57 protein-coding genes (1 of these 57 cut by a window edge) are annotated in these 56296 nt (G+C 57.9%); 30 read left to right on the top strand and 27 right to left on the bottom strand.

Annotated elements, in window-relative coordinates; translation table 11 throughout:
• A protein-coding gene (locus ABLN87_RS16765) for a LysR family transcriptional regulator (RefSeq protein ID WP_353012247.1) crosses the window boundary here: on the top strand, positions 1-163 show its end. 734 nt of this gene lie to the left of the window's left edge; 163 of the gene's 897 nt are visible here — the last part of the coding sequence; its start codon lies off the left edge, out of view; the stop codon is at positions 161-163.
• A gap of 1 nt (position 164) precedes the next feature.
• On the opposite strand, the gene irrA is transcribed toward ABLN87_RS16765, so the two are convergent.
• Positions 165-587, bottom strand: coding sequence for an iron response transcriptional regulator IrrA (gene irrA, locus ABLN87_RS16760; protein ID WP_353012245.1), 423 nt, complete (start codon positions 585-587; stop codon positions 165-167).
• Between the two features lie 185 nt (positions 588-772).
• Here irrA and fabA point away from each other — a divergent pair, with 185 nt between their 5' ends.
• The 4 genes from fabA to ABLN87_RS16740 are packed head-to-tail and all read left to right on the top strand — an operon-like array spanning position 773 to position 3573.
• Complete coding sequence (fabA, locus tag ABLN87_RS16755) at positions 773-1282, top strand: bifunctional 3-hydroxydecanoyl-ACP dehydratase/trans-2-decenoyl-ACP isomerase (protein WP_170531196.1); 510 nt, start codon at positions 773-775, stop codon at positions 1280-1282.
• Between the two features lie 31 nt (positions 1283-1313).
• A complete protein-coding gene (gene fabB / locus ABLN87_RS16750; RefSeq protein WP_353012242.1) occupies positions 1314-2543 on the top strand; it encodes a beta-ketoacyl-ACP synthase I in 1230 nt (409 codons plus the stop codon).
• Positions 2544-2548: 5 nt separating this feature from the next.
• A complete protein-coding gene (locus tag ABLN87_RS16745) occupies positions 2549-3340 on the top strand; it encodes an enoyl-ACP reductase FabI (RefSeq protein ID WP_353012239.1) in 792 nt (263 codons plus the stop codon).
• A 59-nt stretch (positions 3341-3399) separates the two neighbouring features.
• Positions 3400-3573, top strand: coding sequence for a hypothetical protein (locus ABLN87_RS16740; RefSeq protein ID WP_353012236.1), 174 nt, complete (start codon positions 3400-3402; stop codon positions 3571-3573).
• Positions 3574-3689: 116 nt separating this feature from the next.
• On the opposite strand, the gene ABLN87_RS16735 is transcribed toward ABLN87_RS16740, so the two are convergent.
• On the bottom strand, positions 3690-4118 hold the full coding sequence (locus ABLN87_RS16735; RefSeq protein ID WP_353012234.1) for an FKBP-type peptidyl-prolyl cis-trans isomerase: 429 nt from the start codon (positions 4116-4118) through the stop codon (positions 3690-3692).
• Between the two features lie 126 nt (positions 4119-4244).
• Here ABLN87_RS16735 and ABLN87_RS16730 point away from each other — a divergent pair, with 126 nt between their 5' ends.
• The 8 genes from ABLN87_RS16730 to ABLN87_RS16695 all read left to right on the top strand — a co-directional run bounded on the left by ABLN87_RS16730 (position 4245) and on the right by ABLN87_RS16695 (position 11313).
• Positions 4245-4931 (top strand): haloacid dehalogenase type II, encoded by a 687-nt coding sequence (locus ABLN87_RS16730; RefSeq protein ID WP_353012231.1) that lies wholly within the window; start codon positions 4245-4247, stop codon positions 4929-4931.
• Positions 4931-5758 carry an alpha/beta fold hydrolase gene (locus tag ABLN87_RS16725; protein WP_353012228.1) on the top strand — a complete coding sequence of 276 codons (828 nt, stop codon included), beginning with the start codon at positions 4931-4933 and terminating at the stop codon, positions 5756-5758. The genes ABLN87_RS16730 and ABLN87_RS16725 overlap by 1 nt, the downstream gene beginning before the upstream one ends.
• Positions 5755-6732, top strand: a complete 978-nt coding sequence (locus ABLN87_RS16720; protein ID WP_353012225.1) for a threonine ammonia-lyase — start codon at positions 5755-5757, stop codon at positions 6730-6732. The genes ABLN87_RS16725 and ABLN87_RS16720 overlap by 4 nt, the downstream gene beginning before the upstream one ends.
• A gap of 46 nt (positions 6733-6778) precedes the next feature.
• Positions 6779-7567, top strand: coding sequence for a 3-oxoadipate enol-lactonase (pcaD, locus tag ABLN87_RS16715; protein WP_353012222.1), 789 nt, complete (start codon positions 6779-6781; stop codon positions 7565-7567).
• Between the two features lie 12 nt (positions 7568-7579).
• The gene (locus ABLN87_RS16710) at positions 7580-8293 is read left to right on the top strand and encodes an alpha/beta fold hydrolase (protein WP_353012219.1); all 714 of its coding nucleotides are present in this window, start codon (positions 7580-7582) and stop codon (positions 8291-8293) included.
• Positions 8294-8390: 97 nt separating this feature from the next.
• On the top strand, positions 8391-9590 hold the full coding sequence (locus tag ABLN87_RS16705) for a TCR/Tet family MFS transporter (protein ID WP_353012489.1): 1200 nt from the start codon (positions 8391-8393) through the stop codon (positions 9588-9590).
• Positions 9591-9680: 90 nt separating this feature from the next.
• Positions 9681-10913 (top strand): mandelate racemase/muconate lactonizing enzyme family protein, encoded by a 1233-nt coding sequence (locus ABLN87_RS16700; RefSeq protein WP_353012216.1) that lies wholly within the window; start codon positions 9681-9683, stop codon positions 10911-10913.
• A 106-nt stretch (positions 10914-11019) separates the two neighbouring features.
• The gene (locus ABLN87_RS16695; protein WP_353012487.1) at positions 11020-11313 is read left to right on the top strand and encodes an ArsR/SmtB family transcription factor; all 294 of its coding nucleotides are present in this window, start codon (positions 11020-11022) and stop codon (positions 11311-11313) included.
• Here the strand turns inward: ABLN87_RS16695 and ABLN87_RS16690 are convergent.
• A complete protein-coding gene (locus tag ABLN87_RS16690; protein ID WP_353012485.1) occupies positions 11310-14306 on the bottom strand; it encodes an ABC transporter transmembrane domain-containing protein in 2997 nt (998 codons plus the stop codon). The genes ABLN87_RS16695 and ABLN87_RS16690 overlap by 4 nt on opposite strands.
• 256 nt (positions 14307-14562) lie before the next feature.
• On the opposite strand from ABLN87_RS16690, the gene ABLN87_RS16685 reads away from it, so the two are divergent.
• Positions 14563-14910 carry a DUF3307 domain-containing protein gene (locus ABLN87_RS16685; protein WP_353012214.1) on the top strand — a complete coding sequence of 116 codons (348 nt, stop codon included), beginning with the start codon at positions 14563-14565 and terminating at the stop codon, positions 14908-14910.
• A gap of 7 nt (positions 14911-14917) precedes the next feature.
• Here ABLN87_RS16685 and ABLN87_RS16680 read toward each other — a convergent pair whose 3' ends face one another.
• From ABLN87_RS16680 to ABLN87_RS16645, 8 genes are all read right to left on the bottom strand, one after another.
• Positions 14918-15649, bottom strand: coding sequence for a hypothetical protein (locus ABLN87_RS16680; RefSeq protein ID WP_353012211.1), 732 nt, complete (start codon positions 15647-15649; stop codon positions 14918-14920).
• Positions 15650-15706: 57 nt separating this feature from the next.
• Positions 15707-17011, bottom strand: a complete 1305-nt coding sequence (locus tag ABLN87_RS16675; protein ID WP_353012209.1) for an NAD(P)/FAD-dependent oxidoreductase — start codon at positions 17009-17011, stop codon at positions 15707-15709.
• The gene (locus ABLN87_RS16670; protein WP_353012206.1) at positions 17008-17682 is read right to left on the bottom strand and encodes a TetR/AcrR family transcriptional regulator; all 675 of its coding nucleotides are present in this window, start codon (positions 17680-17682) and stop codon (positions 17008-17010) included. Before ABLN87_RS16670 ends, ABLN87_RS16675 begins: the two co-directional genes overlap by 4 nt.
• On the bottom strand, positions 17683-19227 hold the full coding sequence (locus tag ABLN87_RS16665) for a trimethylamine methyltransferase family protein (RefSeq protein ID WP_353012203.1): 1545 nt from the start codon (positions 19225-19227) through the stop codon (positions 17683-17685). It lies immediately after the preceding gene.
• A gap of 2 nt (positions 19228-19229) precedes the next feature.
• The gene (locus ABLN87_RS16660) at positions 19230-21632 is read right to left on the bottom strand and encodes a GcvT family protein (protein ID WP_353012200.1); all 2403 of its coding nucleotides are present in this window, start codon (positions 21630-21632) and stop codon (positions 19230-19232) included.
• A 113-nt stretch (positions 21633-21745) separates the two neighbouring features.
• The gene (locus ABLN87_RS16655) at positions 21746-22375 is read right to left on the bottom strand and encodes a glutathione S-transferase family protein (RefSeq protein WP_353012197.1); all 630 of its coding nucleotides are present in this window, start codon (positions 22373-22375) and stop codon (positions 21746-21748) included.
• 31 nt (positions 22376-22406) lie between these two features.
• Positions 22407-23555 carry an acetate/propionate family kinase gene (locus ABLN87_RS16650; protein ID WP_353012194.1) on the bottom strand — a complete coding sequence of 383 codons (1149 nt, stop codon included), beginning with the start codon at positions 23553-23555 and terminating at the stop codon, positions 22407-22409.
• 61 nt (positions 23556-23616) lie between these two features.
• Entirely contained in the window at positions 23617-24114 is a 498-nt protein-coding gene (locus ABLN87_RS16645) for a class I SAM-dependent methyltransferase (RefSeq protein WP_353012192.1), read from the bottom strand.
• Positions 24115-24347: 233 nt separating this feature from the next.
• Between ABLN87_RS16645 and ABLN87_RS16640 the strand changes: the two genes are divergently transcribed.
• From ABLN87_RS16640 to ABLN87_RS16620, 5 genes are read left to right on the top strand one after another with little or no spacing between them, the layout of a single operon-like run.
• Positions 24348-26120: an ABC transporter ATP-binding protein gene (locus ABLN87_RS16640; RefSeq protein ID WP_353012189.1), complete on the top strand. Its 1773-nt coding sequence runs from the start codon at positions 24348-24350 to the stop codon at positions 26118-26120.
• Positions 26113-28023 (top strand): ABC transporter substrate-binding protein, encoded by a 1911-nt coding sequence (locus ABLN87_RS16635; protein WP_353012186.1) that lies wholly within the window; start codon positions 26113-26115, stop codon positions 28021-28023. The genes ABLN87_RS16640 and ABLN87_RS16635 overlap by 8 nt, the downstream gene beginning before the upstream one ends.
• 13 nt (positions 28024-28036) lie before the next feature.
• The gene (locus ABLN87_RS16630) at positions 28037-29065 is read left to right on the top strand and encodes an ABC transporter permease (protein WP_170531235.1); all 1029 of its coding nucleotides are present in this window, start codon (positions 28037-28039) and stop codon (positions 29063-29065) included.
• On the top strand, positions 29062-30216 hold the full coding sequence (locus ABLN87_RS16625) for an ABC transporter permease (RefSeq protein WP_353012182.1): 1155 nt from the start codon (positions 29062-29064) through the stop codon (positions 30214-30216). The genes ABLN87_RS16630 and ABLN87_RS16625 overlap by 4 nt, the downstream gene beginning before the upstream one ends.
• Positions 30213-31556, top strand: a complete 1344-nt coding sequence (locus ABLN87_RS16620) for a CoA transferase (protein WP_353012180.1) — start codon at positions 30213-30215, stop codon at positions 31554-31556. Before ABLN87_RS16625 ends, ABLN87_RS16620 begins: the two co-directional genes overlap by 4 nt.
• A 100-nt stretch (positions 31557-31656) precedes the next feature.
• Here the strand turns inward: ABLN87_RS16620 and ABLN87_RS16615 are convergent, their stop codons facing one another.
• Complete coding sequence (locus ABLN87_RS16615; RefSeq protein ID WP_353012178.1) at positions 31657-34029, bottom strand: mechanosensitive ion channel domain-containing protein; 2373 nt, start codon at positions 34027-34029, stop codon at positions 31657-31659.
• A 275-nt stretch (positions 34030-34304) separates the two neighbouring features.
• Here ABLN87_RS16615 and ABLN87_RS16610 point away from each other — a divergent pair, with 275 nt between their 5' ends.
• The 7 genes from ABLN87_RS16610 to ABLN87_RS16580 are packed head-to-tail and all read left to right on the top strand — an operon-like array spanning position 34305 to position 40802.
• Positions 34305-35519 carry a glycosyltransferase family protein gene (locus ABLN87_RS16610; protein ID WP_353012176.1) on the top strand — a complete coding sequence of 405 codons (1215 nt, stop codon included), beginning with the start codon at positions 34305-34307 and terminating at the stop codon, positions 35517-35519.
• The gene (locus ABLN87_RS16605) at positions 35516-36763 is read left to right on the top strand and encodes a glycosyltransferase family 4 protein (RefSeq protein ID WP_353012174.1); all 1248 of its coding nucleotides are present in this window, start codon (positions 35516-35518) and stop codon (positions 36761-36763) included. Before ABLN87_RS16610 ends, ABLN87_RS16605 begins: the two co-directional genes overlap by 4 nt.
• Positions 36763-37839, top strand: a complete 1077-nt coding sequence (locus ABLN87_RS16600) for a glycosyltransferase family 4 protein (RefSeq protein ID WP_353012171.1) — start codon at positions 36763-36765, stop codon at positions 37837-37839. The genes ABLN87_RS16605 and ABLN87_RS16600 overlap by 1 nt, the downstream gene beginning before the upstream one ends.
• Positions 37836-38420, top strand: coding sequence for a histidine phosphatase family protein (locus tag ABLN87_RS16595; protein WP_353012169.1), 585 nt, complete (start codon positions 37836-37838; stop codon positions 38418-38420). Before ABLN87_RS16600 ends, ABLN87_RS16595 begins: the two co-directional genes overlap by 4 nt.
• On the top strand, positions 38417-39559 hold the full coding sequence (locus tag ABLN87_RS16590) for a glycosyltransferase family protein (protein WP_353012166.1): 1143 nt from the start codon (positions 38417-38419) through the stop codon (positions 39557-39559). Before ABLN87_RS16595 ends, ABLN87_RS16590 begins: the two co-directional genes overlap by 4 nt.
• Entirely contained in the window at positions 39556-40329 is a 774-nt protein-coding gene (locus ABLN87_RS16585) for a polysaccharide deacetylase family protein (RefSeq protein ID WP_353012164.1), read from the top strand. Before ABLN87_RS16590 ends, ABLN87_RS16585 begins: the two co-directional genes overlap by 4 nt.
• On the top strand, positions 40326-40802 hold the full coding sequence (locus ABLN87_RS16580) for a class I SAM-dependent methyltransferase (RefSeq protein WP_353012162.1): 477 nt from the start codon (positions 40326-40328) through the stop codon (positions 40800-40802). Before ABLN87_RS16585 ends, ABLN87_RS16580 begins: the two co-directional genes overlap by 4 nt.
• Here the strand turns inward: ABLN87_RS16580 and ABLN87_RS16575 are convergent, their stop codons facing one another.
• Positions 40803-41945: an alpha-D-ribose 1-methylphosphonate 5-triphosphate diphosphatase gene (locus ABLN87_RS16575; protein WP_353012159.1), complete on the bottom strand. Its 1143-nt coding sequence runs from the start codon at positions 41943-41945 to the stop codon at positions 40803-40805.
• 52 nt (positions 41946-41997) lie between these two features.
• Between ABLN87_RS16575 and ABLN87_RS16570 the strand changes: the two genes are divergently transcribed.
• On the top strand, positions 41998-42681 hold the full coding sequence (locus tag ABLN87_RS16570) for a DUF1045 domain-containing protein (protein ID WP_353012156.1): 684 nt from the start codon (positions 41998-42000) through the stop codon (positions 42679-42681).
• Here the strand turns inward: ABLN87_RS16570 and phnN are convergent.
• The 8 genes from phnN to phnG are packed head-to-tail and all read right to left on the bottom strand — an operon-like array spanning position 42663 to position 48259.
• Positions 42663-43211, bottom strand: coding sequence for a phosphonate metabolism protein/1,5-bisphosphokinase (PRPP-forming) PhnN (gene phnN, locus ABLN87_RS16565; RefSeq protein ID WP_353012153.1), 549 nt, complete (start codon positions 43209-43211; stop codon positions 42663-42665). The two genes, ABLN87_RS16570 and phnN, sit on opposite strands and share 19 nt — an antisense overlap.
• The gene (gene phnL / locus ABLN87_RS16560) at positions 43208-43891 is read right to left on the bottom strand and encodes a phosphonate C-P lyase system protein PhnL (RefSeq protein WP_353012151.1); all 684 of its coding nucleotides are present in this window, start codon (positions 43889-43891) and stop codon (positions 43208-43210) included. The genes phnN and phnL overlap by 4 nt, the downstream gene beginning before the upstream one ends.
• A 22-nt stretch (positions 43892-43913) precedes the next feature.
• Entirely contained in the window at positions 43914-44684 is a 771-nt protein-coding gene (gene phnK, locus ABLN87_RS16555; protein ID WP_353012148.1) for a phosphonate C-P lyase system protein PhnK, read from the bottom strand.
• Positions 44681-45541 (bottom strand): alpha-D-ribose 1-methylphosphonate 5-phosphate C-P-lyase PhnJ, encoded by an 861-nt coding sequence (locus ABLN87_RS16550; RefSeq protein WP_170531267.1) that lies wholly within the window; start codon positions 45539-45541, stop codon positions 44681-44683. Before ABLN87_RS16550 ends, phnK begins: the two co-directional genes overlap by 4 nt.
• Entirely contained in the window at positions 45538-46134 is a 597-nt protein-coding gene (locus tag ABLN87_RS16545; protein WP_353012145.1) for an HAD family hydrolase, read from the bottom strand. The genes ABLN87_RS16550 and ABLN87_RS16545 overlap by 4 nt, the downstream gene beginning before the upstream one ends.
• A complete protein-coding gene (locus tag ABLN87_RS16540; RefSeq protein WP_353012142.1) occupies positions 46131-47222 on the bottom strand; it encodes a carbon-phosphorus lyase complex subunit PhnI in 1092 nt (363 codons plus the stop codon). Before ABLN87_RS16540 ends, ABLN87_RS16545 begins: the two co-directional genes overlap by 4 nt.
• 3 nt (positions 47223-47225) lie before the next feature.
• The gene (gene phnH, locus ABLN87_RS16535; protein ID WP_353012140.1) at positions 47226-47801 is read right to left on the bottom strand and encodes a phosphonate C-P lyase system protein PhnH; all 576 of its coding nucleotides are present in this window, start codon (positions 47799-47801) and stop codon (positions 47226-47228) included.
• On the bottom strand, positions 47801-48259 hold the full coding sequence (phnG, locus tag ABLN87_RS16530) for a phosphonate C-P lyase system protein PhnG (protein WP_353012137.1): 459 nt from the start codon (positions 48257-48259) through the stop codon (positions 47801-47803). Before phnG ends, phnH begins: the two co-directional genes overlap by 1 nt.
• A gap of 102 nt (positions 48260-48361) precedes the next feature.
• Here phnG and phnF point away from each other — a divergent pair, with 102 nt between their 5' ends.
• Positions 48362-49072, top strand: coding sequence for a phosphonate metabolism transcriptional regulator PhnF (phnF, locus tag ABLN87_RS16525; protein WP_353012135.1), 711 nt, complete (start codon positions 48362-48364; stop codon positions 49070-49072).
• 56 nt (positions 49073-49128) lie between these two features.
• Here phnF and ABLN87_RS16520 read toward each other — a convergent pair whose 3' ends face one another.
• The 5 genes from ABLN87_RS16520 to phnC all read right to left on the bottom strand — a co-directional run bounded on the left by ABLN87_RS16520 (position 49129) and on the right by phnC (position 53862).
• Positions 49129-49743, bottom strand: coding sequence for a chloramphenicol acetyltransferase (locus ABLN87_RS16520; RefSeq protein WP_353012132.1), 615 nt, complete (start codon positions 49741-49743; stop codon positions 49129-49131).
• Between the two features lie 20 nt (positions 49744-49763).
• On the bottom strand, positions 49764-51131 hold the full coding sequence (phnE, locus tag ABLN87_RS16515; RefSeq protein ID WP_353012129.1) for a phosphonate ABC transporter, permease protein PhnE: 1368 nt from the start codon (positions 51129-51131) through the stop codon (positions 49764-49766).
• The gene (gene phnE, locus ABLN87_RS16510; RefSeq protein WP_353012127.1) at positions 51128-52009 is read right to left on the bottom strand and encodes a phosphonate ABC transporter, permease protein PhnE; all 882 of its coding nucleotides are present in this window, start codon (positions 52007-52009) and stop codon (positions 51128-51130) included. Before phnE (ABLN87_RS16510) ends, phnE (ABLN87_RS16515) begins: the two co-directional genes overlap by 4 nt.
• A 65-nt stretch (positions 52010-52074) precedes the next feature.
• Positions 52075-52977, bottom strand: coding sequence for a phosphonate ABC transporter substrate-binding protein (phnD, locus tag ABLN87_RS16505; protein WP_353012125.1), 903 nt, complete (start codon positions 52975-52977; stop codon positions 52075-52077).
• A 63-nt stretch (positions 52978-53040) separates the two neighbouring features.
• Positions 53041-53862 (bottom strand): phosphonate ABC transporter ATP-binding protein, encoded by an 822-nt coding sequence (gene phnC, locus ABLN87_RS16500; protein WP_353012122.1) that lies wholly within the window; start codon positions 53860-53862, stop codon positions 53041-53043.
• Between the two features lie 163 nt (positions 53863-54025).
• Here phnC and rpe point away from each other — a divergent pair, with 163 nt between their 5' ends.
• Complete coding sequence (gene rpe, locus ABLN87_RS16495) at positions 54026-54709, top strand: ribulose-phosphate 3-epimerase (RefSeq protein ID WP_353012119.1); 684 nt, start codon at positions 54026-54028, stop codon at positions 54707-54709.
• Positions 54710-54795: 86 nt separating this feature from the next.
• Here rpe and ABLN87_RS16490 read toward each other — a convergent pair whose 3' ends face one another.
• Positions 54796-55911: a tetratricopeptide repeat protein gene (locus ABLN87_RS16490; protein WP_353012117.1), complete on the bottom strand. Its 1116-nt coding sequence runs from the start codon at positions 55909-55911 to the stop codon at positions 54796-54798.
• A 124-nt stretch (positions 55912-56035) separates the two neighbouring features.
• On the opposite strand from ABLN87_RS16490, the gene ABLN87_RS16485 reads away from it, so the two are divergent.
• Positions 56036-56296, top strand: a 261-nt coding sequence (locus ABLN87_RS16485; RefSeq protein WP_353012114.1) for a hypothetical protein, incomplete at its 3' end; no start/stop codon positions are given.

Here is a 56296-nt window from a genome sequence, read left to right as displayed (position 1 = left end):
AAAGAACAAACTGAGCTACGACAACAAGAGCCTGGCAAGCCTGCCCATCGCCGACAAGGACGTAGCCGAGGCCGTCGTGCTGGCGCGTCACGGCACCGGGCCTGTCGACGCAACAACGAAGACCGCAGAACGCGCTCTGCTTGATCAAATGAAGGTTCTGTAAATCAGGTGGTTTTCCTGCGCAGACGGATCACTACATCAACCGATGCGATCTCAACCCCTTTGGGGGCCTCTGGCAGTCGCTGGATCACCAATTCCTCGGACGGAGCATCGCTGAGCCGCCCTTCATCTTCCCAAAAGAAATGAGGGTGATCATGCGTATTGGTATCGAAATAGCTTTTTGATCCGTCCACCGTAATCTCTTGCAGCACTCCCGCGTCGCAAAAGGCACGCAAAGTGTTGTAGACTGTTGCAAGTGACACGGCGTCGCCTTTGGTTTTGGCGGACTCAAACAAGCTTTCAGCTGTGACGTGACGATGGCGACCATCACCGATCAAAAGCTCAGCCAGCGCCACGCGCTGACGCGTCGGACGCAGACCTGCGCCTTCCAGCCAATTTGTCGCTATCTTTCGGCTCTGAGGTGTCATGAATCCGATACCCGTTCTTGCTGCCTTATATATAGGGGCGCTCTTACCCAGATTTCAAATGAAATTCATTCGCAAACAGCCATGTGCCGCAACATCTTACGGCCCGCGCTCTTGCAGGACCTTGCATACGGGTGCTAGGTGAGGCCAGATATAACGAACGGACCCAAGGCAGGAGAGGCGGCAGAATGGCCCAGTTCCCGAGCAGTTTTGACAAAGACGATCTGCTAAAATGTGCTCGTGGCGAATTATTTGGCCCTGGCAATGCGCAACTGCCTGCGCCGCCCATGCTGATGATGGATCGCATTACCGAAGTGTCGGCGGATGGCGGGGCCCATGGCAAAGGCCACATTCTAGCTGAATTCGATATCACACCCGACCTTTGGTTTTTTGACTGCCACTTTCCCGGAAACCCGATTATGCCCGGATGCCTCGGGCTGGATGGCTTGTGGCAATTGACAGGCTTCAATCTGGGCTGGCGAGGCTGGCAAGGTCGAGGCATGGCCGTGGGTGTCGGCGAAGTCAGGCTGACAGGTATGGTGCGCCCGGACCGCAAGATGTTGACCTATAAAATCGATTTCAAAAAGGCGATCCAGACCCGCCGCCTGACCATGGGCGTGGCAGATGGTATCGTCGAAGCGGACGGCGAAATGATTTACGACGTCAAAGACATGAGAGTTGTTCTGTCGGACGCCTAAGGCGGACCAGCCTGAAATAAGGAGCACGCACATGCGTCGAGTAGTTGTCACCGGTCTGGGGATCGTCTCCTCCATCGGGAACAATGCCCAAGAGGTTCTGGCCTCACTTAAGGCCGGTAAATCCGGTATCGAAGCCAATGAGCAAATGGTCGAACATGGCTTTCGCAGCCAGATCGCCGGAACGCTGAAAATCGACGTGGCCGAGCATGTGGACAAACGCACTTTGCGGTTCATGGGCCCCGGCGCGGCCTATGCCCATATCGCCATGAGTCAGGCGATCGAAGACTCTGGGCTTAGCGAAGATCAGGTCGTCAATCCGCGCACTGGCCTTGTCGCGGGCTCGGGCGGTCCGTCGACCAGTGCTATGCTGACAGCGCATCAGACTGTGCTGAAAACCGGTGCGACCAAGCGGATCGGGCCATTTGCTGTGCCGAAATGCATGTGCTCGACCATTTCCGCCAACCTTGCGACCGCGTTCAAGATCAAGGGGATCAACTATTCGATCACCTCGGCCTGCTCGACCTCGCTGCATTGCATCGGCAACGCAGCGGAACAAATCATGTTGGGCAAACAGGATGTCATGTTCGCAGGCGGCGGAGAAGAACTGGACTGGACGTTGTCCTGCCTGTTCGACGCGATGGGTGCGATGTCATCGAAGTATAACGACACACCTGAAAAAGCCTCGCGCGCGTTCGACGAAAACCGCGATGGGTTCGTAATTTCCGGCGGTGGCGGAATTGTCGTGCTGGAAGAACTGGATCACGCCTTGGCCCGCGGTGCAAAAATCTATGCTGAAGTGACCGGTTATGCCGCCACATCGGATGGCCATGATATGGTGGCCCCGTCCGGCGAAGGCGGTGAACGCGCGATGCGGCTGGCTCTGGCGACAGTTCCTGAAGGTCGCAAGGTTGGCTACATCAACGCCCATGGTACCTCGACCCCGGTCGGGGACGTGGGTGAGGTCGAAGCCGTGCGCCGCATCTTTGGCGAGGGCAATGTACCGCCAATCTCATCGACCAAATCGATGACTGGTCACGCACAGGGGGCTGCGGGCGCGCTAGAGGCGATCTTCTGCCTGCTGATGCTGGATAATGATTTCATTACGCCGTCGATCAATGTCGACACTTTAGCCGAAGGCATTCGGCCCGGCGAAATTGCAACGAAAACAGTTGAGAACGCAGGTTTGGACAGTGTCATGACCAACAGCTTCGGCTTTGGCGGCACCAACGGGTCTATGGTTCTGTCGAAGTATAACGGGTGAATGTGATGTCGGATCTTCTAAAGGGTAAACGCGGCCTGATTATGGGCGTGGCCAATGACCGCTCGATTGCGTGGGGCATTGCCAAAGCCATGCACGAAGCAGGTGCCGAGCTGGCATTCACCTATCAGGGCGAGGCATTCGGCAAGCGGTTGGAACCGCTGGCCCAAAGCCTTGGCAGCGATTTCATGGTGGATGCGGATGTCACCGATGACGAGTCGTTGGATCGTGCGTTCGGAGAACTAGCCGCGCGCTGGCCAACCATCGATTTTGTGGTCCACGCCATTGCCTATTCGGACAAATCCGAACTGACGGGCCGGTTCCTGAACACCACGCGGGCAAACTTCAAACACTCGATGGATGTGTCAGCCTATTCCTTCATCGAGGTCGCGCGCCGCGCCTATCCGATGATGAAGGAAAATGGCGGCTCGCTTCTGACACTAACCTATCAGGGTTCGAACCGCGTTGTTCCGAATTACAACGTGATGGGTGTTGCCAAGGCAGCGCTGGAGTCTGCGACCCGCTATTTGGCCAATGATCTGGGCCCTGAAGGTATCCGCGTAAACGCCATTTCGCCCGGCCCGATGAAGACGCTGGCAGGCGCAGCCATCGGCGGTGCGCGCAAAACCTACAAGTTCTGCGACCAGAATGCCCCTATGCGCTCGAATGCCACGCTGGAAGCTGTTGGCGGCACAGCGGTTTATCTGACCTCGGACGCCGGGGCTTGCACATCGGGTGAGATCATCCGCGTGGATGGCGGTTTCCACGTGCTCGGAATGCCACAGCCCGATTTCATGTGACCATATCTTTCCCTGACGCCGCCAAGATTTGACCATCTTTCGGCGTCAGGGTCTGCGATATGAGCAAACTTGACCAGATCATCGCAAGCAATGCACGCACGGCCCGGCGCAAATCGGGTTTCCTGAGCCAGCGCGCGCGCATCATGCTTTTGACCCTGACCACGTTGCTGGTGCTATTTGTGTTCTTCACACAACCACCAGTGCGCAGCGCCATCGAAGCGTTGATCGGATAAGGGCAAAGCCGGGTTCATTGCGTTCAAGGACAGCGCAGGCCCGTGCAGGTCCTGCGATGGTACCGCGTAGCTTTTGAGCGTTCCGACTGAAACACTCGGATCGATCTTCAATTCCACTAGTTGATTGACACAACCTCAATCTCGAAAATCAAATCCTGACCAGCCAGCGGGTGATTGGCGTCGAGCGTTACGGTCGCGTCATTTGCGTCAACAATCGTGACAGGCAAAGCCTGACCATCCGGTGTCTGCATCTGCAATTGTGCCCCGGGGTCCAGCGGGATGTCATCCGGAATACCCTCGCGCGGGATTTCCTGGCGCATGGCCGGGTTGATCGGCCCATAGGCATCAACGCAGGCAATCTCGACCCGTTTCTTATCGCCCACAGCAAGACCCGGCATCGCACTATCTAGCCCCGGAATGATCTGACCGGACCCAACCACAAACTCCAGCGGATCGCGCCCGTCCGAGCGGTCGAAGACAGTTCCGTCCAGCAGCGTACCGCTATAGTGGATGCGAACCGTGTCGCCTTGTTTGATGTCTGTCATTTGGGGCCTCCGGGCCTATAAGTGTGTGAACCGCCAACCCTAGGGGCCTACACAATGATGTAAACCCTTCGCCCTTTCATGCCCTGCGCTCTTGTGCCAACTTGCGCAGAAAGGTCGGAGGCGTAGATGACAATCACAACCTGTATTTTTGATGCCTATGGCACATTGTTTGACGTCGCCGCCGCCGCCCGCCAGGCTGCGTCCGAACCCGGCTTTGAGGCGCTGCGCGACACCTGGCCCGAGGTTGCAGGCCATTGGCGTCTGAAACAGCTGCAATACACCTGGTTGCGGGCCGTCGCTGATGCCCATGCCGATTTCTGGGATGTGACACAGGACGGTCTGGATTGGGCACTGGAAGCGACCGGCCTGCACGAGAACGCCAAATTACGTCAACGCCTGCTGGACCTCTATTGGGAACTACAAGCCTATCCCGAAGTTCCAAACATGCTGAAGGCTCTGAAAGATGGCGGTTTGCAAACGGCAATCCTGTCCAACGGCTCCCCACCGATGCTGGACGGGGCCGTGCAATCGGCCGGGATCGGCAACCTGCTGGATGACGTGCTTTCGGTCGAAAGCGTCGGAGTTTTCAAACCACACGCCAGGGTCTACGATCTGGTGCAGCAGCGGTTCGGCTGTGCCCGCGACGAAGTTCTGTTCGTCAGCTCAAACGGCTGGGATGCGGCCGGGGCCAGCGGCTATGGTTTTGTCACCGCATGGGTGAACCGCGCAAACGAGCCGATAGACCGCCTGCCCTGGACACCGGCGCATGTGCTGACCGATCTGACCTCGATCCCCGAACTGGCGGGGGTTTGATGCCTGATTTTCGAACATCAGACGGCAGGCGCCTGTATTTCGAACAATCCGGCTCTGGTGATCCTGTACTGTGTCTGTCGGGATTGACACGCAACAGTGGAGATTTCTCATTTGTCCAGCCCCACCTGAATGGCATGCAGCTCATTATGATGGACTACCGCGGGCGCGGGCGATCAGACCGTGATCCTGACTTCATGAACTACAATATCTTTCGTGAGTCTTTGGATGCGATTGAGCTGCTGAACCATCTTGGTGTGGAAAAGACGGCGATTTTGGGCACCTCACGTGGCGGGTTGATCGCAATGGCCCTTGCTGCCAGCCATCCTGATCGATTGACTCATGTAATCCTGAACGATGTGGGACCGGTCATTGAACCTTCGGGCATCGCCAAGATCATGGACTATGTCGGCAAAGCGCCGATTTCAAAAACTTACGAAGAAGCCGCCCGGGTACTGCAAGCCGTGATGGAACCGCAGTTTCCTGGTGTGCCCTACGAGCGTTGGTTGGCTCTGGCGAAAATCCAATACAGCGCGACGCCCGAGGGCCTGACCCTGCAATATGACCCTGCCCTGCGCACAGCTCTGTTGGAGCAGGCAGCGGCTGGAGCGATCCCAGATATGTGGATTTTCTATGACGCGCTGAAGGACATCCCAACCGGTGTGTTGAGGGGTGCAAACTCAGATGTTCTGAGTGCTGAAACATTGGCTGAAATGCACAAGCGTCACCCCGAATTGATCTCAGCCGAAGTTCCGAACCGGGGGCATGTTCCGTTTCTGGACGAACCTGAATCTTTGGCCCTCATACACAAGGTATTGAGTACAACATGAGCAGTATTGAACTGATCGAAGCCGCCGCAGACCGGTTGCGCGGGCATGTACGGGAAACGCCCGTTCTAACCTCACCCTTTCTGGATGACATGGCGGGCCGTCGCGTTTTGGTTAAACCCGAATGTCTGCAACACACCGGCAGTTTCAAGTTTCGCGGCGCATGGTCGGCGATATCTGCGCTGAACCCCGACCAGCGACAGCGCGGTGTCATCGCCTATTCCTCGGGCAATCATGCGCAGGGCATCGCAATGGCGGCGACGAAGCATGGCATTGCGTCGGTGATCGTGATGCCGTCGGATGCGCCACAGTTGAAGATCGACAACACACGCGCTTTGGGTGGCGAAGTGGTCCTCTATGATCGGTCCAGCGAAAGCCGTGAGGAGATTGGCGAGGCTTTGGCCGCTGAACGAGGCCTTACCCTTATCCGGCCCTATGATGAGCCTCAGGTTATTGCCGGTCAGGGTACAGTTGGCCTTGAACTCGCGCGACAGGTCGAAGCGTTCGGTGTTGAAAAGGCAGATGTTCTGGTCTGCTGCGGCGGTGGTGGGTTGACCTCGGGTATCGCTCTGGCTTTGGAAAAACACGCACCCGGCCTGCGCGCCCGACCGTGTGAGCCGGACGGGTTTGACGACGTCAAACGCTCGTTGGCCAGCGGTCAGATCCAGAACAACAACGCCTCGTCCGGCAATATCTGTGATGCGATCCTCACCCCGCAGCCGGGCGAGATTACCTTTCCCATTCTCCAACGGCTCTGCGGACCGGGCCTGTCGGTGTCTGAGGATGAGGCGTTGAAGGCAATGGCTTTGGCATTTCTGCGCCTGAAAATCGTATTGGAACCCGGTGGGGCCGTTGCGCTGGCCTCGGCCCTGTTCCGCAAGGATGAGATTGAAGGCGACGATGTAGTGGTGGTTGCATCCGGCGGCAATGCCGATCCGGAAGTGTTTGCCAAAGCATTGGAGCGGTTAGACGCATAGTGGTCAGATTGAATGAAGCACGTGTTATGACCCAAAGGACCTTAACGTGACTCACGTGACGATCGGGAACGTGGACCTGAACTACAGGATTGATGGCGCGCCAACCGGCGCACCCATCGTGTTTGCCAATTCACTGGGCACAGACCTGCATCTATGGGATGGGGTGATCCCTCACCTGCCCGACGGTCTGCGGATCATTCGATTTGACAAGCGCGGCCATGGTCAATCCTCGGTTCCACCTGCTCCTTATTCGATGGGATCGCTGATCCGAGATACCGAGGCTTTGTTAGATCATCTCGACGTGCGCGATTGTGTGTTCGTGGGCCTGTCAATCGGTGGCATGATCGCCCAAGGCCTAGCCATCAAACGTTTGGATCAGGTACGCGCCTTGGTCCTGTCCAACACGGCCGCCAAGATCGGCATGCCCTCGATCTGGCAGGATCGGATGCAGGCTGTTCGCGATGGCGGGATCGAAGCCCTGGCCGATGCCACAATGGAACGCTGGTTCTCGCGTGAGTTTCGAGCCGCACAAAACCACCTGCCCTGGCGCGAGATGATGGTGCGGCAGCCTGTTGAAGGGTATCTGGGATGCTGTGCAGCTATCGCCGGCACGGATTTCCATACGCCAACGTCGGGTTTGCGGCTGCCCACTTTAGGCATCGCCGGCAGCGAAGACGGCTCGACTCCACCAGACCTTGTGCGTGAAACGGTCGAACTGATCCCCGGCGCGCAATTCAAATTGATGCGACGGACAGGACATTTGCCTTGTGTTGAAAAACCAGAAGAGTTTGCCGCTATACTAAACGCGTTTTTGAAAGATATCGGACACATTTAAGGGAGCCTTTCGATGGCTGATTTCCTTCTGATTCATGGTTCTTGCCACGGCGCCTGGTGTTGGCGCGACTTGATTCCCGCGCTGGAGAACTTTGGGCACACAGCCCGTGCCATCGACATGCCCAGCCACGGTGCTGACCCGACACCGATTGCCGAGGTCACCCTTGATGGCTGCCGGGACGCTATACTTGCCGCATCGACGCCAGATACGATCATCGTAGGGCATTCTTGGGGTGGTTATCCGATCAGTGCCGCCGCCGAAGCGCAACCACGCGCCATGCGCGCCCTGGTCTATCTGAGCGCCTATGTCCCGCAAGACGGGGTGTCTATGGTCGAGATGCGCCGCCGTGGACCAAGCCAAACAATCGCGGATGCCGTCGAAAAATCAGCTGATGGATTGTCCTACACCGTCCGTCCAGAACATGTAAAAGAGCTGTTCTACCATGATTGCGCGCCTGAAATCACACCGTTCGCGTTTGCGCGCCTGTGTCCGCAGGCCATACGCCCGCAAGATACGCCCTTGGCACTTAGCGAACGCTACCAAAGTGTCACGCGCGCATATATTGCAACCAGCGATGATCACACTGTTCCATTCGCGTATCAAAAGAAGATGGGCAGCGAAATTCGCACGGATTTACAACACACTATTGACAGCGGGCACTCCTCGTTCTTTTCACATCCGGACCAATTGGCGCGTACGCTGACAGATCTTGAGAAACGGCTTTAGTCAGGCGCCTTCGCGACCTCACGTCAAAGAACAACCCTCTATCCTAACGAATTGACCCCGCCTAGGGTGCCGGGGACGAAACTTTGTGATGGTCCTGATGCGCCTGCCCTTTGCCTTTGTTCTATGTACCGTGATGATCGATGCAATGGGGATTGGCCTAGTGATGCCGATCATGCCGCAACTGATTGTCGAGGTTCAGGGCGGAACGCTTGCCAGTGCGGCGATTTGGGGCGGTATCCTCAGCACCGCGTTTGCGGCGATGCAGTTTATCTTTGGGCCTATCCTCGGGAATCTGTCTGATGCCTACGGACGACGGTTGGTTCTGCTGGTGTCGCTATTTGTGATGGCCTTGGACTACGTGGTGATGGCACTGGCGGGGAGCATCTGGCTGCTGCTGATTGGGCGTATTGTCGGGGGCATCACGGCGGCTACACATTCGACGGCGGCGGCATTTATGGCCGATGTATCAAAACCGGAAGACAAGGCTGCAAACTTTGGCCTTGTCGGCGCAGCGTTTGGCGTGGGCTTTGTTCTGGGCCCGGTGATGGGCGGGCTGCTCAGTGAATATGGAACACGCGCGCCGTTTTGGGCAGCTGCCGGGCTTTCGGCCCTGACCTTTGCCATTGGCTTTTTTGTGATGCCGGAAACCGTGACCGACAAGACCCGTCGGGCATTCAGTTTGAAGCGCGCGAACCCGGTCAGCTCGCTTACCGCGATCGCCGCCCTGCCTGGTATCCGGCCCCTGCTGTGGGTCTATTTCCTGTATTCGGTGTCAATCTACGTCTACCCAGCGATATGGTCCTATTTTACTACCGAGCGGTTTGGCTGGTCGCCGCAGATGATCGGCCTGTCGCTGGGCGTTTATGGAATTGGCATGGCCGCTGTTCAGGGCGGGCTGATCCGCCCCGCCACGCGTTACCTGGGTGAACGCGTTACTATCCTTTACGGCATGGCCTTCGAGATCGTTAGCTTCCTGTTTCTGGCCTTTTTGACCAATGGCCTTATTGCTTTGATGCTGATCCCGATGACTGCGCTGGGCGCGGTCATCACGCCAGCCTTGCAAGCGATGATGTCACGCGCAACGCCAGATTCGCAGCAGGGTGAACTGCAAGGCGTATTGGCGTCTCTGCACGCGATGTCGATGGTCATATCACCCCTATTGATGACCAGCGTTTTTGCCCACTTTATCCAACCAAACACGGCAATCTATCTGCCCGGTGCTCCCTTCCTTCTGGCTCTGGTCCTCATGCTGGTTGGGGTGCTTCTATTTCTTCGCGCACGCCCCATCGCGGTATAACAACGACATTAATCTGACGATTTCCGGCTTGCGGCCTGGTTGTTCCCAAGCCACCGTGGGCGAAACAGCCGAATAGCCGGAGCGCTCGGAATGAAGTTGCAAGATCTTGATATTATTGTCACCGCACCCCCCGCCCCCGGTTGGGGTGGTCGGTATTGGATATTGGTGAAGCTCACCACTGATACGGGCATCACAGGCTGGGGGGAATGCTATGCCTCGACCGTGGGCCCCGAGGCCATGAGCCATGTGATCCGCGATGTATTCGACCGGCACATGCAGGATGAAAACCCCGAAAACATCGAATTGATGTTTCGTCGCGCCTATTCCAGCGGGTTCACTCAGCGCCCGGACCTGACGGTGATGGGTGCTTTTTCTGGGCTTGAAATCGCGTGCTGGGATATTCTGGGGAAAGATCGAGATCGGCCCGTTTACGCCCTGCTGGGCGGCAAGATGAATGAGCGCATTAGGTCCTATACCTACCTCTACCCGCTGCCCCAGCACAATTTGAGTGACTTCTGGACTGCGCCTGATCAGGCCGGAGAAAGCGCCGCAGAAATGGTGCGACAAGGCTATACGGCGGTCAAATTCGACCCGGCGGGCCCCTATACCATCCGGGGCGGGCATATGCCGGCGATGTCTGATATCTCGATGTCTGTGGCCTTCTGCAAAGCCATCCGCGAAGCTGTGGGGGACAAGGCCGATCTGCTGTTCGGCACCCACGGTCAATTCAACACGGCCGGCGCTATCCGACTGGGCCAAGCCTTGGAGCCGTATTCGCCGCTTTGGTTCGAAGAACCTACCCCGCCCGATAATATCGAAGATATGGCCCGCGTCGCGCGCAATGTCCGTATCCCTGTCGCCACCGGCGAGCGCATGACCACCAAGGCCGAGTTTGGTGCAGTCTTGCGCGCAGGCGCGGCGGAGATCCTGCAACCCGCTCTTGGTCGCGCTGGCGGCATCTGGGAAATGAAGAAAGTCGCGGCTATGGCCGAAGTCTTTAATGCGCAGATGGCACCTCATCTTTATGCCGGTCCGGTAGAATGGGCCGCGAATATCCATCTGGCGGCCTCAATCCCCAACCTGTTGTTGCTGGAATCCATCGAAACTCCGTTTCACGATCAACTGATCAAGGGCTCGATCCGGGTTGAGGATGGCTTTGTTACACCACCCACGACGCCGGGGCTTGGGATTGAGGTCGACGAAAATCTGGCGCGTGCTCATCCCTACACCGGAGACGGCCTGCACCTGCAAATGCAGGAAGATCCTTGCGACTACGCAAATGGAAATTCCTTTCAGGGCGGCGCACCTGCGACCGAGGGGTGACAAGCCCGCGCGGGTTGGGGCATATTGCTCCAACCCCTATCTGACAGATGGCCGATCCGTGACCCCGAAAGACGCTGCCGTTCTACCCGTTGAAGCATCAGACAGTATGCAAGCAAACGCAGCCCGCGCTGCGGCTTACCTGAAGACGTTGGCGCATGAAGGCCGCCTGATGATTCTGTGCCATCTAAGCGATGGGGAAAAATCGGTCGGAGAACTTGAGAGCCTATTGCAAATCCGTCAGGCCGCTGTCAGCCAGATGTTGGCCCGGTTGCGAGATGAACAACTGGTTTCAACCCGACGAGACGGTAAGACCGTTTATTATTCACTGGCCGACGACAACACCCAACGCGTGATCGGCTTGATGTACGAGCTGTTCTGCCAACCCAAGGCTAAGGGTTAGTTCGACACATACCCGGCGATCACCTGCATCAGCTTATAGGCAGTGGCGGCATCGTTTTCGACAACGGCCAGAAACTCTTCCTCACCAATCCTCAGGCAGGACAAATCGGTCTCGGCAATCATGCTCAGGGCGCGTGGCTCTTTTCGGATCAACCCCAACTCACCCACTAGCGCACCTGCGCTTACGGTTGTGATCAATTGATCCGGGCCATCCGATTGCGGCAGATACAAGCCTGCCTCTCCGTCCAGTACCACGTAGGCGCCATCGGTCGGTTGGTCATCTTTCAGGAACACGACCTGTCCGGGTGTTGCATCAAACCAGCGCGCACCAAAGGCCAGTAGGCGAAGCTGTCTGCGATCCAGACCCGAGAACAGAGGGGTCTGTTCAAGCGCTCGTAGCTTGCGCGCAAGATCAGCCGATGCAGCGCTGTCTTCTTCCACGTCCATAGGTCCTTCGTCCGAGACCACACGACCTTGTCGGATTTCGACGAACATGTCGAATACGTCCGGGTTTTCGAACTGATCGTTCAGATAGATGATCGTGACATCCGGCATCAATTCCCGCAGGTTTTTGTACACTGCAATCTGTGTCTTGACGCTATAGCTGGCCAGCGCGTTCTCTAGGATCAGGATATCCGGCTTCTTGATCGTTGCCCGCGTAAACGCCAATGGCTCGGCAAAAACAGCGGGCAGGTTCTGCCCCCCGAGCGAAACCGGCACATCATAGATCAGCTCAACAACCAGCGGGCGCGCGCCATTCTCGGCCAGAACATCCACAATCAGCTTGCGTACCTCGTCGGATCGCGCGCCACCAATCTGGCTGACTTTGCCAAAAAGCGCGTTTTCCATCACCGACAGACCCGGTGCGATCCGCCCGGAATCCAACGGAACAAACACGTCCTGCAGCGGTTCCAGCAGCTTACTGGAATGACTATGGCGCAGCTCCAGAATGCGGCTCTTGAGCTCATCGGTGAAGGCCGGGCCAATCTGCTCCGCTGAGATCACAAATGGCACCGCCAGCAGGTTCGCCAATTGGGCGTCATCCAGCCCTTCGGCCCCTTCTTTCCGGGTGCGTTCGACCAATTCAACGGCCACCTCATAGGTCCCGGCCTCTAGGCCCAGTTTGCGGAACAAAGGATGGTCGGTGCCATCCAGCCCAAAGATCTGCCGCAACATGTCGATCACGTCACGCGTAAGGGCGATCAGTGTCTCATCCAATCCAAGCTCACGCAACTGGCCCAGGAACACGGTTTGCTTGGCCAGAAGCTCTTGGTTGACCGGAACACAAGGCGTTGCGAACAGCAGGTTCTCGGCCACGGGCAAGGCCGGGTTATAGCTTTCGCGATCAAAGATCAGCGCCTGCTCGGTCAGCTTCGCTTTGGTTACCGTTTCTTGAATCAACGGGCGCAGTTCGATCAGTTTCTGCGCAAGCTGAGGATGAGCGACCGGATCAAAATCCTGCTCGGCTCCGCGTCGAAACAAGGCCGCGCCCGATCCCATTCCGTCGATCAATTTCAACCACCAATCCCGCAACTCCGCCGCATTCTGAAAGCCTGCGCGGGACGGGTCGAGCCATTCTGCCTGGAACGGGTCGGTGCTGTTCCCTGCGCGCAGGGTTTCAGCAAAGCCGGGGTGATCGGTGTGTTCAGACAACGGCTTGAACCGCATGGGCATCATAACGTTGTCGCCCAGCGTGCCTTGAAACATCACCGGTCGGGATGATGCATACCCAATCCGCGCCGCCACGACGCCCTGATGCAACTCGGCCAGATTCTGATCACCGATTTCAACCCTGCCCGCACTGGGCAGGATTTCGCGTGTCAGCAGTTCGCTGACGGCGCGCCGGTCTTCCTCGCTCGGCGCTAGAATGCCGATTGTTTTGCCCGCCGGGAATGTCAGGTTCAGGTCATCCAGCACCTGATTGCCATCCATGTCGCGCACCGAAACGTGATCAAGGACAATATCGCCGCTCAGATGCGGACGCTCGGGCGGTTCGCCTTCGAACAGACCTTCATCCTGCATGCCTGAAGGCGCAAACCGTTCAACCACCACATCCCACCGCAGCGACATATCCTGCGTTTGATTGTAGTAGGTCAGCAATTCTTTCCAGGGTGAACTGAGGTCTTTATACGCCGCCAACGCAGCCACCAGCGCGCCCAGCGAGACTGATCCCTGCAGCACCAACAATCCCCCAACAAGGTAGAACATGAAGGGCGTCAGTTGCGAGATGAAGTTGTTTATGAACTTCATAAAGAACTTCTTCTGGTAGATCTCGAACCGGATCCCAAATAGGCGCCCCAATTGATCCGAGACCATGGCGCGGCGATAACGCCAGCCTCCGTTTGCGCGCAGGGTCGAGGCACCAGCGGCGTTTTCACCGATCTGCGCAGCCAGGGTGCGGACTTCCTGAATGCGTTTCTTGTTAAGAAGGTTGATCTGGCGCTGCAGTTTCGGGATCAGCCATGCCTGTACCGGAATCAAAGCGACGGCAGCAAGACCGAACCAGACGCTTTGTAGAAACAGGAACGACAGGATGGTGATCATCTGACCGGCTTGAAGCACCGGTTGGCTGATCGCATCGCCCATCAACCCGCCCATCGGCTCGCTTTCGGCGGTGATCATCGACACCATTTCGCCTTGGCTGACCCGTTCGAAATAAGGCTGAGGGAAGCGCAAAGCCCGGCTGATTAGTTGATAGCGAAAGCGCCGCAGCATCCGCTCGCTCAGCACACCTTTCATCGTGTTGATGCGCATCTTCATCAAGCCATGGGCAAGAACCGCACCCAGAAAGGCAAAGCACAAGATGATCAGGAAATTGGTCTGCTGCAGACTGTATCCCCAGACCTCTACGATTTCACTGCTGGCCCCGATCGCATCGTTGATGATGCGCTTCGGCAGTTCCAGCGTCAGATATAGCAACGGAAACAAGGTTGACGTCACGGCCAGAAGGATAAGCTGGTCGCGTTTGGAGTACTTCCAGATAAAACGAAAGATCGTGCGTTCTATGGAACCGGTTCCTGCTTGCTATCTACAACTCAGCTTGTTGGCATGGCCTCAGACTCAACAGCATAAAGCCACAAAATCCCAGCGAAAACTGATATTCGAGGTCAATAGCGGAACATTTCTTTGCCGAATGTGAACTAGTTTATTTACGTAGCAACTTAATCGTGCCTAGTATCCGCCTCAGGACGTTTTCGGGAGAGGCCTTTTGACTGCCAGTTTTGGCGCAGTTTTTCTTATGCTCTGCTTGATGCAGATTAAGCATATGTTTGCCGATTATTACCTCCAGACGCCCAAAATGCTATCCGGGCGAGGCGAGTATTTTCATGTCGGTCGCGCGCAACATGCCGGTGTGCACGTTGTCGGTTCTACCGTTGTTTTCATTTTATTTGGCGCGCCTTTGCTTTTCATCTTGATTGTCGGTTTGATCGAATGGGTCGTTCATTTTAATATCGACTACGCCAAAGCCAGCTATTCTGACAAGAAGCAGTTAGAACCCAAACAGGCCGCATTCTGGCGCGCAGCCGGGCTGGACCAGTTGATGCATCAGTTGACCTATATCGGTATGGTCTGGGCTTGGGTTACCTTCGCCGCCTGAACCGGTTTCAGGCGACATGTTTCAGATGTCTGGGCTCATAGGCCGACAACCAAATCCGATCCAAAGCGTCGAGTTTTTCAACATCAAAACGTTGCGCTTCTTCCCAATAGCGCCCGGATGGCACGTGATACGCCAAACGTTCTTCTTCAGCCAAAGCCGCCTTCATGCCTGCGGTCGCGGGTAGTGGTGCCGAGGTCAACCGTGATGACTGCGACGACGGAAAGACCAACCGACTGTCCCCTTGCGACAATCGCACAACACGGCAGTTTTGAGCGGCTGCAAACAGGGCCAGACGGGCGGATTTGGCCTCTAACGAGCGTAAGGTGACGTCATCGCGCAGCGGATCAGCCGTGCCCGTGCCATAGAAATGGGTCTGACCCTTGCCCGCATAAACCATGTCGCATCCAAAATACGCAAGAACCTCGGGCTCAAGGGCTGATAAAGCCCAATACCCTGCCGTAAAGGCCATCGTGCCGCCCGCATAAACAAAGCCGCCATAATGGTTCTGCCGAGGTACATAGTCCTCGGCCGTAACAATGATTTGCCCAGGTTTCAAATGCACAGGGCACCTGTCCGTTGGAAAATCTTCGGGATGGATCAGCACATCCCAATCCTCGCGCACACGCCAGGCGTTGTTGATCACCACTATGTGCGTAAAGGGCTCGCGGGGCCATGCGCGCGCCTCAATCGCATCTGGCGCACTGCCCAAAATCAGAACTCGGTTTCCTGACTGTGCCATCTCGGGTCCTGTGTTTGCTCAGACCTTTCGAGAGCATAGTGCGTTTGGACCCGTCGGCTACCCCAGAACCGAAAAACTGCTTTCTTCGTTGATTGGGCGTTTGCGCGAATAGAACCCCACATCGATCATGCGCTTGATATACGGCAATTCGAACTGCAGCGGCTTGGCATCATGGTCGGCCCCACCTTCGCAATATTCAATCAGCGCAGTCATCATCTTGCCCGCAATTGGCGCGTTCTTGTACTGGTTCCCGCTGGTGCCGCAGGCCATATAGAAACCCGGCAGGCTGGATTTGTCATAGATCGGAATCCAGTCTGTCGACGCATCGTATAGATCAACCACTCCGCGGGTTTTGGACGGGATGCCAAGGCTGGGCACGCGCTGCGCATATCGCATGGCCTGAGTGGTCCACTGATCGGTGAAATCGCGGTTGTAGTGCAAATCATCCCCGCACCACTGATGCGGGTCGCATTCAGGGTCTTCAGACCCAACGAGGATATGGTTGCCATGTTCCGGGCGGCAGTAACACGCAATGTCACTGTCCGAGACGATGGTGCCATTGTTCTCGAAATCGAACCCTTCGGGCGCGGGCACATGTACCACTTCTTGCCGCAAGGGTCGTGTCTCAATCGTCATGTCATCCAAAACGCCAGCCATCTTGTTGATGATGGCTGACCCCGGCCCGGCCACATTCACGACAACCTTGGCGTGGATTTCTTCGCCAGACGCCAGCTTGACCCCCGTTACACGACCTTCTTCGGATAGAACCTCAACGACCTCGGCTCCAGTCTGCACCCGAGCCCCATGTTGCTTGGCAGCATCCATCAGGTTCTGAGCGGACAGTGCTGGGTCGGTGACATAACCTGCCTGCGGCCAAAACACACCGCCCTGCATCTTGCGACCATTGGGCTGGCCGAATTCCGGGTCGTCCATGCGTTTTGGTGGCGTAAAACTGTCCAGAGAATAAACCGGTAGTTTTTCAACAACCTTGTCCGCAGACCATTCTTCGAACGGGCAATCCAGATCAGCGCTGTTGGCCATATGCTTTTCCAGCATACCGTTGGCATCGGTCTTCATGACCAGACACCCCGTCTCGCGAAATTGCGCCAGGTCGGCATTGGCTGGCAGACCTAGATACTCGGCCCAATCACGCCAATAGTGATAACCCTCCCAGGCAAAGGCCGTGCCATCGAAGGTCGAATAGTGCATGCGGATGATCGCGCAGGACCCAGCGGTCGAGCCATGCCCCGCCTGACTGTTCCGATCCAGCGACAGGGTTTTCCACCCGGCTTTCGCCATCTCAAAAGCGATCGCGGCACCGATTACACCGGTCCCAATGATAATTGCATCTGGTTGGCTCATGGGGTGTCTCCTCTCCAATAGCGCTGCGAATAAGCGCTGAATTCTTCGACTTCCTCGGGTTTCGGGTCGACGCCCGTGAATACATACAGATAGTGCGGCACCATCGAGATCCGCGTGTCCATGGGCTCGTTCAATTGTGCCAGATCATAGCCAATCTGCATGTAGTACAGAACGCGCGCGCGGGTTTCGGCTTCGACCTCGGAATACCCATAGCGCGCGAACATCGCGTGCAGGGCGGCCAGGCGCTTGGCGTCGGACTGATCCAGAACGCGACGCACCTTGCCGGATTTGCGCGCCCAATCGCGCACCGCAAAATCTAAGGCAGTGTCAAACAGCGCCGTATTCACGACACACCGATGCACGTTACAGACCGCCGCGGTAATCGTCTTAGCGGGGATTTCAGCCTGTTTGATCAGGGCCGCAGTATTCGTCGCCTGCCAGCGCGCCAAAAGCGCGTCCAACAATTCCTGTCGCGACTTGAAATACCAGTAAAAGGACGACCGTGACACAGCCATCCGCTCGGCCAGGTTCAGCACCTTGATCTGATCCACCCCGTCCGAGATCAGCACATCCATCGCCACGTTCAGCCAGTCGTCACGCGTGACTTTGACATTGCCGACCAATGGTTCGGCCTGTGGGTCATCCCGGTGTAGGATCGGTTTGGTGTTCATTCAGCTCTCCGGTGGTGCGCCGCCCTCGGCAGTGCGTCGCTCAATAAATTCGTGCAGGGCTCCGATACGGTCACTATCGGTTGGCGGTGCTTTGAAATCGTTCAGAATAGATTTCCAAACCCCAGTTGCCCGATGGTTCGTGTCAACCGATCCCCGCTCGGTCCAGGTTCCGAAATTGGCGTAATCGTGGACATGAGGCTGATAGAACTCGGTATTGTACCGCTCCATCGTCTGGCTTGAGGCAAAGAAATGACCGCTGGGCTCGACCTCACTCAACGCTGTGTCAAAGCCGATCTCCGCGGTTCCCGCCTGCGCCCCCGCGCACAGCTCGGCCACCATGTTGAGCACTTCGGCATCGCAGACAAGCTTCTCGAAGGATACAGTCAGCCCGCCTTCAAGCCAGCCCGCCGAATGGATAATCACGGTTGCCCCGGCCATCAAACAGCCCCACAGGCCGAATTGATTTTCATTGGCCGCCTGCACATCGTTCACATTCGCCGCCGACCCCGCCGCGGATCGCCATGGAAGATCTAAATGGCGCGCCAGTTGTCCCGCCGCTAGCGAAGCCTGGAAATGTGAGGGCGTCCCGAATGCGGGTGCGCCTGATTTCATATCCACATTGCTGGTGAACGTCCCGTAGCATACAGGCGCGCCCGGATTGGTCAGTTGCGTCAGGGTCAGCGCCGCCAGCGCTTCTGCATGAGATAAGGTAATCGCCCCTGCCACCGTGATCGGCGCCATTGCCCCCATGAGCGTAAAGGGCGTGATAATCGACATCTGACCGTGCTTGGCAAAATCGATCAGCCCTTGGGCCATCGGAATGTCCAGCGTGCGTGGGCTGTTGGTGTTGATGATGGTGTAGCAGTGTGGTGCATTGCGGAAATCGTCATCAGCCAAGCCACGGGCAGTAGACAGCATCTCAAAGCAGTCCATCACCTGTGGTGTGCCACGCGAGAAGAAGAACGGAAACTTATCCGTCAGTTCCATCTGCGCTTTGGTCGTGAAATAGTGGCGCAGGTTGGTTGGTACGTCCTGCGGTTCGACCTGGGGTGAGATCATCTGAAACACGTCAAAATGATGGGTGAGTTTCAAAAACTCAAGATAGTCCCGCCCTGTCGCCGGCCGGCGCCCCCGCTCCAGATCGGTGGCGTTTGGGGCCCCGGCCCCCGGTTGAAACACCAGTGAGCCCAGTTCCAGCGTGAAGTCGCGACGCTGTGCCCCCGCCCGGCAGGCAATCGACTTCGGAGCCGAGGCAACCGCTGCTTCGACCATATCGCGCCCGATAAAGACCATCTCGGTCTCTTCGTCGACACGGGCACCTCCTGCGGCAAAGATACGGCGCGCTTCGGGCAGCAAAACCTTGACGCCCAGCTCTTGCAGCATGCGCAGCGCGGTCTCGTGCATGTCCGCTATCTGATCTGCCGGGAACACCTCCATCTGCGGGAAAGGGTTCCTGAGTTGACGATAGTTCACATCCCGCAGAACGGGTGGCGCAGCCTCTGCTCCGCGTCCGCGCCGTCGACGCCTTTGGTCTTGCGCCACCATGATCAGCCTCGCATCGCCTTACCCAGCGGATCATATGGCGACGGCGCGATCACGCGGGCGGGGCGCTCGACGCCGACCACGTGCACGGACAGTTCCGTACCCGGTTCAGCTTTGTCCCGATTAACCAGAGCCATCGCCAACGATTTGCCAGTGTAGTGACCATAACCGCCCGAGGTTACAAACCCCATACGCTCTCCATTCGCCCAGATCGGTTCATACCCGCTGGCATCTGCGTCCAGCGCATCGACCTCAAGCGTAACCTGCACCTGCGCAGGGCCATTGCCATCGCGTTCGGCCACAGCGGCATCCTTACCTACAAAGTCCTTGTTCCAATCGATCCAACGATCCATCCCGGTCATGCCTGGTGTGTAAAGCTGCGTGAATTCCGCCGACCAGATGCCAAAGCTTTTTTCAAGCCGCGTCGACAGCATCGCGTTGAAACCACATTCGCGGATGCCTTCATCGGCCCCCGCCTCAAGCAACATCCTGCGCAGCTTGATGTGATCACCATAGCGGCAGTTGATCTCATACCCTTTTTCGCCAGTCACCGACATGCGCGCCACGCGGGCACGCACGAGGCCAATATCGAAATCGTCGCAGCCCATGAATTTCAGGCCCGAGATATCCTGTTCGGCCAGTTTCTCGATCACGTCCTGCGATTTCGGCCCGACCAGGCCGAAGCCGCAGTATTCCTCACCCAGATCGCGTATGTTCACCCCATCGATCATGTGGTTGTCGAACCAGCGCATATGCCAGGCGCGCAGGTAATAGCTGCCCATGATCCACCAGGTGCCATCGCCCCAGTTCAAAACGGTCAGATCCCCCTTGAGGCGCCCGTCCTCACCCAGCATCGGCGCCAGTTTGGCGCGACCTCGGGCAGGCAGTTTCGAGGCCATGACCTTGTTCAGCCATGCTTCGGCATTCGGGCCCGTGACCTCGAACCGCGAAAAACCCGAGATGTCCAGCAGGCCCACGCCTTCGCGGATCACCTTGCATTCCTCGGCCACGATATCATGCGCGTTGGACCGCTTGAGGGTCGGTGTTTCCTCGAACCCTTTCGGTGCAAAATAAAGCGGCACTTCCAGGTCCCAGCTGACGCCCCATTTGCAACCCGCTTCGGTCATTGCGTCATGCGCCGGGGCCATTTTCAGCGGGCGGCCAGCAGGCAGTTGCTCGTTTGGATAGGTCATCACAAACCGGCGGGAATAAAACTGACCGGTGGTTTCGCGGATGTAGCGTTTGTTCTGAGCGAAATCGCCGTAGCGCGCGACATCCATTGGCCATGCGTCTGCCTCGGGCTCGCCATGGATCATCCATTCTGCCAGCGTTTTGCCAACACCGCCACCTTGCAGGAAGCCCGCCATCACAGCACAGGCCGACCAATAGCCACGCTTGCCCGGCACTGGCCCGACCAGCGGGTTGCCATCGGGCGAGAAGGTAAACGCGCCGTTCACCCAGGTTTTGATGCCCACGTTCTGGATCGAAGGGTAGCGTTCGAAGCCCAGCATCAACTCGTTCTCAATGCGGTCCAGCTGTTCCTGAAACAGCTCTTCACCATAGTTCCAAGGCGCGCCGTCCATGGCCCAGTGTTCGTGGTCGACCTCATAGATGCCGACCAGAACGCCTTTCTGGTCCTGCCGCATATAAGTGAACCCTTCCAAGTCCACAGTCATCGGCATTTCGAAATCCGCTGCTGCGACCTCAGGCACGGCATCCGTGATCAGATAATGGTGCTTGAGCGGTGAGACAGGCAATTCCACCCCAGCCATGCGGCCAACCTGCTTGGCCCACAGGCCCGCGGCGTTGACCACATGTTCGCAGGTGATCGTGCCCTTGTCGGTCACCACTTCCCAGCCATCCGCCGTCTGCGTCAGGCTTTCGACCTTGGTTTCCTCATAGTATTCCGCGCCACGTTTTTTTGCCGCCGTTGCATAAGCCTGAACCGTGCCGGTGGTGTCGATGTAACCTTCGCGGTCCGCCCACATCGCGCCCAAAACGCCATCAGTGGACATAATCGGACAACGTCTTTGCGCCTCTTCCGGTGTCAGCAACTCGCAATCGTCAATACCGATGGATTGGAAGATGCGGTAGTTGGCCTGCAACCATTCCCAGCGCTCGGGTGTTCCGGCCAAAGTCAGGCCGCCGGTCATATGCAGGCCAATATTCTGGCCGGACTCTTTCTCGATCTCGCTAAGCAGATCAATCGTATAGGCCTGCAGCGACGCCATGTTTGGATCGGCATTCAAGGCATGGATACCGCCCGCCGCATGCCAGGATGACCCAGAGGCCAGTCGCCGCCGCTCGAGCATGGCCACATCGGACCAGCCAAATTTGGCCAGATGATACAGAACCGAGGCGCCCACGACGCCGCCCCCAATGACCACCACGCGATACTGTGATTTCATCCCGACCTCCCTTGAGTGACTCGTTGCGGACGCTAGCGGCACTGTTCACCTCTGTCTAGACATTTCTGTACAGTGCAGATCACCGCAGGCCGGCGCACGGTTTGGCGCAAAAATTACAGGCTTGCGCTGGGCCGGGATTGAACGCTTTGAAACCAGGCTAGGGTGGCGCTGTTGCCTTCGGGGATGCGTGTTTTGATGACGCGGGCAAAATCCACAAACACAAACGTGCTGATATCCGCCAAACTGAACATATCCCCCGCGACAAAGCGGCTGGCCTGCAATCGCGCCTCAAGCAATGTGAAAAAATCGGTGAGGCGCGTCCTGCCTCGTTCGGCCAATTCTGAGATCTGAGGATGGTTTGTCGGTCCGGGTATGGCCCGGTCCTTGAACGCCGGGTGCGTATTGCGCAGAACCTCTGCGATCGGGATACCGCCCTGTTGTTCAACGATGGCATTCCACATCAAAACCTGCCCCTTCTCATCTGGGGTGCGTCCCAGTAGGGGTGGTTCGGGAAAGCGCGCCTCAAGATAGGCCGCGATCCCCAGGTTTTCGGTCAGAACCGCGCCTTCATCTGTGACCAGAACCGGGATTGTCGCCCGAGGGTTCACGGCCAGAAACGCGTCAGCCAACTGTTCGTTCTTGGCAATCGAAACCTCGCGCGTTTCGATCTTCAGCCCTTTTTCCGCGATGAACATTCTGGCTCGGCGCGGGTTCGGGGCGGTCGAACAGTCGTAGAAGATCATCTCGAATTTCCTCTTATGTAGGGGCGACAACTCAATCCAACGCCCGGGATACGGCGCGCGCGATGACGCGTTCTTCATCCGTCGGGATCACCAGCACCGGAACACCCTTATCCGATATGACCGTAGAATTGCTGTCACTGGCCTGAACATTCAGATGGATGTTCAGAAACTCCATCCCCTGCAACACACGCTGCCGAATTGGGGCCGCGTTTTCACCTATACCGCCACAAAAGATCACGGCATCAAGACCGCCCAGAATGGCGGCCATTGCCCCCAACTCGCGCCGGATGCGAAACACGTAGTAGTCAATTGCCTCGCGCGCATGCGGGTCGTCACTGGCCAGCAAGGTACGCATGTCGTGGCTGATCCCGCTAAGTCCCAAAAGGCCGCTCTTCTTGTACAAGATATGGGTGATCGCCTCGACCCCATGCCCCTGCTGCATCAGATACAGCAACACACCGGGATCAAGCTGACCGCAGCGCGTTCCCATCGGCAATCCATCCAGCGCAGAGAACCCCATAGTTGAACCGACGCTTGCGCCGTTGGTCACGGCACACATCGACGCACCATTCCCCAGATGCGCAATCACAACGCGACCCGCAGCCAGATCGGGATAATCCTGCTGCAGCTTGCCGGTGATGTAGTCATAGGACAGCCCGTGGAACCCATAACGCCGAACGCCCTTTTCGTAGAACCGCCGCGGGAGGGCGAAGGTATCGTTTACAAACGCGTGTCCTGTGTGGAACGAGGTATCAAAACATCCCACCTGCACCGCCTGAGGAAAGGCGGCCTGTGCGGCGCGAATGGCGGCCAAGTTGTGGGGCTGATGCAAAGGCGCCAAGGGTGAAAGCGCCTCTAGCTGCGTAAGGACATGATCGTTCAGAACAATAGGACCATCAAATGTTTGCCCGCCATGCACGATACGGTGACCAACCCCAACAATATGGTGCGTTTCCAACAAAGGCTCGACAGTTTGTAAAATTGCCTCGACGGCTGCCGCATGGTCGGCTGGGCCGATCTCAATCACCTGAACCGGCCCATCGCCTTTCAATTCCAGCTGCGCGACAGGGCCAAGGTTTTCGACCTGCCCCTGCCACAACAGTTCGGGTTCAGACGCGGCCCGGTATACGCTGAACTTGATGGTCGAACTTCCCGCGTTCAGTGTCAGGATTGCCTGCATCACGTCCCTCCTGTTTGCCCTACTCGCCACCCTACCGGCGCTGACGCCGGGTTGATCAGACCTAGCGCTGATAGATAAAGCAGCGCCCCGGAACCGCACTTTGGGGTAAGGGAAGCTCAATAAGTGTTTCAAAATACATCCGGTCGCTCGACACCATTAGGCCACCTTCGGCCAATAGCGGCTCGATCAAGGGTGAGACAAACCGTGCGAAGGCGTCATTCTTTTCACGGTTGTGCCCGCCCAGATCAGCATGGATCAGGCTGGCTGTCGCGCCGAACCGATCCAGGGAGGCGGGAAGTGTCTCGCGGACATCGCCCAAAATCACTCGATCCTCGGGCGGTGTCGAATCCGGATGCGAAGCGACCGCACGTTCGAACACATAGACCGGGCGCTTGGTGACATACTGGATCATGTGGTGGTAGGTCCGACCATTCCCCAGCCCAAGTTCAAAGACCGGCCCATCCATATCTTGGGTCTGCGCGATGGCAAAATCCAGACAGGCCCGCTGGGACACCATGCGGTCGATGAACAGATCAAGTCGGCTTTGATTCTCGGACACTGGGAAATCTCTCCTTGATACCTACTGCCAGCATAAGAGCAGGCGAATTGGGCTTTGATGACAAAAGCTCAAGTGTTTGTGTAGTCGCCAGACCCCAAGTTTCACATTTCCGCGACATTTCAGCACAAGAACGGGTTTGACTAGATGGGCAGAACCGCGCGAGACTGTCGAAAAAATCACGGGGAGTTGATAGAGCCGATGCAAACATGCGGCCAACCGGGTGGAAAACCCGAATGAATGCTTTGTTGTCCGTCAAAAACCTGAGCATCGGTTTTGGCGCAGGTGAATCTGTTGTCAAAGATGTGAATTTTGATGTCCATGCCGGACAGACCCTGGCGCTGGTCGGCGAGTCCGGGTCTGGCAAAACCATTTCATGCCGCGCCGCCTTGCGCATTCTGCCCCGGACCGCACAGATCCGCAGTGGATCAATCACTCTGAACGACTCCAAAGGTGCTGCCGAACTGACACAGATCAGCGAGCGCGAAATGCGTGGCATTCGCGGCAACCGGGTATCGATGATTTTTCAAGAACCTATGCGCTCGCTTTCACCGCTGCACAAGATCGGCAATCAAGTGAGCGAGGTTCTCTGGCTGCATCGCGGCGCGTCCGAGGCACAGGCCCGCAAAGAGGTATTGAGTCAGTTCGAACGCGTCGGCTTCCCAGACCCGCAGCGCGCCTACGATTCCTATCCGTTCGAACTGTCCGGCGGCATGCGTCAACGCGCAATGATCGCCATGGCAATGGTATCTAAACCCGATCTGTTGATCGCTGACGAACCGACCACAGCGTTGGACGTGACCACTCAGGCGCAAGTTCTTGGCCTGATCAAAGAGCTTCAGCGCGAGACCGGCATGGCGCTGATCCTTGTAACCCATGACCTTGGCGTTGTGGCAAACATGGCCGAACACGTGGTGGTGATGCACAAGGGCCGTGTGATGGAGGCAGGCCCCGCCGCGCCGATCCTCACTGCCCCTGCGCACCCCTATACCAAGCAGTTGTTCGATGCCGCCCCCGCGATCCCTGACAACGATGCTGTCGGGGTGCCAATGCCGGATGAAGACCTGATCCTGCAGATGAAAGGTGTTTCAAAGACCTATACGATGCGGGCCAGCAAAGGCTGGCAGGCCGACAAGGAAATCCACGCCTGTCGTGGCGTCGACCTGAACCTTGGCCGCGGCAAAACACTGGCAATTGTAGGTGAAAGCGGGTCGGGCAAGACCACGGCGGCCCGGATCGCCCTGGGGGCGGAGCTGCCAGACGCCGGCGGGGAAGTTCTGTTTAAAACCTCCGCACAAGAAGACCCGATCCCCGTACATCAGATGACCCGCGCCCAGCGCACGGCGTTCCAACGCAAGGCGCAGATGGTGTTTCAAGACCCCTATAGCTCGCTCAGCCCGCGTATGCGCATTCAGGATGCGATGACCGAACCGCTGGAAATTCACCGGATCGGGTCGACATCGGAACAACGCGATAAGGCCACCAAGATGTTGCAGCGCGTGGGGCTGAACGGGGATATGCTGAAACGCTACCCGCATGCGTTCTCCGGCGGGCAAAGGCAGCGCCTGTCCATTGCCCGCGCCATGATGCTGGATCCACAACTGATTGTTTGTGACGAACCGACCTCGGCTTTGGATGTTTCAGTTCAGGAGCAGATCCTGACCCTTTTGGAGAATTTGCAGGACAGTCTGAACCTGTCGTATTTCTTTATCTCTCATGACCTTGCCGTCGTGGCCCGCATCGCCGATGAAGTCGCCGTAATGCGCAGGGGGTTGATCGTGGAACAAGCCCCGCCCGAGACCCTTTTCTACAATCCGCGCCATCCCTACACAAAGGCGTTGATTGCCGCTCAACCAGAACCCGACATCAACCGCCCGATTGACCTGCAAATGGTCTCATTGGGTGCCGGCGCGCCGGACAGTTGGGATGAAGCCTTTCGTTTCTCTGACACCGTGATACCCTCACTTGTGGAATTGGAGCCGGGGCATAAGGTACGTTGCCATGTTTAAGACCACTCGCCATCTGATCCTTGCGGCATCGTTGGCCTTTGCTTTGCCCTTTGCCGCGAGCGCCGAACTTCCGACCTTGCAAGAGAGTGAGTTCTGGTCAAACGAGGTCAATTCCGGCGATCTGCCGCCCATTGCCGAGCGCCTGCCAAAGGAACCGCTGATCGTTGATCTGGCCGCGAAAGGCCGGGAATTCGGAACCCAGGGCGGTACCTTGCGCACCATGGTGACCCGGTCCAAGGATATCCGTCAGATGGTCGTTTATGGCTATGCACGACTGGTTGGGTTTGACGCGAATTACAACATCGTACCTGATCTGCTGGCCTCGTTCGAGAACGAAGGCAACCGTAAGTTCACCCTGAAGCTTCGGGAAGGTCACAAATGGTCCGACGGGTCGGCGTTCACCTCTGAGGATTTTCGGTATTGGTGGGAAGATGTGGCGAACAATCCGTTACTCAGCCCGTCCGGCCCGCCAGATTTCCTGATTGTCGAAGGCAATGCGCCCACAGTTTCTTTCCCGGATGAAACCACGGTGATCTTTGAATGGCCGGACCCCAATCCGGATTTCCTGCAATCACTGGCTCAGGCACGCCCGCCATTCATCTATCGGCCTTCGGCATTCTTGAAACCCTATCACGAAAAGTACGCAGACCCTGAAGAGCTTGCCTTTTTAGTCGACGACGCCCGGGTCAAAAGCTGGGCGGCGCTGCACAACAAGCTGGACAACCTGTATAAGTTCGACAATCACGAACTGCCCACATTGCAGCCTTGGTTGAACGCTAGTTCTGGCAAGAAAATCCGCCACAACTTTGTCCGCAACCCCTATTATCACCGCATAGACTCGAATGGGGTGCAATTGCCCTATATCGATATAGTCGCGATGGAGATTGTCGCCCCCGGTCTGGTCGCCGCAAAAACCAACGCGGGTGAGAGCGATCTGCAGGGCCGTGGCTTGGCCTTCCGGGATGCATCGATCCTGAAAAAGGGGGAAGAGGTCGGCGACTACAAAACCCTTCTATGGAAGACTGGTGTCGCCTCGCAAATCGCGATCTACCCAAACCTGAACTACGCGGACGAGGTCTGGCGGAAGGTGCTGCGCGATGTGCGGGTGCGCCGGGCGCTGTCGCTGGCGATAGATCGCAAGACCATCAATCAGGCGCTTTACTTCAAACTGGCGCAGCCAATGGCGATGTCCGTCCTTCCCGCCTCGCCCTTCTATAGCGAAGAAAACGCCGAAGCCTGGGCCGCGTTCGATGTCGATATGGCCAATGCGCTGCTGGATGAGGCCGGGCTGGACCAGCGCGACGGCTCTGGCACCCGTCTATTGCCGGATGGCCGCCCGATGGAACTGATCATCGAAACTGCAGGTGAACGGCAAGAGGTTGAAAATGCGCTGCAGATCGTAACCGATACGTGGCGTGAAATCGGGGTCAAACTGGTGATGCGCCCGCTTGACCGTGATATCTTGCGGAACCGGGTTTTTGCAGGCAATACAATGGCTTCGGTCTGGTTTGGATGGGATGATGGGCTGCCGCAGGCCCATACCTCGCCGGCCTATCTGGCGCCAACAGATCAAGTTTTCCTCGCCTGGCCAAAATGGGGGCAATTCTACCAGACAGGTGGTGAGGTTGGCGAAGCCCCCGATATGCCCGAGGCCGAGCGCCTCATGAATCTGGCCCATGATTGGGAGGTCGCCACCACGGATGACGAGCGCGCGGCCGTTTGGACCGAGATGCTGAAGATTCACGCCGATCAGCTTTATGGCATCGGCATCCTGAATGGCGCGCCGCAGCCTATCGTCGTATCGAACCGTCTACGCAACGTCCCCGAAAACGCGATGTGGGCGTGGGAACCCGGCGCGCATTTCGGCGTTCACCGTCCAGATGAATTCTTTTTGGTCGACTGACAGGAGCAGCTAAATGATCATGCTGCGCTATGCGGTCTATCGCTTCTTTACGATGCTGCTGACCCTGTTGGTGGTCTCGGTTCTGATTTTCGTCATTATCAACCTGCCGCCAGGCGACTATCTGAGCAATCAGATCGCTGAACTTCAGGCCTCAGGTCAGTCAGCAGGTGTGGCAAAGGCCGAGTTTCTGCGCACCGAATACGCGCTGGATCGGCCGATGTGGGAGCAATATCTGATCTGGATGGGGTTCTGGCCCGGCCCGCACGGGTTCTCTGGCATGATACAGGGCAATTGGGGTTGGTCCTTCGAGTTCGACCGCCCCGTATCCGAGATCGTGGGCGATACGCTTTGGCTGACCGTTGTTGTGAACCTGGCCGCTATTCTGTTCGTCTACGCCGTTGCCTTGCCCTTGGGCGTGATCGCCGCCGCGCGATCGCGGACATGGATCGACTATACTTCGGCATTTGTCGGTTACCTGGGGCTGGCCACACCAAACTTCTTGCTGGCGCTAATCCTCTTCTACTACGGCCATCAGTATTTCAACCTGCCAATCGGCGGATTGATGGATCCCAAATTCGAAGGTGAGCCCATGAGTTGGGACAAGCTGAAATCGATCCTTGTTCACCTGATCGTACCCACCTTTGTGATCGGCACCTCCGGCGCCTCGGCAATGATGCAGCGTTTACGTGCGAACATGCTGGACGAGCTAGGCAAGCCGTATGTTGAAACCGCGATTGCCAAGGGTATGGCGCCATCGCGGATGCTCACAAAATACCCTCTGCGCGTGGCGTTCAATCCCTTCGTGGCCGATATTGGCAACCTTCTGCCCTCGATGGTGTCGGGTTCGGTTCTGGTGTCAGTTGTGCTGGGTCTGCAAACGATTGGTCCGACCCTGCTGACAGCACTCAAGACACAAGATCAGTTCCTGTCGGCCTTCATTTTGATGTTCGTGGCGCTTTTGACGCTCATCGGTACGATGATCTCGGATATCCTGCTGGTGATGCTTGACCCCCGCATTCGGTATGAGGGGCGCGAAGCATGACAGATCGCCCTGATAACCGCTATGTTGACGAGGCACCGTTCGATCCCGAAGCCTCGGTCCAGCAGCTAGAACGCGCTGATCTGGACGCCCCGAACTGGGTGCTGGTCTGGCGCAAATTCAAAACACACAAGCTGGGCCTGATCTCAGGCATCTTCCTGTTGCTGTGCTATCTTATGTTGCCGTTTGCGGGGTTCATTGCACCGTACGGCGCCAACGAACGCAATGGCGAGCATCTCTATGCCCCGCCCCAATCGATCAACTGGTTTCATAATGGCGAATTCATCGGACCGCATGTCTATCCAATTGTAGCCGAAGCCGATCTTGAAACCTTCCAGTGGAAATTCGTCGCAGATACCGAAGACCCAAAACCGATCAAGTTCTTCTGCGAAGGCTCCGAATATCGTCTGGCCGGATTCATCCCCTCTGACACGCATCTGTTCTGCGCACCGGATGGGGCGACTGTGTTCCTTTGGGGCTCGGACCGTCTGGGCCGCGACATCTTCAGCCGCATCCTTTACGGTGCGCAACTATCGCTGACTGTGGGTTTGATCGGCATCTCGGTCTCGTTCTTCCTGGGCATTCTGTTCGGGTCAATGGCCGGATATTTCGGCGGGCGCATCGACTGGACCATCAACCGCGTTATCGAAGTTCTGCGATCCCTGCCGGAACTGCCATTGTGGTTGGCCCTGTCCGCCGCCGTGCCCTCAAACTGGAGTCCCGTCGCGGTCTTCTTCATCATCTCGATCATCCTTGGCATCCTCGACTGGCCCGGCCTCGCCCGATCCGTGCGGGCCAAATTCCTATCGCTGCGCGAGGAAGAATATGTACGCGCAGCTGAGATGATGGGGGCCAGCTCGGGTCGAGTGATCCGCAAGCACCTGCTGCCGAATTTCATGTCCCACCTGATCGCCTCGGCCACGTTGTCGATCCCCGCCATGATCCTGGGCGAAACGGCGCTCAGTTTCCTGGGTCTGGGCCTGCGCGCGCCTGCGGTCAGCTGGGGGGTCATGCTGAACGACGCGCAGAACCTCGCCTCAATCGAGATTTATCCGTGGACGGCCATTCCTATGCTTCCCATTATTGTTGTGGTTCTGGCCTTCAACTTCCTGGGTGACGGATTGCGCGACAGCCTCGACCCCTATCAGCAATGAGCCTGCTGGCTTCTCTTCCCGCGGCCAGCAGCTACCGCACGAAAAAGCCCGGTGCGTTGCACAGTGCGTTTGCTGTCTCGGAACTGGCAACCGCCAGCATCGCGGCGGTTGGACAGGAACTGTCGCGCCTGATGGTGGCGCTAAATCTTACGCAAACCGCGCCCGAAGTGGTTGTGGATCAACGCCTAGCCTCACTTTGGTATCGCTATTCCTTCAAACCAGATGGCTGGGAAATGCCAAGCCTGTGGGACGCGATCGCCGGAGACTATCAGGCGGCAGACGGGTGGATTCGCCTGCACACCAACCTGCCGCATCATCGGGCCGCAGCCTTGAAGGTGACTGGCACACGCGCAGACCGGGACACCGTCGTACAGGCATTGAAATCATGGTCGATCGTTGACCTGGAAACCGCCATCGTCGCAGAAGGCGGGGTCGCCGCCGCCATGCGCAGTCGGGCCGAATGGCTGGACCATCCTCAGGGGCGCTCTGTGTCGCGGGACCCTTTGATTGGTTGGCACGGTCCTAGAAATATCTCTCTGCGGGATCGGCCAGAGGCCAGCACCAATCGCCCGTTGGCCGGGCTGCGTGTGCTGGATCTGACGCGCGTTTTGGCAGGTCCGGTCTCAACCCGCACGCTGGCAGGACTAGGGGCAGATGTTTTGCGTATCGACCCACCGGATTGGGACGAGCCCGGCGTCATCCCTGACATCTCTTTGGGTAAACGCTGCACCTATCTCGATCTCAAATCACCAGAGGGGCTTGCGCGGTTGGAGGGGCTACTGGCAGAGGCCGATGTGTTCGTCCATGGCTATCGCCCCAGTGCATTGGACGCTCTGGGACTGGACAAAGCCAAGCGAGATCAACTGGCCCCAAACCGTATTGAAGTCACACTGGATGCCTATGGCTGGCAAGGTCCCTGGGCCACGCGGCGCGGATTCGACAGCCTCGTGCAGATGAGCGCCAGGATCGCACATACCGGTATGACCTGGGCGCGGTCGGACAAACCGACCCCTTTGCCGGTTCAGGCGCTCGACCACGCGACCGGTTATCTTATGGCTGCCGCTGTTCTATCTGCTCTAGCCGAAGCGGCGCGGGGTAACACCGTGATGCATGCCCAGTTGTCGCTTGCCCGCACGGCGGAGTTGTTGGCGGCATTGGGCAAGTCCGATACCACGAAGGCGATCAAAAACGCCTCTGAATCTGATTATGGCAACACGCCTGAAATCTCGGGCTGGGGACCGGGATATCGCCTGAAATCTCCGCTAGGCGTTGGCAAAACTAGACTGCGGTGGAACCTGCCTGCATCAAAACTGGGTGCGTCCAAAGCCAATTGGTCCTAGCGTATCAAAGCGCACACCCGCCGCGCGGAACGCGCGGCCTGGCCTAACGCTTTGGGTGGCGTCTCGTCAGAGACGCATCCCAAAGGGGCGGGAGCCTACCCTAGCGATCATCTCCACCCGGGCCGATATCATCCAGATAGTCTTCATCTATCGCCGCTTGAACCGCGCCGGTGACCGCCTCACGCTGTTTCGGGCTCAAGTCCTCGACGTCTTTGCCATCGGCCAGTCTGACGGTCACCTCGCGGTGCGCAAAGCGGATGCCTTCCCGCGCGAACAACTCACGGATGTCCTGATAGACCTTCTTGCGCACCAGCCATTGATCACCGGGCTTAGTCATGAACTTGACGCGGATGATCATCGCGGAATCCTGCATCTCGATCACGCCCTGCGATTTAAGCGGCTGGATAAAGTTTTCACCAATCACCGGGTCGCTCAACAGTTCCTGCCCCAGCTTCTTGATCAGCTTGCGCACCTTCTCGACATCGGTGTCATAGGTTACGCGCAAGGGCAGTTTCATGATCACCCAATCACGCGAATAGTTGGTCAGCACTTTGATCTCACCAAATGGGATGGTGTTCAGCGCCCCCAGATGGTGCCGCAGCTGGAACGACCGAACCGAGATCTTTTCAACCGTCCCCTTCACATCCCCAATGTCGATATATTCCCCTTTGCGGAACGCGTCATCGAGCAGGAAGAACGCACCCGAGAAGATATCGCGGACCAGAGTTTGTGAGCCAAACCCAACCGCCAGCCCAACAACACCGGCACCAGCGAACAAGGGGCTGACATTGATGCCCAGTTCCATCAGAACGATCAGGATAATCGTCACCACGACAACCGCCAGGATCGCCCCACGGAACAGTGGCAGCAGAGTCGCCAGACGGCTCTGCCCGCCTTCGCCACCTTCGTCCCCCAGTTCGGCCTCGCTACCGTCATCGGATTCTTCGGCGATCTTGCTGTCGATCCAGATGCGGAAGAAGTTGAACAGGATATAGCCGATGAACAGGATCACCATGACATCCAGCGCGCGCCCTATCGGGATGTCTTCGCTCCAACTGGCTTCGGGGTTCCAGATCACGACCAAAGCGTAGATACCGACTACAAAGGCCAGAATGCCAGCCACACGGCGGGCCAGATCCTCATAAGTAAGGATCACATGCTTACGTTGCTCAGCTTGCGGCGTGTCGGCTGCGGCGGCATCCTCGTGCGCTGCATCTGCAATGGCATTCTTTTCTTCGATCCGCCGGTTGCGATCAAAATAGCGTTCCAGCACATAGTTCATTGCGCCGTATGCGACGACAACTGACATGAAGATCATATAGCTGCTGGCTACAATCGGGATTGAATTGTCATTCTCCAACACCAGATCAACGGCCAACTTAAACCAGCTGAACATCAAATAGACGATCAGAAATGGCGCCCAGGCGAAAGAAATAAACCTCAAGAGCCATGACACTTGAGCCGGGGCCCGTCCACCTCGGATCGCGTTAGAAATCGCACGCGCATTGAATAGGATCATCAGGATGTTGCCCACGGCACCGACCATGGTCAGCCCGCCATACACCATGGCGTAGACATTGTAGTTCAACCCGAAATCCGCGACCCAGGTTGCAAATAATACGGCCGAGATATCATAGGTCGCCAGAAGCGAGGCCCAGATATACAGCCGCTTCGCATCCCGGTCCGAAAACGGGGGCAATCGGTACTGGCTCAGAAAGGGTGACAGCACCATCCGCCACAAGTCAGACACCGTTCGCGCCAGGAAAAAGGCGGTAAATATTGCAGTCACCGTAAACTGGATCGAAATATCTTCGGCCTCGCCAAAGAACAGATAGCCAACGATCAGGGCCATCAACATCGCAAAGATGGTTCCGCCTATCCCCATAAGGAAGCGGAACACCAAGAACGGCATCTTTTCCTTATAGCCTTGCGGGTTTTCCTTGATCCGAGCCACCACCCAGCGTCTGGCAAAACGCTTGCCATAGATTTCGGTGGACAGCCACCGTCCCAACAGCAGGAACAGAATGTTCCAGCCCAGAACCTCGACATAGGTCTGTATCCGCTCATCCGGGCTGGTCTGGCGCAAGATGTATTGAACTTCAAACACCGAATAAGGCAACGCCTCCAGCCGTGATGCAGCGGAATCGCGGAATTTCGAGAACCGCTCCTGCGCTTTCATCAGCTGCGACCCATCGGCCATTGGGTTACCCGCAGCGTCTTCCGATGCCTCTGCCGCACCACCGGTTGACGTGACGACCTGCCCGGCGCTGTCAATGACAATAACGCTGGCACCGGCCTCACTGGCGGCGCGGATGGCAGCGGCCAAATCGCTTTCACTGGTGGTGTCGGTACTGTCGCTTGATCCAGAGGAATAGCCCGGTATCAACCCGGTTTGCGCGGTTCCGCTGACCGGGAAGACCAAGACAAAGGTCACGAACGCCAAAAGCAATCCAGCCAGAACATTATGTTTCATAGGGTCTTACATCCCGATCCAAAGTTTCGAATAAGGTTACAAAAGCGTTCGGTTCAGTTCAAACCATCTTGGCCCAAGGTCCCAAATTTGTGTTAAATTGCGTGATCGACGCACCGTGACAAGGATTCCTCATAACCCATTCGGCTGTTGCCAAATCACAATGTTTGGCGCATTTGCCAAGGCGCTTTTCCACCTTTGGCAAGCGCGGCTTAACAATGTAAGGTATGTGGTGCAAACGCGCAGACCAGAAGTAAGACCAAAACACAGGCACCAATATGAGCCTCGGCAAAAACACAGTTAACACCGGTCGCGCGCCGCGCATCCTGTTTTACAGCCACGATACTTTTGGGTTGGGGCATCTGCGACGCTCGCGCGCATTGGCCGCAGCGATCACACAGGCTGATCCGACCGCCTCGGCCCTGATCCTGACGGGATCGCCCGTGGCTGGGCGGTTTACCTTCCCGCGTCGCGTCGACCATGTCCGCCTGCCCGGCGTCACCAAGCGCGCCGATGGGTCTTATGCCGCGCGCACAATCGGGATGGGGATCGATGAAGTGACCGACCTGCGATCCGGCCTGATCCAGACAGCAGTTCAGCAGTTTAACCCCGATATCCTGATCGTTGACAAGGAACCCACCGGGTTTCGGGGTGAGCTTCTGCCCACGCTTGAATATCTTGAAAACAACTGCGGCACGCAGCTTATTCTGGGTCTACGCGATGTTCTGGATGAACCCGAGGTGCTGGCTGCAGAGTGGGAGCGCAAAGAGGCCATCGCCGCGACCGAGCGGTTTTATCATGAAATCTGGGTCTACGGGCTAAACTCGATCTATGACCCAACCAAAGGATTGCCGCTGAGCCGCAGCGCGCAATCCCGTATCCACTACACCGGCTATCTGCGCCGTGATCTGGGCCCGGTTGGTGAACCGCCCGAGCAACCCTATATTCTGATCACACCCGGCGGAGGGGGCGACGGCAAGGCCATGGTCAATCTGGTCCTGTCCGCCTACGAAAAAGATCCCGATCTGTCCCCTCGAGCCATTCTGGTCTACGGCCCGTTCCTGTCGGGTGAGTTGCGAGAAGAGTTTGAAACCCGTGTCGCTGCGCTAAACGGTCGGGTCACTGCCGTTGGCTTTGAATCCCAGATCGAAACCCTGTTTGCCGGGGCGGCCGGGGTTGTGTGCATGGGGGGCTACAACACGTTTTGCGAGGTTCTGTCCTTTGACAAACGTGCCGTTATCGTGCCCCGCACCACTCCTCGTCTAGAACAATGGATCCGGGCCTCGCGCGCCGAAGGTCTGGGGCTTGTGCGCATGCTGGATGAAACCCGCGATGGCCTGACGCCTGACGCGATGATCAAAGCCATCCGTGCGCTACCGCAGCAGTCTTTGCCATCGCAAACCATCCGCGCGGGTCTGCTGGATGGCCTCGACTATGTCACGGACCGTATTGATGCCCTTTTGACCGGGGAAAAGGAACGAGCCACCGGATGAATGCCAATGCTCCGAAACTGGCGGTGCTGGTCAAAGGGTGGCCGCGCCTTTCCGAGACGTTCATCGCGCAAGAACTGGTCGCCCTTCAGGATGCAGGCCACCGGTTTGATATCTGGTCGCTGCGCCACCCCACGGATACCAAGCGTCATCCTTTGCATGACCGCTTTACCGGTCAGGTTCACTACCTGCCTGAGTATCTATATGACGAACCCCAACGCGTCTGGGCCGCGCGCGCAGTGGCGCAGCGCCTGCCGGGATATGCCGAGGCCTATGGCGTCTGGCGCAAGGATCTGCGCCGCGATCCGACCCATAATCGCATTCGTCGTTTCGGTCAGGCCTGTGTTCTAGCCACCGAGCTTCCGGCAGAGACACGCGCACTTTATGCGCATTTCATGCATACGCCTTCGTCCGTCGCACGCTATGCCGCCATCATGCGCGGCCTACCGTGGAGCTTTGCCGCCCACGCCAAAGACATCTGGACATCGCCGGATTGGGAAAAGCGCGAAAAGCTGCAACCAGACACCTATGGCGCAGCCTTTGGGGCGACATGCACCGCCTTTGGTGCCGAACATCTGCGCGGACTGGCCGACACGCCAGATCGGGTCGATCTGATCTATCACGGGCTGGATCTGGGCCGGTTTCCTGCGCCGCCGGATCGTCTACCGCGACAACCCGATGCGGCCTTCCATATGATGTCGGTTGGCCGGTTGGTTGAGAAAAAAGGGTTTGATCGGCTGATCGCCGCTTTTGCTTTGCTGCCGGATACTCTGAACTGGCGCTGGACCCATATCGGCGGCGGCGGTTTGGGGCCAAGCCTACGTGATCAGGCCGTAGCTGCCGGTGTCGCAGATCGCATCACCTGGAAAGGGGCCTGTGATCAGCCCGAGGTGATTGCCGACATGAGGCAGGCAGATTTGTTTGTTCTGCCCAGTCGCATTGCCGAAGACGGCGACCGAGATGGGCTGCCAAATGTGCTGATGGAGGCGGCCTCGCAAAAACTGCCGATCCTATCGACACCGGTTTCGGCCATTCCTGAATTCATTGAGACAGGAACCCATGGCCTCCTGTCCAGCGACAATCCAACCGCATTGGCCAGTGCGATTTGCGACCTTGCAGCGCACCCAACCCAAACCGCCCAAATGGCCGAAGCCGCTTATACGCGCCTATTGGCAGAGTTTCGGATGGATCCGGGAATTGCGCGTTTGTCGGCCCGTCTTCAGACCCTGTGCACGGATGCAGCCTGATGGCGCGGGTCGCGTTCTATGCTCCGATGAAATCACCCGATAGCCCCAAGCCTTCGGGCGATCGCGAGATGGCCCGCAACCTGATGCAGGCAATTGGGGCACAGGGGGATCGCGTTGATCTGATCTCGGACCTGCGCATCTATGACAAAGTCGGCGATGCCGTCGCACAGCACGCCCTGCGACAGGCGGCGGAGGTTGAAGCACAGCGGCTGATCTCGGACATGCCTGAAGACATCGACCTTTGGGTGACCTACCACAACTATTACAAGGCCCCCGACCTGTTGGGGCCGGTCGTCGCGCAGGCACGTGGTATTCCTTATGTGCAGTTGGAAAGCACCCGCGCCTCAAGCCGCCTCACGGGACCTTGGGCAAGATTTGCGCAAGCTGCGCACACAGCCTGCGATGCGGCACAGGTGATTTTCTATCACACAGCCAATGATCTGATCACACTGAAGCGCGAGCGCTTTGGTGATCAGGCGCTGATTGAGCTTTCTCCATTCTTGCCGATAGCAGATCTGCCACCCGCAAGTACTTGCGATGGCCCGATGCTGACCGTTGGGATGATGCGCCATGGGGATAAGCTGTCCTCCTACCGCATACTGGCCGAGGCGCTGTCGCACCTGTCAGGCGATTGGCACCTGAACATCGTGGGCGATGGCCCTGCGCGCCCGGATGTCGAAAACCTGATGACACCGTTTGAAGGCCACATCACCTTTCTGGGCCAACTCGACCGTGAGGTGCTCCAACGTGTTTACGGTGAGGCCTCGATATTCGTGTGGCCCGGTGTGAACGAAGCCTATGGGATGGTCTATCTGGAAGCGCAGGCCGCAGGCGTACCCGTCGCCGCGCAAGACAGACCCGGTGTGCGGGACGTTCTGGCCCCAGCGGACTACCCGGCTGCTGAGGCGGGTGCAAAAGGGTTTGCGCGGCACATAAAATCCTTGCTGGATGATCCCAAGCGGCGTCGCACCCTTGGCCAAGCGGCCCGCACGCGTGTTGCTGCCCGTCACTTGATGCCCAAAGCGACCGAGGTGTTCTGGTCAGCTGTTCGCCCAATGCTGGAGGTGACGGCATGACTAAGTTGGCTTTGCTGCGCCATGGGCATACCCACTGGAACCGCGCCGGGCGCATTCAGGGACGCAGTGACATTCCACTTGATGAAGAAGCACGTTCAGAACTGGCCGGGTATCACCTGCCAAACGGTTGGGAAGACGCCGAGATATGGTCCAGCCCTTTGGCCCGCGCGCTCGAAACGGCGCTTTTGGTGTCGGGACGCACTCCTCAATCCTCACCCGCGTTGACCGAGATGAACTGGGGACGATGGGAAGGGTTGCACGGGGTCGATCTAATCGCAGACCCGGACAGCGGATACCGCCATATCGAGGACTGGGGCTGGGACTATCGCCCGCCCGAAGGCGAAAGCCCCGCTGAAGTCTGGGGACGCTTGGAACCCTGGCTATCCAAACTGAACCAAGACACAGTTGCTGTCTGCCACATCGGCATCATGCGCGTCATTCTGGCCCGGGCATGGGGGTGGAATTTTGAAGGGCCCGCGCCCTTTAAGATCAAACGCAATCGGCTCTATATCATTGATATGGACGATATGACCCCAACACCGGATCCCGTTCGCCTGATTACTCGCGGAGTGACCGAATGAACGTGATGATCGTCGTGACCCATCTGCTGGGAACAGGTCACCTAAGCCGCGCATTGACGCTTGGCCGTGCCTTTGCAGAAGACGGCAGCGACGTGATGATCGTGACCGGCGGGATGCCCGCGCCGCAGTTAAACTCGGACGGCATAACACTGTTTGGCCTGCCCCCGCTACGCTCGGACGGAACAGATTTCACGCGTCTTTTGACAGAGATCGGTGAGGTCGCCGACCCTGCCTATCTGTCGGCGCGCAGTGCGGCCCTTATTCAGGCTGTGCAGAGCTTTCAACCGGATGTTCTGATCACAGAGCTGTTCCCCTTTGGCCGCCGATCCCTTGCGGCAGAGTTCGAAGCGGGCCTAGAGGCGGCAAATGCCTTGCCGAAACGCCCGCTCGTTCTGGCCTCGATCCGGGATATTCTGGCCCCGCCTTCCAAACCGTCTAAAGCGACACGTGCCGACGAAATCATTGGTCGTTTTTACGATGGTGTCTTAGTGCATTCAGATGAGAGCGTAATCCCGTTATCGGTCAGTTGGCCGGTATCCGAACAACTGGCCCAGCACCTGCACTATACGGGTTTTGTTGCGCCTGCCGCGGCGCGCCCGCATCCCGAGGCAATTGGAGCCGATGAAATCCTGGTAAGCGCTGGTGGCGGATCGGTGGGGCAGCCGATCTTTCATGCGGCAATCGAGGCGGCGCGAAAGATGCCCAACAGGCGCTGGCGCCTGTTGGTGGGCGGGCGTGATGCGCAGGAGCGTATTGCACAACTATCTAAGCTAGTTGGTGAGGCGCCCGTGTCGCTGGAACCCGTCCGCCCGGATTTTCGCCGGATGCTGCCACACGCGGCGGCCTCGGTCAGCATGTGCGGCTACAACACTGCGCTGGACATCCTGCAATCGGGCACCCCTGCGGTATTCATCCCATTTGACGACGGCAAAGAGGTTGAACAAGGTCTGCGCGGCCAAAGCCTGTCAGAACTGCCTGCAATGGAAGTGCTGCGTAGTCAGGAATTGACCGGCGACAGTCTTGCCGAACGGGTCGAACAAGTGATCTTGGAAGGCAGGCGTGCACCCAAGCAAGACGGCCTCGATGGAGCCCAGCGCTCAGTCGAGATCACCAAGCACCTGTTGGGGCTGCGCACATGACGCCGGATTGGAAACCCTTGGAGGATGAGCTTGCGCTTTGGCGTGCTCAAGGCCTGACGCTGCCCCTATGGTGGCGCGATGATGATGCCACGGTGCAAACACCGCAATTGGAGACACTGACTGCGCTATCCGAACGTGTAGGTCTGCCGGTGCATCTGGCCGTAATCCCTCGGGATGCGAACGCCAGCCTAGCGGGGTTCGTAGCACGACACGAAAGCCTGATCCCTGTCGTCCATGGCTGGGCGCACCAAAACCACGCACCTGCAGGAGAGAAGAAGTCTGAATTTCGCGCGCATCGACCGCTACAGGATATCATTGCCGACGCGCAAGCCGGGTTGAGTCGCCTGACGGATCTGTTTCACGACAGGCTGCGCCCCATGTTTGTCCCCCCCTGGAACCGGATCGGGGATGAGGCTGTCCCCCAACTGCCTGCACTTGGGTTCCGCGTATTGTCGACAGCAACACCGCGGAAAGCAACCTTTGCAGCCCCTGGATTGGAACAGATCAACACGCATCTGGACCCGATTGACTGGCGGGGCACACGGGGATTGGTCGCGCCGGACATCCTGATCGCAAAGATGGCCGCACTACTGCAAGACCGCCGCACGGGTCAGGCCGACAATACAGAGCCCTTCGGCATCCTGACCCACCATTTGGTTCACGACCCTGATATTTGGACCTTTACCGAGGCATTGCTAACAAAACTGCTGGAGGGACCCACGCACCCTTGGGTCGCCCCCGACAGCCCAGAACGGAGTTCCCCCATATGAGCAGATTGGATTCCATGCTGCGCCGTCTGACCGCTCAGCGCGACGGGCTGAACTGGGCTGCTGCCCGGATCGCCAAACAAGACGGAGATGTTCTGGACATGGGTCTGGGCAATGGTCGCACCTACGACCACCTGCGGGAAATCATGCCGGATCGGCGCATTTGGGTGATGGATCGCGTGTTGCAATGCCACCCTGACAGTACCCCGCCCGAACAGGATTTCTTGCAAGGCGAGGCCGAGCCAATGCTGCAGAAACTGGCGGCCTCGGGCCACAAGATGGTCATGGCACATTACGATTTCGGACGCGGGATCAAGGAAGACGATGTGGCCGAAGCCGCACGCCTCAGCCCGTTGATCGCGCAGGTCATGCAACCCAATGGGTTGTTGATCTCGGGCCAGCCGTTGGTCGGGTTCAACCAGATCGACGGACCCGAAACCATCGCCCCGGACCGTTATCTGTTTTACACCGCCTGATCAGGCGACCCGCTGCCCGCGCGACCAAACGGCGCTGAGCGCGGGTACACTGCCACGCATGCGGAACCGGATCAGATCAGCGCGTGCATCTTTGCGCAGCTCGCCCCGATCCTGCAGCCCTGCGGCCAGCGCTGGGGAGAGCGTAACGGTCTTGAGGCCGCGCGCCATATCCCCCCACATCTCGCCCAATCGCACTGCCGACAGCAACAGCGCCGAAGGCACGTAGTCTGATGACATGATGTCCAGATGGCCCAGCTCGGCCAGTTCCCGGGCTGCGACGTTCCCGGAATGCGATCCTCCCCGAATGATATTCGGTGCACCCATCATGACCTTGATGTCGTGATCGTGGCAGGCCCGTGCCGCCTCGACCGTCGTGGGGAACTCGGCCAAGCGGATACCGTGGCCTGCCGACACCTTTACCTGATCCTCGGTCGTGTCATCATGGCTGGCCAGCACCGCCCCAAAACGACGCGCGGCCTTGACGGTTTCGACCTCATGCTTCTCACCATGCGCATCCCGCAGCCCCTTCAGTCGCGCCACATGCTGTAGGAACATGTCATCGTCCATAGCATGCTTTCCCTTCACATAGGCCTCAAGCTTCGAGATATCCCGAAACTGGCGTTGCCCCGGCGTGTGATCCATCAGCGAGACCAACCCAACCCGATCTTCTGGGCCAAACTCGTCCAGTTCTTCGACCAGGGTTTCCGAGCACACCTCAGCCCGCAAATGCAGGAAGTGACTGATCTTCAGTGCGTCCTGTTCGCGTAGCTCCCAAAGCTCTTGCGACAGACCACGCGCATATTTGCCATAACGCGCCGCACCAGATGGGATCGACCCCACCCGCATCGCGTCGAACACTGTGGTAATCCCAGTGCTGGCCAACTCGGCATCATGAGCCAGGATCGCAGCGGCGTGCGGCCAATCCACTTTCGGGCGCGGCTGGATATGCCGTTCCAGATTATCTGTGTGCAGCTCGACCAGACCGGGGCAGATATAATCGCCCTCACAATCAATCGCACCTGCTGGAACAGTCGCCCCAGTGTCGATATCGGCAATATACTCACCAACAATCCGAATGCTGCCGGTTACGGTTTCATCCGGGAAAACAAGCGTGGCATTGGCAAGGGTCAATTCTTCTGTCATCTGAACTTCACACAGTTTGAGCTATTGGAAGGCCACGCAATAGGAGGCCAATGTGACATTCACGCGATACGCGATCTATTTTGCACCACCCGCCAAGGCGGATTGGACGGTTTTTGCAACCAGCTGGCTGGGCTGGGATATGGAAAGCGGAACGCAGGTCGCACACCCACCGGTCGATGGTGTTGATGTAGCCGCCGTGACCAAGGTGCCCCGCAAATACGGGCTGCACGCGACTATGAAGCCGCCATTTCGCCTGCGCGATGGCCAAAGCTTTGAGGCTTTGCAACAAGCCTGCGAAACGCTTGCAACCGATCAGGCTCCAGTGACTTTGGACGGGCTTGAGATCGCGCGTCTGGGTCGATTTCTGGCCTTGCGTCCGGTTGGCGATACGGCGGCGCTGAATGCGTTGGCCGCCGCCTGCGTGACAGAGCTTGATAGGTTCCGCGCGCCCGCATCCGAGGGCGAACTGGCGCGTCGCCGTGCCACCAATCTGACCCCGGAACAGGACGCCCATCTGATCAGATGGGGCTATCCTTACGTGCTGGATGCGTTCCGGTTTCACATCACGCTGAGCGGGAAGTTGGACAAACCCTCTCTGGCCGCGACCGAAACTGCGCTTCAAGCGCATTTGGGTCCGCTTTTGCCAAAGCCCTTCCAGATCAACGATCTGGCTTTGATGGGCGAGGCCGAGGATGGGCGGTTTCACCTGATCCATCGTTACGCGCTTTCCAGTTGAAGTCGGTTAAGGATCTCGCCGACCGTATCGTCCAGCGCGCCTGAATTGTCGATTTCGAACACGCGGTCCAGCCCTTCGGGCAAAGGGGCGCGTGCTCGACCCAGCCGGCGGGCCTGTTCAGCGCTGTTTTCGCGCCCGCGCGCTGCAAGACGCTGGGCCAGAACTTCAGCGCTGGCAGTCAGCGAGACCACAACCAAATCCCCGAAGACCTCCTGCGCCTGCACCAGTACGGACCGAGAGAAGTTCACCAATACAGCGCTGCAATTCTTGCGCTGCTCAGCTATCTGAGACGGCACGCCATACAGCAACCCATGGGCCGACCAATGCAGCGCAAAGGCCCCGTCCAGTACCATCTGTTCGAACAAATCGGCCGAGACGCGGTCAAAATCCTCGCCCTCTTCCCCTTCCGGCCGGGTGATCACACGGCGCAACCGCTGAATACCCGGCGCGCGGGCCTCCAGCGCCTCCATCACGCTGTCCTTGCCGACCCCTGAAGGACCGACAACAGCAATGACCGGAGCCAGCGTCATGCGGCTTTACCCGGGGTGAAGCCCGACACGTCAATCTCGCGATCACACACCCGCTGACGGGCTTCGATGTCGTGGAAAATGCCCACGATTGCGGCGCCGCGCGTTTTTGCCTCTTCGATCAGTGACAAAACCGTTTCGCGGTTCTGCGCATCCAAACTGGCCGTTGGTTCATCCAGCAACATCGCCGGGTACTCATGCGCGAAACCGCGTGCGATGTTAACCCGCTGCTGCTCGCCACCCGAAAACGTCGTCGGGCTCAGCGCCCAAAGCCGTTCAGGAATGTTCAACCGCTTGAGCAGGCCTGCAGCCTTGCCCAACGCGATCTGCCTGTCATGCCCCAACGCCAACAACGGCTCGGCCACAACCTCCAGCGTCGGAACCCGAGGGACCACCCGCAGAAACTGGCTGACATAGCCCAGCGTTTCGCGCCGCAGTGCAAGAATCTCTCGTGGTTCGGCCTTTGCCACGTCCAGTCCACCAACCAGAACTTTGCCCGCGGCCGCCAGATAGTTCCCGTAAATCACCCGCATCAGCGTGGATTTCCCCGCGCCCGAGGCCCCGGTCAGCGCGACGCATTCCCCCGCACTGACCTTTAACGAGGCCCCTTCCATAACCGGGATAACCGCGCTGCCCTGATTGTGCAGGGTAAAGCTCTTGCTTACGTCGTTCAGCTCAATCATAGTTTCATCTTTTCCCAACTATTCAAACCTGCAGAACGCTCGAGACCAGCAGCTGCGTGTAGGCATGTTGCGGATCGTCCAGCACCTGATCGGTCAACCCGGCCTCGACCACATGGCCGTCTTTCATGACCATCAACCGGTCCGCCAACAGGCGCACGACGGCCAGATCATGGGTGACGATGATGGCGCTCAGCCCCATTTCGCGGACCAGCCCGCGCAACAGGTCCAACAGGCGTGCCTGAACCGAGACGTCCAGCCCGCCGGTCGGTTCATCCATGAACACCAGCCGGGGGCCGGTCACCAGATTGCGCGCGATCTGCAGGCGCTGCTGCATCCCGCCCGAGAACGCAGTGGGGCGATCATCGACCCGGGCCTCGCTGATCTCGACCCGACCCAACCAGTCGATCGCCTTGTCGCGGATGTCGCCATAGTGACGATCGCCGACCGCCATCAACCGCTCGCCAATATTACCGCCCGCACTGACCGACATCCGCAGCCCATCGCGAGCATGCTGATGAACAAAGGCCCAATCGGTGCGGCTGAGCATTCGACGCTCGGGTTCCGACATGGTCACGGTGTCCACCGGACCATCCGCACGCGTGTCAAAGACCACCTGCCCGGCATCCGGCTCCAAATGCCCCGCCAAGCAGTTCAAAAGGGTCGATTTGCCCGAGCCGCTTTCGCCCACGATCCCCATCACTTCGCCCGGATAGAGATCAAAGCTGACATCCGTGCAGCCGATCCGCGCGCCATAGTGTTTCTGAATATCTTTGACTTGCAACAAGGGGGTCACGCCGCGTTCTCCTTGGTCATTGGACCGACATGGCCCGCCTCGCGGCGCGACCGGCAATAGTCGGTGTCCGAACAGACAAACATGCGATTGCCTGCGTCATCCGTGATGACCTCATCCAGATAACTGTCCGTCGCCCCACACAGATCACAGCAGTGATCGGCCTTGGTCGCCTCGAACGGGTAATCCTCGAAATCCAGGCTGACGACCTTCGTGTGTGGCGGCACTGCATAAATCCGTTGTTCGCGCCCCGCGCCAAACAACTGGATCGCGTCCATCTCAAGCTTGGGGTTATCGAATTTCGGAATCGGGGACGGGTCCATCACATACCGCTCCGACACTTTCACCGGATAGGCGTAAGAAGTCGAAATCGCGCCATGCTGGCTGATGTCTTCATACAGCTTCACATGCATTAGCCCGTATTCCTCTAGGCTGTGCATCTTGCGCGTCTCGGTTTCACGCGGTTCCAGAAAACGCAGAGGCTCGGGGATCGGCACCTGATAGACCAATATCTGATCTTCGGTCAGCTTCGCCTCGGGGATGCGGTGACGGGTCTGAATGACAGTCGCCTTGTCCGTTTCTTCCGTGGTCGCTACACCTGCGGTGTTTTCAAAGAACTTACGGATCGAAACCGCATTGGTGGTGTCATCCGCGCCCTGGTCGATCACCTTGAACGTATCATCCGGCGTCAGCGTCGCAGCCGAGACTTGCACCCCGCCCGTGCCCCAACCATAGGGCATCGGCATCTCGCGGCTGGCGAATGGCACTTGATAGCCTGGAACTGCCAACCCTTTGAGAATGGCGCGGCGGATCATCCGCTTGGTCTGTTCGTCCAGATAGGCGAAATTATACTCGCTCATAAGAACCCTCTTTCAGTTAGCGCGATGTCCAGCGCTTTTGGCGTGGTGAAATGTATACCGTCCATGCCGACTGACTTTGCGCCTTCGACGTTGTGCAACCCGTCATCAATGAAAACGCAGTCTTCTGGCGCTACTCCCGCACGATCACATAGCATGTGGTAAATACGGGCATCCGGCTTCATCACACCTTCTTGCCCAGACACGACCAGAGTGCCGAAGACCTCACCCAAACGTGGGTGGACCTTCAGACCTTCGGGCCAGGTTTCCGCAGACCAATTGGTGATGGCGTGGACTGGGGTTCCTTGAGCTTTCAACCGGTCCAACACATCCCACGTTCCCTGGATCGCGTTTTCTACCGTCCGGGCGTAAAGCGAAACATAGTCTACAAACAGGTTTTGATCTTGCGGGTCTTCTAACTCTCGCGCCAGATCCGCAAACTGCTCACCATTGTCGGCACGCGCGTTCTTTTCCCGAAAACCCGTTCTTTCGATAAACGCATGAGCAGCCTCTTCTGAACCCAGCGCTTCGGCCCAGGCCAATTGCGGCTGCCAATCAATCAGCACACCGCCAATATCAAAAACGACCGCCTTCATTCCGCGGCCTCCCTGGGCGCAATCCGCTCTTCGGCCTCGCGGCGCAGTTTACGGACCAATTCCAGTTCGGACTGGAAATCCACGTAATGCGGCAGTTTGATATGTTCCAAGAACCCGGTCGCCTGGATGTTGTCCGAGTGGCTCAGAACAAACTCTTCGTCCTGCGCCGCAGCACCAACAAAATCCTCACCCAGTTCTTTCCAGCGCAGCGCGCGATCAACCAAGGCCATCGAGATGGATTTCCGTTCTGATTGCCCGAACACCAAGCCATAGCCGCGCGTGAATTGCGGCGGTTCGGCCTTGGAGCCCTTGAACTGGTTCACCGTTTCACATTCGGTCAGCTCAACCTCGCCAATGTCGATGGCAAAACCCAGCTCGGGGATATCCATCTCAACCGCGACCTTGCCGATCCTTAGTTCCCCGACAAAGGCGTGGTTGCGGGCATAGCCGCGCTGGGTTGAGTAAGCCATGCCCAGCACGAACCCTTCATCCCCGCGCGTCAGCGATTGCAAGCGCAAAGGTCGGTTCGATGGGAACTCCAGTGGTTCGCGCGTCAGGTCACCGGGTGTTTCATCACTGGCAATTTCGTCCTGAATGATGTCCTCACCCTTGAGGAATTCGGTGATATGCGGCGTTGATTCGGTGCGTGCCGCCCCTTCTGGCGCGGCGGGCACCTCTCCATCAGCGGCCAGTTTGAAATCCAGCAGGCGATGGGTGTAGTCGAAAGTCGGGCCCAGAACCTGCCCGCCGGGCGCGTCCTTGAACGTGGCCGAGATCCGTCGGTCACAGTCCATCTGTCCCGTATCAACCGGGTTTGAATACCCAAAGCGCGGTAAGGTCGTGCGATAGGCGCGGATCAGGAAGATCGCTTCGATCAGATCGCCGCGCGCCTGTTTGATCGCCAATGCGGCCAGATCGGGATCGTACAGAGAGCCCTCGGCCATGACCCGGTTTACCGCAAGGCTCAGCTGCTCACGAATCTGCGCAAGGCTCAGCTCGGCCACGTCGGTTGATCCACGCCGTTCCTCGGCCAGCCAGGCATGGGCGTTTTCAATCGCCTTTTCACCACCTTTGACAGCTACATACATAGCTTAGCCTCCTACCGTGATCTGCGTGCTGCGCGGCAGAGCCGCAACCTGATCGCCGCAGGTCAGAAAGAAATCACATCCCAACGGGTAGAGCGCCGCGTTAGCTTGCAGAACAGCCACATCCGGTAGTGACAGTTGGGCGACATCCTTGATGCCTGGCCCAGACAGAACCGCACCTGATGCCTGCAGGTCATCGCATTCCACGATCAACGTGGTCGAGCGATCGGGGTATTCCGGCGTTCCAATACGATACGCATTGAGGGGCTCCAAATCCTGCCAGGTTCCAACGGCAAAATCCGCCTCAGACGCGGCAACCAAAGTTGCCCCAGTGTGAAAGGTCAGCCACTTGCGCACGGCGTCGGTGTCGACTGCCCCGGCCAGATAAAGCTTGGTTTCCGGGTCGCAAAGCGTCAGCAGCAGGGTCGCCGCCGCAACCGACAAGGGCACCGGAGGAACAGCACCGGTCAGGCTGCGAATCTCACCCGGTCGGGCCACGACTGTCATGGCTGCACGGAAGGCATGTGCCGCCTGGATTGGGGCGTTATCAAAGCCGCCCGAAAACTGTGCTTGTTGCGCCATCAGTCTTCCCCCCGCACCATCGTGAAGAACTCGACCTTCGTCGCCGCCGCCTTGGCCGCACGCGCCGTTTTCGACGCTTGCATCTGCTGCTTAAGCGGTTCCAAGAGCTCTGACCTCAAGGTTCCCGCCGCAGGGGTCTGCATCATCGCGTCAATCAGCGCCGCAGCTTCGGCCTTAGGCTTTGACCGCCCCTGCACATATCCGTGCCCAACGGTGCCATCGTCCAGAACAACGGAGCAGCGGGTCACAGTCATTTCACCCAGGTTGAACGGTGCGCCAGTGCTGCCCGCGCGACCGCGGACCATGACGCCACCGACTTCAGGACGGCGCAGCCAGTCAAAATGTGGACGGTCGGAAAGCCCATTCCACAGCGCCAACATCGCCCCTTCGGGCGCGCGCGCCAGAAGGCCCATCCATTCTTGCCGGGCGGCAGTCTTAATTTCTGTTTGATTTGTCATCAAAGCCTCTTGGCGGGGTTGTCTACACATACTATACAACTAGACAAATATTAACGTGCAGGGATCTGCACTGCAATCGAAACTCTGTGAATATTTGATGACATGAGCAAAACACCGATCTGGAAAAGCATCTCGCTCAGCCTGACCTCTGACATAGCTGAAGGGCGGTACCAAACCGGAGATCGCATCCCAACCGAGGCGCAGCTGGCCGCAAAACATGGCGTCAACCGCCATACTGTGCGGCGGGCATTGTCGGATATGGCAAAACAGGGCCTGGTTCACGCGCGCCGCGGCGCAGGTGTGTTCGTGGCTGCCCGCCCAACCGATTATCCCATCGGCAAACGTGTCCGGTACCACAAGAACATATCGGCCAGCGGCAAGATTCCGGGCAAACAGATTCTCTCGCTGACAACCCGCGCCGCAGATGAGGCCGAAGCTGATGCACTTCAGCTAAACACTGGCGACCCCGTGCACGTCTATGATGGATTATCTTTGGCCGATGGGCAGCCGATCGGGCTGTTTCAAAGTGTTTTCCCGGCCCTGCGATTTCCCGATCTCTTGAAAGCTCTGCAAGATACGCAATCCGTCACAAAGGCGCTGCAGACCTGTGGTGTATCCGATTACACCCGAATATCGACCAGGCTGACCGCGCGGGCGGCAACGGCAACTCAAGCTTTGCATCTGCATCTCAGCGAAGGAGCCCCGGTGCTGTTTTCAACCGGGATCAACGCAGACCCCGATGGCAATCCAGTGGAACTTGGCCGGACCGTTTTTGCCGGTGAGCGCGTGACCTTGACCCTGAATGAGGATTGATCACGCGGGTTTCGGCGGTTCTTCGAACTTCTGAAGGAGGCCTTATCCCTTGATGCCTATTCGTATTTTTCTAAAAACGCCTCAGCATCTAGCGCGCGAAAATCCGGCAAGGCCCTGCGCAGGTGTGCATTGTCCCAATCCCACCAGGCCAATGCCATCATGCGGTCGGCTACGTCGACGGAAAAGCGGCGGCGTATCTCAGTCGCCGTGACACCCCCGACAATTGTAAAAGGCGCAACATCCTTTGTGACGACGGCCCCGGCAGCCACAACCGCGCCATGCCCGATTGTAATCTCGGGTTTGATCATGGCACCATGGCCAATCCAAGTGTCATGGCCAATCCTAGCAGTACGGCTGGCCCGATGGGCGAACCAGTCGGCATCATCCTCTTCATCGTCCCAATAACTCGCCGATCGATATAGAAAATGATGCAGTGACGCTTTCTCCATGGGGTGATCTGTTGCACCGATGCGGGTGAAACTGGCGATATTGGCGAATTTGCCGATCTCGGCATTGGCGATGTCGCAAGTCCGGTCACAATAGGAATAGTCACCCCAGACCGAATTTGCGACACGGCTACCCGCGCCGATCTCGACATATTCACCAAACTGGCTGTTGGTGATTTGACAATCAGGGTGAATGAACGGCTGATCTTCACGCAGTCTTGGCATGGTCTGGTCCAATTATCCTGTCAGGGCAAAAGGAAGGGTTTACGTTTAGAATCACGCGGCTTTCGCGTCTTCCCTGACTCTCCCTGGATCAATCGACGGCGTAGCCAGCCCGAGAACCAGTCCATCAGCATCACCATCAGAATAATCAGGACGATGTAGTAGGCGACCTCTTCCCAGTCCTTTTGCGTGATGATCGCTTGGGTCAGCAACAGGCCGATACCCCCACCGGTAATGGCACCAATCACGGTGGCGCTGCGGGTGTTGGATTCGAGGAAATACAAGAGCTGGCTTAGCAGAACAGGCGTGATCTGAGGGATAACCCCAAAACGATAGCGCTGCGTGGCGTTGGCCCCGGTCGATTGCACGCCTTCGATCTGTTTCTGGTCCACATTCTCCAACGCTTCCGAGAAGATCTTGCCGAACGTGCCTGTATCCGTCACCAGCATGGCCAAAGCCCCGGTTAACGGGCCGGGACCAAAGGCACGGGCCAGCACAACGGTCCAGATCAACGCATCCACACCCCGTACGAAGTCAAAGATACGGCGGGTGAAAAACCGGACAGATTTCAGCGGGTTGAAGTTGCGCGTGGCCAGGAACGCCAGCGGCAACGCCACGATGGCCGCACCGAACGTGCCCAGAAAGGCCATCAGGATGGTCTCAAAAATCGCCCAAGCCACGTCCTGGTGCCGCCACATCTTATTGGTCCAGAAGTCATTGAAAATGGCCCCCGCTTCACCACTGGCGGCACGCCCGGCCAACTCAGAGAAAGACTGGCCATAATACGGGCTGTCCAGCGTGAACCAGAACAGCTCCCACCCGTTGAAGTACCGGAATACTTCGGCGCGGTTTCGGGTCACCGTCAGGCGGCCCGCATCCGTGGTGATGGCCATCCGGTTTTTCGAAACATTGATCCACTCGGGGACATCACCCGTTGGCAATTCAGCCTGCACCCCAGCGGCGCGCGTCGGGGTGGCGCGCACGGTGCCATAGCCGGGGATGTCATATTCAATCGTTTCCGGACCGAAACGGACAACATACCCATCCTCCAGATCGATCACGGTTGTTTCGCCCAGCGCAACCCAATCCGGGGCCTCACCTTCGGGATATGCGCCCTTGCGTTCGCCCTCGATGGCGGCTGAAACCTCGCCGGTGCGATTGTCCCGCTCGATATGGGTTTTATAGCTGTAACTGTCTGCAACCAGTGTTTTGCCATTCTCCAGATTGGCGCGGGCTGTCAGACCCGGCACGTCAAAGGCGAAGAACACATAGGTCAGATAGACCAGAACCAGCACAGGCAGGCCGAAATTCATCAGGCGCTTGCGGCTGAACAGGCGGCCCGCCTCGGCCTTCAGCTCATCAATCGACAGATCGGTTGCGAAGGTGCTCATGCTGAGGCTCCTTTTTCCGAGCCATGGGTCAGGCGGTCGCGCAGCACACCTGATATCTGGTCCACAACGACGATAGTGACAAAGAGAAGAAGGAAGATGGCTGCCGCTTCATCATAACGCCCCTGCCCCCAGGACATCGAGTTCCGCAATTCATAGCCCAGACCACCCGCACCGACGAAACCCAGAATGGCCGACGCGCGGATGTTGATCTCGAACCGCAGTAGTGCATAGCTGACGTAGTTCGGCCCAACCTGTGGGATGACCCCCAGATACATGCGTTGTGACCAATTAGCTCCGGCTGAGTGCAGCCCTTCTACCGGTTTTAGTGAGGCGTTTTCGTTCACTTCCGAGAACAATTTGCCCAATGCCCCGGCCGTATGGATTGCAATCGCGATCATCGCTGGAACCGGGCCGCCACCCAGAACGAAGATCAGCACCAAAGCGATGACAATTTCGGGGATCGCGCGACAGATATCGGCAATGCGTCGGAACAGCGGGATAAGTGCAGGCCAAAGCGCCATGCCCCGCGTCGACATCAAGGCCAGAAACGTCCCTGCGATGGTCCCGATCAGGGTGGAGGCTGCGGCAATGTTGATCGTCTCGATCAGAGCCGGGAAAAACTTGACCAGGTTCTCGGGCATCGACCCGATCTTCTCCCACGCCTCTGACAGAACTTCCGAGGGGTAGTCGAATATGCGGTGCCATCCGTCGATAAAGCTGCCTGCGTTGCGGCTGTCTGCGGTACGGAAACCCGCGGCCATCAGCGCAACAAAAAGGATCAGAAGAATACCACCATAGACCCGCTTGCGCCGTGTCATATCGGAATAGTCGGCCCGGATCTGGTCGACGGTCTGGGACCCTGCGGTCAGGTCTGTCATGGAATGCTCCTGAGTGGAGAACGGGGCCCGGCGGAAACCGGACCCCGAACTTGGAAGATGCAGGCTTAGTTGGACTTCAGCTTGCGTGCTTCGATGATGACTTCGTAGGCTTCGTGCGTGATCGGCTCGAACGCTTTGGCTTCGCCCGCCGCAACACCGTAGAAGCATTCGCGGTCTTTCTCAGCCAGACCTGCCATCAGGGCAGTCATCTTCTCTTTGACATCCGCAGGCAGTGCGGTGCGCAGAACAACCGGGCCTTCCGGGATCGGCTTGGACTGCCAGATCATGACCATGTCGTTCATATCGACCAGACCTGCATCAACTGCACGGCGCAGGGCGCCCGAGTTGAAACCGTCTTCCCAGTCGCCCAGCCCATCGGCCCAGGTGACGCCGCCGTCAACGTCACCGTTGTTGACTGCTACGATGGTCTGCTCATGGCCGCCGGTGAATTTCACTTCACCAAAATAGTCACCCGATTCCATGGTCGAACCGGTCGCGGCAGGGATTTCAATCGACGGGATCAGATAGCCCGAAGTCGAGTTCGGATCGCCAAAGCCAAAGGTCTTGCCCTTCATGTCTTCCAGCGAGGTGATGCCGCTGTCTTTGCGGGCAAAACCGATCGAGTAATAACCGTAGCCGCCGTCCACGTTCACTTTGACCAGAACCGGTTCAACCGCTTCGGGATCGCTCAGATAGGTTTTCGCATAGCCCGATGCGCCCAGCCACGCCATGTCGATGGTACCGCCCAACAGGCCCTGGATCACGCCGTCATAGTCGGCAGGGGCGAACAGCTTGGTTTCAACACCCAGAACCTCTTCGGTGTATTCACGCAGACATTCGTTCTTACTCATACGGTCCTGGGCGTTTTCGCCGCCCAGAATGCCAATGCGGAACTCGCTGATTTCGTCAGCCAGGGCCGGTGTGGCCAGGGCAGTGGTCGCAGCAAGGGCAGCAATCAGTTTTTTCATCTGTCTCTCTCCAGTTGATGTGCCGGCCTTTCATCAGCCGGTCGATGAAAGGGGGTAGGTGGCTCAGATGGTTGCTTCTGCTTCCATCAGCGCCTTCTGGGTGGCATCCAGAGTTTCGATCTCGGTCGAGGTTGCCTCTTCCGAGAAGCTGGCATCGGCCCCGTAGATCTCGCGGGCGACGCCGGTTGTCAGTTGCTCGGGTAGGCCATCAAAGACGATGCGCCCGTCGCGCATACCGACCACGCGGTCGCAATAGCGGCGCGCAGTGTCCAGCGTATGCAGGTTGGCGATGACCGTGCGGCCATCTTCTTCGTGGATGCGGCGCAGCGCCTGCATCACGACCTGTGCGTTCATCGGGTCGAGCGAGGCAATCGGCTCATCCGCCAGAATCATCCTGGGGTCCTGCATCAGGGCGCGTGCAATCGCGACGCGCTGCTGCTGCCCACCCGAAAGTGCTTCGGCCCGTTTGGGCGCGTGTTCGGCGATCCCCAGACGATCCAGAATGTCGATGGCGCGGTGAATCTCGGCCATTGGGTATAGGTTGAACATTGTGGCCAACGTCGAATGACGGTTTAGCGTGCCATGCAGCACATTTGACACCACATCCATGCGCGGCACCAGATTGAACTGCTGAAAGATCATCGCGCAATCAGCCTGCCAGGCGCGTTTCTCACGGCCTTTCAGCTTGGTGACATCGCGGCCTTCGAACAAAATCCCGCCTTCGGTCGAATCCGTCAGACGGTTGATCATCCGCAACAGAGTCGATTTACCCGCGCCCGAGCGCCCGATGATGCCGATCATGCACGGCTTATCTACATCCAGTGTCGCTGCATCAACGGCGGTGTTCTCGCCGAAGCGCTTGGTCAGTTTCTCGATCCGCAGCACGTGCCACCCCCAATTCGTATTGGCGGTCAGCTACAGACACCACAAAACGGATATGTGTCAGCGCGATGAAAGTTTTGTAACGACGCGCAAAGCGCCGGGACTATCCTTCCCCGGCTGGCGCAGGTATACGCGACCCCGACTCTTCAGCTGATACGAGACCGCCATGAGCTTTGACCGCACCATCAAGATCGCGCCTTCCATTCTGTCTGCCGATTTCGCCAATTTCGGTGCTGAGATTCAGGCCATCGAGGCTGAGGGCGCCGATTGGGTGCATGTCGATGTGATGGACGGGCATTTCGTGCCCAACCTGACCTTTGGCCCCCCCGCCGTCAAAGCATTCCGCCCGCATGTCAAAACGGTCATGGACGTGCATCTGATGATCACACCCGTCGATCCTTACATTCAGGCCTATGCCGATGCAGGCGCTGACATCCTGACCGCCCATGTCGAGGCTGGCCCGCACAGCCACCGTACTCTGCAAGCGATCCGCGCCGCTGGCATGAAGGCCGGCATCGCGCTGAACCCCGGCACTCCTGCCGAGGCGGTCGAGCATCTGCTGGACCTTACTGATCTGGTTTGTGTGATGACCGTGAACCCGGGCTTTGGCGGCCAGAAGTTCATCGACATGACCACAAAGATCCGCAAGCTGCGCCAGATGATCGGCGACCGCCCGGTGCATATTGAAATCGACGGCGGCGTTGATCCCCGGACTGCTCCTCTGGTCACAGCTGCCGGCGCCGACGTACTGGTCGCCGGTTCAGCGGTATTCAAGGGCGGGTCGGTAGATCAGCCTGAGGTCTATGGCGAGAATATCCGGGCAGTACGTGCGGCGGCAGAGGGTGGTTGAGTTTAGGACCACAGCTCGGACGATCAGATTGACCGCTGTACGCAACACGCCGCACCAACCCGGATACGCCCAAGAGGATTGATGCCTTATCCTTGGTTCCCATTGCTGTAGCGAACGCGCATCCTAAGGGCCTGCACGATGCGCCCTTCAGCCACCAAAGCTGAGAGGAAATCTCCCAAGTAGTCTTCCGACAAGCCAGCCTCAATTGCCATGTCAAAGGTGCTCTCAGCGGCTTTGAACTGCCCTTCGTTCAACATGACCAGCGCATTCACATACTGTGTGTAAGGCTCATCAGGGCTTAGCTTCAGCGCCCTATTGATTGCGCCTCGGGCCTCTGTCGTTTTGTCAAGCCAAAGGGCTATCTCTGCATGAAAACGATGATCAATATGATTGGCGTCGTCCCGCTTGACGCTGCGCCGTATCTGAACCAGCGCCGCCTCGAACTCATAATCCGCAGCAAGAAGATCAGCCCGCCAATACAAAAGGTAACTGTTTGGCCCGGCCATTTCTTCGGCTGTTTGTAGCACTTCATGCGCCTTCGCCCTGCGCCCCATCGCTGAAAGCGCCCGAGCCTTGCGAACATAACCATCCGCCTCATCGGGAGTGGCGTTAATAACTGCCTCGGCATCTGCCAGCGCCTGCTTGGGACGATCCAGCATCAAAAGGATAAGAGAGCGGCGGGATTTCCCGGCAACAAAATCCGGATCCAACTCGAGCGTGCGTGTTATATAGTTGAAGGCTTCTTCCCATTCATCCTGCTCGATCAGAACGACAGCCATACCGTACTGTGCATTGGCGTCGAATGAATCAATTTCGGTAGCGGTTCGAAACAATTCCAGTGCTTCGTCATAGCGAAACTGGTCGGTTAGGCTCCACGCCAGTTCCCGGATACCCCATGTATATTCAGGGTCCAGCGCCAGCGCGAGGCGCATGCTTTCTTCGTATTCATCGAACTCAACTTGACCACTGTGGCGATCACTTGCTGCCAGTCCTGACAGGCTTTCCGCAGATGGCTTGCGCGCAACCGCTTTGCGAAACCACTCACTGGCTTGGACATAATCATCCCGGTAGTAGTAAATCCAGGCGCGCCCCTGCAGCCCGGGTTCTGCATTCGGGTTTATGTCGAGGATTTCCGAGAATGCTTCTTCGGATTTGTCCAATTTCCCAAGGTCGAAATACGCCCATGCGAGCACATCCAACATCTCGATGCGCTGCCTGTCAGACGCGTCGACATCACCCAATCCTTGCTGGCAGATTTCGACCAGGCGCTCCGCAGTCTCGGAACCCTCAAGACAAGCAGAGGCAAAGGTGACCTGGGAATTCGTAATGAGCGGCCTAGAAAGGCCTTCTGCAGCGCCAAAACTCAACAAGAGTAAGGCCAGAGCTGTGGATTCAAGAAACCTGGTGATCAAAGTCGGCATATTAACTGAATATCTTTTGTTCGTTTCAAACAGAATAACGCGAATTGTGATGACAAAAAGGCCGCCCCTTTTTGGGACGGCCTTCTTTCGTTCAACCGAGTTGCTCTCGGCAGATTTTCCTGTGGAAAATCGCCTGCCGCAACCAGGCGCGGCAAGCGCGCCTTAC

It is taken from the genome of Ruegeria sp. SCP10 (assembly GCF_040329495.1).
Lineage (GTDB): Bacteria > Pseudomonadota > Alphaproteobacteria > Rhodobacterales > Rhodobacteraceae > Ruegeria.
The sequence above is the reverse complement of the archived record's forward strand: the minus strand, read 5'-3'. Positions and strand labels throughout refer to the sequence as shown.

Bases quoted from the DNA above. Each gene is read 5' to 3' on its own strand.
- phnE (WP_353012129.1), bottom strand. From the start codon at position 51,131: ATGAGCACCTTCGCAACCGATCTGTCGATTGATGAGCTGAAGGCCGAG.
- ABLN87_RS16650 (WP_353012194.1), bottom strand. From the start codon at position 23,555: ATGCAGGCAATCCTGACACTGAACGCGGGAAGTTCGACCATCAAGTTC.
- ABLN87_RS16625 (WP_353012182.1), top strand. From the start codon at position 29,062: ATGACAGATCGCCCTGATAACCGCTATGTTGACGAGGCACCGTTCGAT.
- ABLN87_RS16705 (WP_353012489.1), top strand. From the start codon at position 8,391: ATGCGCCTGCCCTTTGCCTTTGTTCTATGTACCGTGATGATCGATGCA.
- ABLN87_RS16700 (WP_353012216.1), top strand. From the start codon at position 9,681: ATGAAGTTGCAAGATCTTGATATTATTGTCACCGCACCCCCCGCCCCC.
- ABLN87_RS16620 (WP_353012180.1), top strand. From the start codon at position 30,213: ATGAGCCTGCTGGCTTCTCTTCCCGCGGCCAGCAGCTACCGCACGAAA.
- fabA (WP_170531196.1), top strand. From the start codon at position 773: ATGGCCCAGTTCCCGAGCAGTTTTGACAAAGACGATCTGCTAAAATGT.
- phnN (WP_353012153.1), bottom strand. From the start codon at position 43,211: ATGACGCTGGCTCCGGTCATTGCTGTTGTCGGTCCTTCAGGGGTCGGC.
- phnG (WP_353012137.1), bottom strand. From the start codon at position 48,259: ATGACAAATCAAACAGAAATTAAGACTGCCGCCCGGCAAGAATGGATG.
- ABLN87_RS16610 (WP_353012176.1), top strand. From the start codon at position 34,305: ATGAGCCTCGGCAAAAACACAGTTAACACCGGTCGCGCGCCGCGCATC.
- ABLN87_RS16575 (WP_353012159.1), bottom strand. From the start codon at position 41,945: ATGACAGAAGAATTGACCCTTGCCAATGCCACGCTTGTTTTCCCGGAT.
- ABLN87_RS16520 (WP_353012132.1), bottom strand. From the start codon at position 49,743: ATGCCAAGACTGCGTGAAGATCAGCCGTTCATTCACCCTGATTGTCAA.
- ABLN87_RS16660 (WP_353012200.1), bottom strand. From the start codon at position 21,632: ATGAAATCACAGTATCGCGTGGTGGTCATTGGGGGCGGCGTCGTGGGC.
- ABLN87_RS16630 (WP_170531235.1), top strand. From the start codon at position 28,037: ATGATCATGCTGCGCTATGCGGTCTATCGCTTCTTTACGATGCTGCTG.
- phnF (WP_353012135.1), top strand. From the start codon at position 48,362: ATGAGCAAAACACCGATCTGGAAAAGCATCTCGCTCAGCCTGACCTCT.
- ABLN87_RS16600 (WP_353012171.1), top strand. From the start codon at position 36,763: ATGGCGCGGGTCGCGTTCTATGCTCCGATGAAATCACCCGATAGCCCC.
- ABLN87_RS16720 (WP_353012225.1), top strand. From the start codon at position 5,755: ATGAGCAGTATTGAACTGATCGAAGCCGCCGCAGACCGGTTGCGCGGG.
- ABLN87_RS16665 (WP_353012203.1), bottom strand. From the start codon at position 19,227: ATGGTGGCGCAAGACCAAAGGCGTCGACGGCGCGGACGCGGAGCAGAG.
- ABLN87_RS16730 (WP_353012231.1), top strand. From the start codon at position 4,245: ATGACAATCACAACCTGTATTTTTGATGCCTATGGCACATTGTTTGAC.
- phnH (WP_353012140.1), bottom strand. From the start codon at position 47,801: ATGGCGCAACAAGCACAGTTTTCGGGCGGCTTTGATAACGCCCCAATC.
- ABLN87_RS16710 (WP_353012219.1), top strand. From the start codon at position 7,580: ATGGCTGATTTCCTTCTGATTCATGGTTCTTGCCACGGCGCCTGGTGT.
- ABLN87_RS16590 (WP_353012166.1), top strand. From the start codon at position 38,417: ATGAACGTGATGATCGTCGTGACCCATCTGCTGGGAACAGGTCACCTA.
- ABLN87_RS16545 (WP_353012145.1), bottom strand. From the start codon at position 46,134: ATGAAGGCGGTCGTTTTTGATATTGGCGGTGTGCTGATTGATTGGCAG.
- ABLN87_RS16580 (WP_353012162.1), top strand. From the start codon at position 40,326: ATGAGCAGATTGGATTCCATGCTGCGCCGTCTGACCGCTCAGCGCGAC.
- ABLN87_RS16670 (WP_353012206.1), bottom strand. From the start codon at position 17,682: ATGAACACCAAACCGATCCTACACCGGGATGACCCACAGGCCGAACCA.
- ABLN87_RS16675 (WP_353012209.1), bottom strand. From the start codon at position 17,011: ATGAGCCAACCAGATGCAATTATCATTGGGACCGGTGTAATCGGTGCC.
- ABLN87_RS16680 (WP_353012211.1), bottom strand. From the start codon at position 15,649: ATGGCACAGTCAGGAAACCGAGTTCTGATTTTGGGCAGTGCGCCAGAT.
- ABLN87_RS16615 (WP_353012178.1), bottom strand. From the start codon at position 34,029: ATGAAACATAATGTTCTGGCTGGATTGCTTTTGGCGTTCGTGACCTTT.
- ABLN87_RS16740 (WP_353012236.1), top strand. From the start codon at position 3,400: ATGAGCAAACTTGACCAGATCATCGCAAGCAATGCACGCACGGCCCGG.
- ABLN87_RS16745 (WP_353012239.1), top strand. From the start codon at position 2,549: ATGTCGGATCTTCTAAAGGGTAAACGCGGCCTGATTATGGGCGTGGCC.
- ABLN87_RS16585 (WP_353012164.1), top strand. From the start codon at position 39,556: ATGACGCCGGATTGGAAACCCTTGGAGGATGAGCTTGCGCTTTGGCGT.
- ABLN87_RS16490 (WP_353012117.1), bottom strand. From the start codon at position 55,911: ATGTTGGATGTGCTCGCATGGGCGTATTTCGACCTTGGGAAATTGGAC.
- rpe (WP_353012119.1), top strand. From the start codon at position 54,026: ATGAGCTTTGACCGCACCATCAAGATCGCGCCTTCCATTCTGTCTGCC.
- fabB (WP_353012242.1), top strand. From the start codon at position 1,314: ATGCGTCGAGTAGTTGTCACCGGTCTGGGGATCGTCTCCTCCATCGGG.
- ABLN87_RS16550 (WP_170531267.1), bottom strand. From the start codon at position 45,541: ATGAGCGAGTATAATTTCGCCTATCTGGACGAACAGACCAAGCGGATG.
- ABLN87_RS16655 (WP_353012197.1), bottom strand. From the start codon at position 22,375: ATGATCTTCTACGACTGTTCGACCGCCCCGAACCCGCGCCGAGCCAGA.
- phnL (WP_353012151.1), bottom strand. From the start codon at position 43,891: ATGATTGAGCTGAACGACGTAAGCAAGAGCTTTACCCTGCACAATCAG.
- ABLN87_RS16685 (WP_353012214.1), top strand. From the start codon at position 14,563: ATGCAGATTAAGCATATGTTTGCCGATTATTACCTCCAGACGCCCAAA.
- ABLN87_RS16605 (WP_353012174.1), top strand. From the start codon at position 35,516: ATGAATGCCAATGCTCCGAAACTGGCGGTGCTGGTCAAAGGGTGGCCG.
- phnD (WP_353012125.1), bottom strand. From the start codon at position 52,977: ATGAAAAAACTGATTGCTGCCCTTGCTGCGACCACTGCCCTGGCCACA.
- phnE (WP_353012127.1), bottom strand. From the start codon at position 52,009: ATGACAGACCTGACCGCAGGGTCCCAGACCGTCGACCAGATCCGGGCC.
- ABLN87_RS16635 (WP_353012186.1), top strand. From the start codon at position 26,113: ATGTTTAAGACCACTCGCCATCTGATCCTTGCGGCATCGTTGGCCTTT.
- irrA (WP_353012245.1), bottom strand. From the start codon at position 587: ATGACACCTCAGAGCCGAAAGATAGCGACAAATTGGCTGGAAGGCGCA.
- ABLN87_RS16540 (WP_353012142.1), bottom strand. From the start codon at position 47,222: ATGTATGTAGCTGTCAAAGGTGGTGAAAAGGCGATTGAAAACGCCCAT.
- ABLN87_RS16595 (WP_353012169.1), top strand. From the start codon at position 37,836: ATGACTAAGTTGGCTTTGCTGCGCCATGGGCATACCCACTGGAACCGC.
- ABLN87_RS16725 (WP_353012228.1), top strand. From the start codon at position 4,931: ATGCCTGATTTTCGAACATCAGACGGCAGGCGCCTGTATTTCGAACAA.
- ABLN87_RS16695 (WP_353012487.1), top strand. From the start codon at position 11,020: ATGCAAGCAAACGCAGCCCGCGCTGCGGCTTACCTGAAGACGTTGGCG.
- ABLN87_RS16735 (WP_353012234.1), bottom strand. From the start codon at position 4,118: ATGACAGACATCAAACAAGGCGACACGGTTCGCATCCACTATAGCGGT.
- ABLN87_RS16640 (WP_353012189.1), top strand. From the start codon at position 24,348: ATGAATGCTTTGTTGTCCGTCAAAAACCTGAGCATCGGTTTTGGCGCA.